Origin of the sequence: Azospirillum sp. Sh1 (genome assembly GCF_008365135.1) — a bacterium.
GTDB classification, from domain to species: domain Bacteria; phylum Pseudomonadota; class Alphaproteobacteria; order Azospirillales; family Azospirillaceae; genus Azospirillum; species Azospirillum oryzae.
Genome location: NZ_VTTK01000034.1, coordinates 1 through 57499, shown reverse-complemented (window position 1 = coordinate 57499; position 57499 = coordinate 1). Strand labels below are relative to the sequence as shown.

Genomic DNA, 57499 nt, shown 5'->3' with positions numbered 1-57499 from the left:
GCGTGATCTCGTCCAGCGCGCCAAACGGCTCGTCCATCAGCAGCAGGTCGGGCTGCAGGGCCAGCGCGCGGGCGATGGACACCCGCTGCTGCATGCCGCCGGACAGCTGCCAGGGGAACTTGCGCTCGAACCCCGACAGACCGACGCGCTCCAACTGTTCGCGGGCGCGCTTCTGACGTTCGGCCTTGGGAAGCCCCATGATCTCCAGCGGCAGCATGACGTTGCGCTCCACCGTCCGCCAGGGGTAGAGCGCGGGAGCCTGGAAGACATAGCCGTAGAGCCGCTTCAGCCGCGCCTGTTCCGGTGTCATGCCTTCGATGGCGACATGACCGGAGGTCGGACGTTCCAGATCGGCGATCACCCGCAACAAGGTGGTCTTGCCGCACCCGCTGGGACCGATCAGAGAAACGAAATCGCCCCGGGCGATGGTCAAATCGACCTCGCTCAGCGCCGTGACCGGCTTGTCCGTGGTGGGATAGACCAGCGAAAGTTTGCGCGCCTCGACAACCACCGACGATGCTGCCGGCGACATGACCGGGTCGGAGCCTTGCCGGGCAGCGGTCGCCTCCCGGACATCGGGCGGATTTGGGAAGGTCACGGGCGGCGGTCCTTCACAACGCGGATTTTGGGGACCGATCCTATCGTATCGGCCGGAAATCATCCTGTCGGCAAGCTATCACCGCCCCGGTTGCGGCACCAGGGTTGCAGAAGTCCAACCGTCCTGGACGGATGCGTCAAGACGCAGCCAAACTGCAAATTTCAAAGGATGTGCAATTGGCATGCGGGCGCATGCTCTGTATTCTCGCGCCGCCGGACACGCGTCATGCGTGAAGGGCAACCGAAAGGAGGTGACGCGAGTGAGAAAATTCCTGAAGTGGCTTGGCCGCTTCTGGTTCAAGTTGAAGTTCGAGTTCGAAGCGGGCTTCAACGCGGACCAGAACAGGTAAGCCAGCAATGGCGGGGCCGGGAAACCGGTCTCGCCATTCAGGAAAGCGCCTCGCGTCACCTCCTGACCCCGGAGATTACCACGCCCCCCGCCATTTTCAAGGCGCGGGCGAAGGCTCCCCCGCCCGACACGCTCCGCGGGTGCGGACAGTGTATCGAAGGGGAATGGGCGAAAGAACTGGACGGACGGCACCATGCCGGAACAGGATCACGCCCCTTCTTCGCAACACCCTCAAGACATGCCCACCGCCAAGCCGCCCCCCAGCCTTGAGATCACGCGCGAGGACGGCGCGGCCGGTGCCGTGTTCGTGGCGACGCCGGTGCTGACTCCGGTGATCCGCACGCGCTATCTGCTGATCGCGGGACTGCTGGCGACCGGCTTCATCGCCGGGGCCGGTCTGGCGCCCGACGAACTGGCCCGCATGCTGCAATGGCTGGCGGTCTTCTGCGCGGTTCCGGTGCTGCTGCTGTGGGTGGTGATGCTGACCGAGACGGTCCGGTGCCGGGCCGTGCGGCTGGGCGTAACGGCACGCGGGCTGACGGTGGACGGTTCACGCATCCATCCGCACGAGACGATACGCGATCTGGCGCTCTACCCGATGGTGGGCGGAAAACCGCTGTTCGTCGCCTGGATCGACCCGGCACACGATTACGGCCACAAGGCGGAGATGACTCTCGTCGCCGGCAACGTCGCGCCCAACGATGCGGTGAAGGCGGAGTTGAAGGCAGCGGGCAGCCGCAACGTGCGGCTGGTCATGCACCGGCGCGCCGGGCGCAAGGCGATCGTGCTGGTGCGCGGCCTGACCCTGTCGGGCGGGCAGACCCTGCTGGCCGCCCTGGCGGCGGAGCTTCGCGCTCACAGCCGCTAGATCGGAGCGCGTAAAATCGGAATCGATTTGGAGCGTGAATCCGATCGCCAACCATAAAGCCACAGCGTCGTGCGTTTCATATCAAACGCACGACGCTGTGGAGCGTCGCAATACAAAAACCGGGGATCAGCGGCGCGGGATGGCCGGCGGCTCCGGCAGGTCCTCCTCCAGGATAACGACGTTCAGGGCGTAGGACACTTCGCCCTCGTCCTCGTCACGGTTCAACGTGCCGAAGAACTCGCCATCCACCGTCACTTCGGCCGACTGGCCGGCCTTGGCCGGCGGCTCGATCACGATCTTCGGATTGCCCAGCGTCTTGCGCAGGTACATCTGCACGCGGGCGATTTCGGTGTCGGACATCCGGACGACGGACGGCTTGGCGGGCGGCATGGCGAACCTCGTTGTCTGCGAAGGAGCGTCATATAGGCGGCTTCGCCGCGAAGGGAAAGCGATACCTCGCCGGATCGGCCCCTTCCCGCCGGAGATGCGGAACCTGCTCCGGCTCCGCCCATCGTCCACGCGGGGTAACGCCGGCACAGGCCGCCGCCCCGAAAGAGCGGGGTCCCCGACTGGTGGAAAAGGCTATGCTCCCGGCGGCGGTACGCAACCCGGCATCGGGCGGCGCATAGGATCATGCCCGTGCCGGAGGCTGCCGCGCAGACGAAGGATGGAACGCCGTGACGATGACCCCGACCGCAAGCCACGCCACCCGCCGCAAGACAGGAGGGTGGAGGCGCCGCCTTGAAGCGACCGTCCTCACGGCGGCGCTGCTGGCCGCCCTGCCCTTCGGCGGCGCGCTGGCGGACACTGGAAAACGCGTGGCGCTGGTCATCGACAATGGCCGCTACACGGCGCTCGACAGCCGGTCGGAACAGGCCGCAGCCAATGCCTCGGCCATGTCGTCGGCCTTGCGCAACGCCGGTTTTTCGGTGACGCGGGCCGACAATGTCGGGCGGATCGCCATGGAATCGGCGCTGGAACGCTTCCGCGAGGCGCTGTCCGGTGCCGACCTCGGCTTCGTCTATTACACCGGCCTTGCCGTCGGGCTGGGGGAGCGGGAATTCCTGCTGCCGGCCGACGCCGCACCAACGGGTGCGGAGGACCTGCCGCGCGCCGCCCTGGACCTCGATACCCTGTTGAGCGACCTGCGGGACAGCGGACGCAAGGCGGTGGTGGTGATCGACCCCGGCATCGCCGAGGCCCTCGCCCAGCGGGTCGGCGGCGGCGCGCTGGGCACGCCGATGGACGCGGACGGCCTGTTCGTCGTCTACGCCCACCGTCCGGGCGTGCCGCCGGTGCCGCCCAAATCGGGCAAGGGTCCCGATCCCTTCACCGCCGCGCTGGCGCGCGAGATGGTCAAGCCCGGCGTCGCCTTCCGCGATTCGCTGGCCGAGGTGGCGCGTGCCGTCGCCGAACGCAGCGACGGCCGGCAACTGCCCTGGCTGCAGGACCGGCTCGGCAGCAATCTGGTGCTGGTGCCGGCCGTGGCATCGGCGCCCGCCAAACCGCCAGCCACCCCGCCAGCCGCGTCCACCACATCTCCGGCAAAGGAGCCGCCGGCGAAGGAACCGCCCGCGGTGACCACCCCCAGCCTTCCGCCCGGTGAGTACGAGATGGCGAAGTCGAGCGTCCTGTTCGACCGGCCGGCCGTCGGTGCGCGCGGCGTCGCACAGCTGTCGGCCGGCAGCATGGTGACGGTGTTGGAGGCTGTACCGGAAGGAAGCTGGCTGCGCGTGCGCGACCCGGCCGGCCGGACCGGCTACCTCACCGCCGGCGTGCTGGCCACCCGCTGGGCCGACCCGTCGCCGCTTGCCGCCCGTGCCCGTGGCCCGGTGGAGTCCGGCCCCTCCTTCGGCGATCCCGGCATGGAGCAAGGGGTGGAGCCGCCGGCCACCGGCAATTCCGATCCGATCCGCACGGAGCAGCCGCGCAGCTTCCCGTCCACGCCGCCCGGCACCGGCTTCACCGTTCCGGACAGCCCGGCGGTCGAGGCGGAACAGCAGGCGATGCGCGTGCTCGGCGACGCCCGCACCGCCGCGGAACGGGCGCGCAGCCGTCCCGACAGCCGATACTGGAGCTACGGCTTCTCCGGCGGCGACCGTTACGAAGGGACCTGGGCGCAGCCGTCCTCCGGTTTGGGGCTCGGCCGGCCGATCCGCCAGGGGGCGGGTGTCTACCACTTCGCCAACGGCCAGACCTATGAAGGGGAATGGTCGGGCGACCTGATGTCAGGCTATGGCGTGATGACCTTCACCGACGGCAGCCGGTTCGCCGGGCGCTTCCGCGACGGCCAGCCGGACGGGCCGGGCGTCTTCCACTACGCCAATGGCGGACAGAGCGCCGGCCTGTGGCGCGGCTCCGTCCGCCTGGACCAGTAAGACCACGGCCGGGTAAGACGGCGGCCGGGCCGGGATCAGCGCGGCTTCAGCGCCTCCACCACCTGCAGATGGCCCTGCAGCGCCCCCAATGTCAGGGCGGAGTTGCCGTTGGCGTCCATCCGGTAAGGGTTGGCGCCGCTGTCGAGCAGCAGCTTGGCCACCGCCTCGTGCCCGTTGTTGGCGGCGTACATCAACGCCGACCAGCCATAGGCGGTGGTGCGGTCGACCATCACCCCGTGCTGGATCAGCGTGCGCGCCACGTCCTGATGGCCGCGGGCGGCGGCGGCCATCAGCGCCGTCTTGCCGTCGCTGTTGGTGGTGTCGAGATCGGCGCCGCCGTCGGCCAGCGCGCGGACCACCGCATCATGTCCGCCCCAGGCGGCGTACATCACCGCCGTGGCACCGTCGGAAGTGCGCAGATCGGTGCGGGCGTGACGGTCCAGCAGCACCCGCACCGCGTCGGCCAGCCCCTGTTCGGCGGAGATCATCAGCAGGGTCTTGCCATTCTCCAGCCGCGTATCCGGACTGGCCCCGGCCTGCAGCGTGCGCGACAGCTCCGCCGGGTTGCGCAGCAGGGCCAGCACCGATTCGCGGTCGCCCAGACCCGGAGTCGCCTTCACCGGCGCCGCCGAACTTCCGCCGCCGGTGCCGGACGCGGTGCCGGTGGACGGACCGCTATAGGCACGCTGCTCGCTCGCCGCGCGGATACGTTCGGCCAGATCGGGGCTGGCGGGCGAGATCATCTGCGCCCGTTCGTAGAAGCGCTTCGTCTCCGACCAGTCGCCGTCGCGCTCCGCCAGCATCGCCCAGCGGCGATAGGTGTCCTCCATGGTGGTCAGCAGTTCCGCCACCTCGGGCGCCGTCGGCGCGATCTGACGGATGCGCTGCACCGTCTCGAAAGCGTTGTCGCCGGGCGGGGTGGTCAGGCGTTTGCCGGCGATCTGGCGGCGCGCCTGATCGACCATGCTGCGCACGCGCTGGGCGGTGTCGGCGTCGGGGACGGCGACCTGGGGCACGGCGGGAACGGCAGGCGTGGCCGATGGGTCCTCCAGCGGCGGCAGCGAGGCCACGCCCGGCGCCGCCTCCGCATTGCCCGGCGACGCGGAGGGCTTGGCGGCGGCTGACGGCTGTGACTGAGGTTGCGACCCGGCCGACGGCAGCGCGGCGGTCTCGACCGGTGCGGCCGCAGGCGGAGTGGCGGTCGAGCCGGGCACCGCCGCCTTCGCCACCGTCTGGGTGCCGCCCGCTGGCGGCTGCGCGTTCTGGGCCGGCGTCTTCTGGGCATCGGCCGTGGCGGCCGGACGCGGGGCGGGTGCCGTCGCGGCGGGCGGCGCCGACGTCGGGGAGGAAGCGGCGGGCGCCACAGGAACGGAGGCTGCCGGAACCGACGGGGCGGCGCCGGGCGTGGCCGTGCCGGTATCGGCGGCAGCCTGCCGGCTGGCGGCCGGAGCCTCGCTGCCGGTCAGCCCCAGCACCGTCCGCTCGACCGCATCGCGCGCGCGGACCCAACCCTCTTCCACCATCGCCAGCGCCCGGTCGGGGAAGGCCCCCGGCATGGCCGTGGCGATGGCGGCACCGGCGGCGCCCAGCAGGACCAGCGTGGTCAGCGCCGCTCCGGCATAGAGCCCGGTCCGGCGCGGCGCCCGCATCGTCTGGCCCGGGCCGACCCCCGGATACCCCCGGCCACGGTAGTCGGTGACCGGCCCCTCCGCACCGGCCATCGGTCCGGGATCGCGGCCGCTCCACGCCTGATCGTCCGACCAGCGGTGATCCTGCGACCGGTCTTCCTGCCGCTCACCCACCGACCAGTCGTTCGCGGGCGGAATTGCCGCCGACTGGGGCGGCGGCGTCAGGACCGGCACCGGACGTGCGGCCGGCGATACGGCGGCATCCTGCGGCTCGTCGAGGGAGCCTCCGGCGGGCGACATCCGGTAGATCACGCCCATGTCGCGCAGCACCTCCGTCAGCCCGGCCCGCGCCAAGGTTCCTTCCAGTTCGGGCGTGCCGCAGAGAAGCACCTGCATGAAGCGGCCCGACGGCGTTTCCGCCCGCGTCAGATCGACCAGATCGGTCAGTACCGGCGGCGCCAGCACGGCGGCGTTCTCCACCGCCAGCAGCCCGGAACCGGCAAGCTCCAGCCTTTCCTCCAGCGCGGCGATCAGGGCGTCGAAATCGACCTCGCCGCCGTCCTCCCCGGCGGCAAGATCGGGCAGCGCACCGGTGCCGGCGGCGGCGACCAGATCCTCCAACTCGGCGCCGAGCGACGCCGCGACCGGCAGCGCCATGGCGCCGTCCGCCTCGACATGCTCGACCAGTTGGCGGAACAGCGCGGGACGGCCCGACCCGGCATCGCCCACCAGCACCAGCAGCCTCTTGCGGGCCAGAAAGGCGAGAACCAGTCCATCACGGATCTCGGCCGCCGTGGCACCGGCGGCTTCGGAAACGGGATCGTGGTGGCCCGGAGCGGCGCGCCGGGCGCGCGAGGTATGTTTCGGGGCAGAACGGTCCATGGACATCTCAAGACGCCGATCAGTGAAGGATGCGCTCATGAGACTCTAGTGATGCCCCCCGCAAGCCCCGACGGGGCAAAGGGCGGTTACCCCCTCTCTTCCGGGGTGGGTGGATTGACCCTTCCGGCACGAAAGCATCCCTGGCCCGCCGATCGGGGGAGCGGTATAGGGTTTCCCCCGAAAATCGGTCATCTTCCACCATCCGGACGGCGGCAGGCATGCGACTCGGAATCGATTTGGGCGGCACCAAGATCGCTGCCGTGGCGCTGGATCGGGACGGGACGGAACTCGCCCGCCACCGCCGCCCCACCCCGCGCGGCTACGACGCCACGCTGGATGCGCTGGCCGAGACGGTGGCCGCCCTCATTCCTGCTGACCATCCCGCTGGCGACACGCGAGGCGTCGGCATCAGCCTTCCCGGCGTGGTCGATGCCGCGGCCGGACGGGTGCGCGCGGTGAACCTGCCCTGGCTGGAGGGCCGTCCTTTCGCCGACGATGCGGCGCGGCGGATCGGCCGGCCGGTGCGGATCGCCAACGACGCCAACTGCTTCACCCTGTCCGAGGCGACGGATGGGGCGGCGGCCGGAGACGCGCCAGTGGTGTTCGGAGTCATCCTGGGCACCGGGGTCGGCGGCGGCATCGTGGTGGATGGCCGCATCCTGCCCGGCGCCAACGGGCTGGCCGGCGAATGGGGCCATGCGCCGCTTCCCTGGCGCGAGGAGGCCGACGGCCCGCCGGTGCCCTGCGGCTGCGGCAAGACCGGTTGCCTTGAGACCGTGCTGTGCGGGGCCGGTCTGACCCGCCTGCACCGTCATCTGACCGGCGAGACACTGGAGCCGCCGGAGATCGCCGCCCGCGCCCTGGCCGGCGATGCCGCCGCGGCCGGCACGCTGGCCCGGCATGCCGATGCGCTGGCCCGGGCGCTGGCCCCGGTGCTGAACCTGCTGGATCCGGACATGGTGGTGGTCGGCGGCGGCCTGTCCGCCCTGCCCGGCCTGTGCGAAGCGGTGACGCGGCGTTGGGGCGCCTGGACACTGGCGGCCGATCCGCGCACCCGGATGGCCGTCGCCCGTCATGGCGCCGAAAGCGGGATGCGCGGCGCCACCCGCCTGTGGCCGGACTGAGCGTCACCACCTTCGCGACGGCAGCCGCAACCAACGGTCACGGAGTGGCACGGGACTTGCGCATTCTTTTGCCGGACCGAACGGGGGTACGCCCATGATGCGGAAAAAAGTGGGGACGCGGGCTGTGGGCAACAGCGTCCATTTGCATTTTGCAAACCGGAACGCGACGCGGGCCGGAAAACCGGCAGCGCGTTTGCATTCTGCAAATGACGCTGGTGCTATTCAGGGCACCGGACGCCATCTGGAGCATGCCTGCGCAAGCCTGCAGAATGCGGCTGTCGAACTGGAAACGGTGCTGGCAAGACTGCCCGGCGACGAGCAGGCCGACCTGCATGAGGCGATCGGGTCGATCATGGAGACGCTGCAGCTGATCGCATCGACCCATGCCCGGCTGGAACCGCCGATCGCTGCCGATTGACCCGACGACAAGCCGGCCGGCGAATTGAAGGACGACATGAAAAAGGGCGGCCACGAGGGCCGCCCTTTTTCATGTCGTCCGACGGCAGTGGCCTGCTCAGTCGGTGATGGTCTGCCAGAAGAAGAAAGCGACGGCGAGGACCATGATGGCGATGTCCATGGGAACGACTCCTGTGGATGACGGCGGATGGGCGTTTCACGTCGATCTATACGACAGTTCGCCGGCCGGTGGCAGTGCTTCCGTTCCCCTGCGGCGGTTTTTCATCCCCTGGGCCGGTCTGACGACCGATCCGCACAAAAAATTCCACTGGACGGACGGTGCCCATGGTCGGGACAACGCCCGAATCCGGAGCGGCTCCACGGTCGCTAAACCCGATGGCCGGCCTCGGACGGCCGTCGCCCGTCAGCGCAACTCTTTGTAAGCAAAAGAGTTTTTTGCTCAGCCGTGCCGCCCGCATCAATGGCCGGCCACGCCCGAGCGGCGGCCCGCCCCCTTTAAACTGCGGATTCCAGACGGAAAAACCGCAGCGCTATGACTTTTTTCAGGGGTTGCCTTCCCAGGGGGCTTTCTGGCAAGAAAAAGGCCGCTGAAGTCAGCGGCCTTGAGTTTAGGGAGGAAACGCCCAAGAAGGGCGAAGCAGCAATCGCTTGCTGCACTGCAACAGTATCAGAACCCGGGGGTCCTGCAACCCCCAAAGCCGGCCCCTGCGTGGGGCCGCAGCTTTTGGCGGGATCTGTTGCTGATCGGCCACATCAAGCCCGCTCCTTTCATCGGGACGCTGGCCGTTTTCCCCTCCCGCCCGTTACTCACCTGCGGCGTGCCGGTTCCGGTCAGCCGCCGCATCCCGACAGGCAGCGGCGCGAGGAGCCAGCATTGACCCTCATCCCACCATCCGCTTTCACGGAATTCGACGCGTTCACCGCGGCACTGGACGGACGCACCCCCGCCCTGTTCCTCGATTATGACGGAACGCTGGCCGCCATCGCACCGCGCCCCGAATTGGCGGTGATGCCGGACGAGGCGCGCGCGGTGGTGCTGCGGCTGTCGGCACTTTGCCCCGTCGCCTTCGTCAGCGGACGCGACCTGGATGACCTGATGTCGATGGTCGCGGTGGACGGGCTGGTCTATGCCGGCAGCCACGGCTTCGACCTGCGCGGGCCGGACCTGCGTCGGCAGGTGGGGGTGGAGTTTGTTCCCGACCTCGACGCGGCCGAACGGCTTCTGCGCGACCGGCTCGGCGGTATCGCCGGCGCTCTGGTGGAGCGCAAGCGCTTCGCCATCGCCATCCACACCCGTCAGGTCGCGCCGCCCGACAAGCCGCAGGTCGGCGAAGCCGTCCGCGCGGTGGCGGCGTCCCAGCCGCGCCTGCGCATGACCGGCGGCAAGGAACTGTTCGAGCTTCGCCCCAACCTGCCCTGGGACAAGGGCCGCGCCGTGGTCACCCTGCTGGAGACGCTGGGGCTGGAGGGAAACGGCACCCTGCCGATCTATCTCGGCGACGACGAGACGGACGAGGACGCCTTCCGGGCGCTGGCCGGCCGGGGAGTCGGCATCCGGGTGATGGAAAGCCCGGAGGAGACCGCTGCGACTTGGAGCCTGCACGATCCGGCGGAGGCCACGGCGTTCCTGGGGCGGCTGGCAGACTGGCTGGCGGAGGCGTGAGGTCGCTTCGGCCGCTGCCCCCTCCCCAACCCTCCCCCTCTTCGAGGGAGAGGGTGCCTTATGCGAAGCGGCGGCAGTCCCCTCTCCCACCGAAGATGGGGGAGGGTTAGGGAGGGGGCATTCGCCAGCCGACGCCTTCCGCATTCACCAAGCCTAAACCGTCAGCCCGCTATCCTGACCGCTCAACCAGCCGGACAGCGCGTCATGGACATCGGATCAGCCATTGGACCGGGCACCACCGCCACGCCCTACCGGCCGCAGGCCAGCGCGCTCGACGGACTGCAGGACGCACAGGCGCGGACCGACGCGGCGTCGGAGCAGATCGCGGCGGGCAACCTGGACCCGGCGGTGGTGCTTGACCTGACCTCCGCCCAGGTGGATTTCGCCGCGAACGCCAAGGTGCTGCAGGCGACGCAGGAAAACAGCCGCCGCCTGCTCGACATGCTGGCCTGAGACCCTGAACCCGGATCAGCGCGGCTTGTTCGGGCCGTAAATCTTGGGTTGGCTGAAGTTCAGGTGGTCGAGAAGCCCCTGGGTGGCGCAGCCGTCGACCGGCAGTTTCGCCGCGCGCTGGTAGGAGCGGATCGCCGTGCGGGTGCGCGAGCCCATCTTGCCGTCGACCGTTCCGGCATTGAAGCCGTGCTCGTTCAACGCCTCCTGCGCGCCGGAGATGAAAGCCCGGCGCATCTCGTCCGGCAGATTGTCGGTCTCGCAGGCCGCGAAGGCCGGGGTCGCCAGCAACATGGCGCCGCAGAGGGCCGGAAGAAGAAGTCGGTTCATGGATCGGTTGCTCCAGATCGTTGGGGCCGCAGCCTGTTGAAACAGCCGAGCCCAGCCTTGCATTCCAGAATGCTGGGAATCAAAAAGGGCGGCCGCAAGCGACCGCCCCTTTTTTTCGTTCCGACCCGTCAGCCGCCGGCGGCGTGCGCGTCGTCGCTCTGCCCCTTGATCCGCGAGGCGAGGGCCGCCTCCAGGAAGGGATCGAGCGCACCGTCCAACACCGCTTGGCTCTGCGAGGTTTCCACCTCCGTCCGCAGATCCTTCACCATCTGGTAGGGGTGCAGGACATAGGATCGGATCTGGTGGCCCCAGCCGATATCGGTCTTGGTGGCTTCCAGCGCGGCGGCGGCATCCTCGCGGATCTTCAGCTCGCGCTCGTACAGGCGGGCACGCAGCATGTCCCACGCCTTGGCGCGGTTCTTGTGCTGCGACCGTTCCTGCTGACAGCTCACCACGATGTTCGTCGGGATGTGCGTGATGCGCACCGCCGAGTCGGTCTTGTTGATGTGCTGGCCGCCGGCGCCCGACGCACGGTAGGTGTCGATGCGGCAGTCCTTCTCGTTGATCTCGATGTCGATCTTGTCGTCGATCACCGGGGATATCGAGACGGCGGCGAAGCTGGTCTGGCGCCGCGCCTGGCTGTCGAACGGGCTGATGCGCACCAGACGGTGCACGCCGGCCTCGGTCTTCAGCCAGCCATAGGCGTTGTGGCCCTTGATCTGAACGGTGGCCGACTTGATGCCGGCCTCTTCACCCGGCGTCTCGTCCAGCCACTCCGTCTTGTAGCCGTGCTGCTCCGCCCAGCGGGTGTACATGCGCATCAGCATCAGCGCCCAGTCCTGGGCCTCCGTGCCGCCGGCGCCGGCATTCACCTCGACGAAGCAGTCGTTGGCATCGGCCTCGCCAGACAGCAGGCTTTCGATCTGCAGCTTGTTGGCGCGGTCGCGCAGGCCGTAGAGCTGGGCCTCGGCATCGGCGACGACGGTGGCGTCCCCTTCCGCCTCGCCCATCTCGATCAGCTCGAGGCTGTCGGACAGGTCGCGCTCCAGCGCCCGATAACCGGCGACGGAGGTATCGAGCTGGGTACGCTCGCGCATGATGGTCTGGGCCCGCGTCGGGTCGTCCCAAAGCTTGGGATCCTCCGCGAGGTTGTTCAGTTCGTCGAGACGCCGCAGTGCATTGTCCCAGTCAAAGATGCCTCCTCAGCAGCGCCAGCGATTCTCTGATCTCGCCGGCGGCCGCTTCGATCTCGGCCCGCATGGCGGTGCCTCCTCGTCAGCCAGAGTTGAAGGGTTTGTCGGCTGCATATGTAGCCGCTCGTTCCCCGCCTTGCACCCCCTTAATGACCGCGGGCAGGCCGACCGGAAGCCCGTAATGGGAAGGCTTGCCACTTTCGTGTATGGCCCAGCCCCTGCTTGGAGGTCCTAACCGTTTGGGATCATCGGCCCGGTTCATTTCAGAGTACGTCCCAAATCCGGCTGCACAACCCTACCGCGGCGGCCGGGAATTCCCGAAATCGAGGTTATGGTCGCCATCGTTCCGCGCCTTTTTTGCGCGTTTCCGCGCGAGCCCTCTCTTGTGCGGATGCATGGACGCGCGACCACCTCTGCCGGGGGCATGATGAGCTTCACCAGCCTGAATTTCCTGCTGTTCATCACCGTATTCAGCGCCGGTTTCATGGCGCTGGCCCGCACCCGCGCCTTCACGCCCTTCCTGCTGGTGGCGAGCTACATCTTCTACGGCTATTGGGACTACCGGTTCTGCGGCCTGCTGGCGCTCAGCACCTTCATCGACTTCTATTGCGGGTTGAAGATCGCCGATTCCACCGACCGGCAGACCAGGAAATTCTATCTGTTCCTCAGCCTGGGCACCAACCTGGGCATGCTGTTCTTCTTCAAATACTACAACTTCTTCGCCGACAGCGCCGAGGTGGCGCTCGCCTCGCTGGGGATCGAGATCGGGCGGCGGACGCTCGACATCCTGCTGCCGGTCGGCATCTCCTTCTACACCTTCCAGAATCTCAGCTACGGCATCGACCTCTACACCGGTGAGTTGAAGCAGCCGGAACGCTCGCTGGTGCGCTATGCCAGCTTCGTCGCCTTCTTCCCGCAGCTGGTGGCCGGCCCCATCGTGCGGGCGCGCGACCTGCTGCCGCAGATCCAGCAGCGCCCGCGCGACATCCCGTTCGAGGAGCGCTTCGCCGGGCTGGAGAAGGTGATCTGGGGCTATTTCCTGAAGATCGGGCTGGCCGACAACGCCGCCGTGGTGGTCGATGCCCGCTTCCACCAGCCGGAGTTCTTCAACGCGCTCCAGCATGTGATCGGGCTGATCTGCTTCTCGCTGCAGATCTACGGCGACTTCGCCGGCTATTCGCTGATCGCCATCGGGCTGGCGCAGATCTTCGGCTACACCATGTGCCCGAACTTCGCCCGGCCCTATTTCGCCACCGGCATGCGCGATTTCTGGCGGCGCTGGCACATCTCGCTGTCCACCTGGTTCCGCGACTATGTCTATGTGCCGATGGGCGGCAGCCGCACCCGCTGGCTGCGCATCCGCAACGTCGTCATCACCATGCTGATCTCCGGCCTGTGGCACGGCGCCAACTGGACCTTCGTCCTGTGGGGCGCGCTGCATGGCGGGCTGATGCTGGTGGAGGACGGCACCCGCCGGCTGGCCGCCCTCAGCCCGGTGCGGCTCAGCGGTCCGGTGCTGGCCGCCGGGCGGCTGGTAATGGTCGGGCTGGTCTTCGCCGTGGTGACGCTGACCTGGCTTCCCTTCCGCGCCGACAGCCTGCACACGGTCTGGACCATCCTGGGCATCATCGCCGACGGCGATTTCGGGCTTCAGCAGGGCAACCAGCAGGCCAGTTCGCTTCTGCGCGTCGCCGTCACCGGGCTGATCGTGCTGATTGTCGACGCGATGATCGAGCGCGGAGCCGGCCGTCGCTACGCCGGGATGAATGTGGTGGCGCGGTCGATGGCCTGCTCCGCCCTGATCCTGGTGATGCTGCTGTTCGGCAGCTTCGCCAACCACGCCTTCATCTACTTCCAGTTCTGACCGGACGGAGCCCCTTCCCATGTATCGCCTTCTGGCTTGCATCGTGCTGATCCTCGCCACCGTCACGGCGATGGACCGGGTCCTGGCATCGGCGCTGGGCGGCCTGCTGCTGCGCTCCAGCGACCGCTTCATGGCGATTTACCGCCCATTCGAACCGGAAGCCGAATTGCCGGGCATCAAGCCGCCCGCCAAGCCGCCCGCCGACGGGGGGCAGCAACCGAGCCCCCTGCTGGTGAAGGCCGCCCTGAAAGCGGAGCCGCGCCCGATCCCCGGTCCCGCCGACGTGCTGGTGCTCGGCAACTCGCGGGCGGACAACCATTTCCCCGTCTCCGCCCTGCAGGACATGACCTGCGGCCGGGCACTGAATTTGGGGATGGGCGGGGCGCCGACCGTGCTGTCGGCCCTGCTGTGGGAGGATTACGTCGAACGCCACGGCGCGCCGCGCCTGCTGGTGCTGGAGCCGACCGGCGTGGTCGACAACCCGCACGATCTCGCCGACCTGCCGCTGCTGGCCTACTACTCGCCGCGCATCGACGCCTTCGTCCGGCAGGAGAACGAAGAGCTGTGGATGGCCAACCACGCCTTCCACCTGATGACCTTCAACAACAACCAGACCATGCGGCTGATCGCCGGCCTGGTGAAGCCCGCCGCCGACCGCACACTGGTGGGCGCCATCCCCGACCCGATGAAGGCGCAGCTCGCCGCCGCGCCGGAAGAGGTGATGACCGCCAGTGACGCCAACTGGCAGGCGCTGGACCACATCATCCGCAGCGCCCAGGCGCACGGCACCCGGGTGGCGGTGGTCATCACCCCCTATTTCCCGACCTATGCCGGCAAGCTGAAAAATTTCGACGCCTTCTTCGCCGAACTGAAGAGCCGCCTGCCAGCCGGCATCACCGTGGTCGACGCCCGCCGCGCGGTGGACAAGGACGAGCTGTTCATGGACGCCCTGCACGTCAACGAGGATGGCGTGCACGCGATGTTCGCCGCACTGGAACCGGCGCTGCGCCCGCTCGGAACCTGCCCGGTGGACGCGCTGGCCTCGCTGTCGGCCGCAGGCACGACGCACTGACCGCGACAACATCGTTCCGTAGCGAATACAAAAAAGGGGCGCCCACAATGGGCGCCCCTCTTCTTTTGGCTCAGTAGAGCCCGCCGGTTCCCAGCGTCGCCGCGGCCGGCGGAGCCGGCACACCCGGCTGTTGCGAGCCGAAGCCGCCTGTGGCGTTCGGATCGCCCAACATGGCGCCGGCACCTTGCGAGGAGCCGTCCAGCACCACCTGCGGCTGATCGGGGTTGGGCTCGGTGCCCGGCAGGAAGGCTTCCCATATGGCGCGGTTGTCGCCCGGCTGTGCGAGTTGGCCGTTGGCCGGATTGACGCGGACGAGGCGCAGGCCGGGCGGCACGCGGAACGGCGTCGCCGGCTTGTCCTTCAGCGCCACCTGCATGACCTCCTTGAACACCGGCACCGCGGCGGAACCACCGGTCTCATGGCCGCCCAGCGAGCGCGGCTGGTCGAAGCCGATGTAGGTGCCGACCACCAGATCGGGCGAGAAGCCCATGAACCAGGCATCGTGGCTGTCGTTGGTGGTGCCGGTCTTGCCGGCCAGCGGCTTGCCCAGCGAGCGCAGCGCGGCGGCCGTTCCGCGCTGGACCACGCCTTCCAGGATCGAGACGATCTGGTAGGTGGTGCGCGGGTCGTTCACCTGCTCGCGGGTGTCGGGCACCGCCGGCACCGCCATCCCGTCCTTCCAGGCGACGTTGTTGCAGCCCTCGCACGCGCGGTTGTCGTGGCGGAAGATGGTCTTGCCGTTGCGGTCCTGCACACGGTCGATGAAGGTCGGCACCACCCGCTTGCCGCCGTTGTCCAGCATGGCGTAGGCGGTGGCGAGCCGCAGCACCGTCGTCTCCCCGGCGCCCAGCGCCATCGGCAGGTAGGGCTGCAGGTTGTCGACGATGCCGAACTTCTCGACCAGCGCCTTGACCTTGTCCATGCCGATCTGCTGGGCAAGGCGGACGGTCATGACATTGCGCGACTTCTCGATGCCGACGCGCAGCGGGGTCGGGCCGTAGAACTCATGGCTGTAGTTCTCCGGCCGCCAGACCGGCTGTCCGCCGCCCGGGTCAAAGGAGAAGGGCGCGTCCATCACCAGCGACGACGGGGTGAAGCCCTGGTTCAGGGCCGTCAGGTAGACGAAGGGCTTGAAGGACGAACCCGGCTGGCGCAGCGCCTGCGTGGCGCGGTTGAAGACGCTCATGGCGGGAGAGAAGCCGCCGACCATCGCCAGCACGCGGCCGGTGTGGGGGTCGAGCGCCACGAGACCGCCCTGCACCTGCGGGATCTGGCGCAGGCCGTAGCTGCCCGGCGGCAGTTCCTTGGCGGCCGACTTGTCGTTCTTCTTCGCCGGCTTCTCGTCCTCGTCCTTGGCGGGCGGGCCGCTCACCGGCTCGACCAGCAGGATGTCGCCCAGCTTGGCGACGTCGGACGGCTTGCGGATCGCCGGACCGGCGACGTCGCCGTCCTTGGAGGCGCGGGCCCAACGCAGTTCGGACAGCGGGATGCGGCCGCGGGTGCCGTCGGCCACTCCGATGTCCAGACCGTCCGCCTGATCGTCCTTCAGCACGACCGCCAGCTTCCAGCCCTCCGACCCGGCGGGCGGCGGCATGGCGGCCAGCTTCTTCGGCCAGTTGTCGAAATTCTCCATCTTGGCGATGGGACCACGCCAGCCATGGCGGCGGTCGTAGGCGATCAGCCCGTCGCGCAGCGCCTTGGTCGCGGTCACCTGCAGCACCGGGTTCATCGAGGCGCGGACCGACAGCCCGCCCTCGTACAACGCCTGATCACCGTAGAGCTTCACCAACTCGCGCCGGACCTCCTCGGAGAAATACTCGGCGGTCACCACCTCCTGCTCGTCGCGCTTGCGGGTGACCAGCGGCCGTCCTTGCGCGGCCTTCGCCTCGTCCGGCGTGATGTAGCCGTCTTCCGCCATGCGGCCGATCACCCAGTTGCGGCGGGCGACGGCGGCGTCGTGCTGACGGTCCGGGTTATAGTTGGAGGGCGCCTTGGGCAAGGCCGCCAGAAAGGCGACCTCCTCGATGCTCAGCTCGTCCAGCGCCTTGTTGAAATAGTTCAGCGCCGCCGCCGCCACGCCGTAGGAACGGTTCCCCAGGAAGATCTCGTTCAGGTACAGCTCCAGGATGCGGTCCTTGGTGAAGGTCCGCTCGATGCGGATCGCCAGGATCGCTTCCTTGATCTTGCGGGCGAAGGAGACCTCGTTGGTCAGCAGCATGTTCTTGGCGACCTGCTGCGTGATCGTGCTGGCGCCGACCGGCCGGCGCTCGCGGCCGAAATTCTCGATGTTGGTCAGGATCGCACGCAGGATGCCGATCGGATCGACGCCCTGGTGGGCGTAGAAATTCTTGTCCTCGGCCGCCATGAAGGCGTTCATGACCTGACGCGGCATGGAGTCGATCGGCACGAAGATGCGCCGTTCCGACGCGAATTCCGCCATCAGGCGTCCGTCGCCGGCATAGATGCGCGTGGTCACCGGCGGCTCGTAATTGGCCAGCTTGGTGTAGTCGGGCAGGTCGTGGTCGTAATGCTCGAACAGGAAGACCAGCCCCCCGGCGCCGGCAAGAGCCAGCATCACGAAGGCCATCAGCAAGGACAAAAGAAGGCGCATGACCGATCCCGCAAGAAACGACGAACGGCGCGCCCGCGGTCCGGTCCCGAAGGATCCGGATCGCAGATGCGCCTGACAGGGCGGCGCATCCTACACCGCCGCGGTGCGAAGTGCCGCCCCCGTTCCCGTCATGTCAGGAAAATGTGACACGCAGAGGGCGCCCGCAAGAAGGCGTCGGCACAAAGGGGGTATTTCGGCGGTCCGGCCCCGTTTCAGCTCCGCTGGGTGCCGTGCAGCCAGCGGAAATAGGCGTCGATGGTGCGGGCCAGCCCTTTGCCCAGACGCTCCCGGTGGCCGGAGGAGGTCAGCAGCTTGATGTCACGCTGGTTCGACAGGTATCCCATCTCGATCAGCGCCGACGGCACGTCGGGCGCGGTCAGCACGGCGAAGCCGGCCTGCCGGTGCGGCCGGTTGGGGATCAGCGGGACTTCGCGTCCGAGATTCTGCAGCGCCAGCGTGGCGAAGCGCTTGGAATGGTTCATGGCATCGCGCTGGGCCAGGTCGATCAGGATGTTGGCGACCAGCTTGTTCTCGCCCGACAGGTCGAGCCCGACCAGGGCGTCGGCCCGGTTCTCCTTGGCGGCCAGCATCTCCGCCTCGCGGTCGGACGCCTTGTCGGACAGGGTATAGATCGACATGCCGCGCACGTCGCCGCTGCTGATGCTGTCGGCATGCAGCGAGATGAACAGGTCGGCGCCGGCCTCCCGCCCGATGGCGACGCGGTCGCGCAGGCGGATGAACACGTCGCTGTCGCGGGTCAGCTTCACCCGGTAGCGGCCGGTCGCCTCCAGCTGGCGCTTCACCTCCTTGGCGGTGGCGAGCGTGATGTCCTTCTCATAGATGCCGCCGACGCCGATGGCGCCGGGGTCCTGGCCGCCATGGCCGGGGTCGAGCACGATCAGCGGCTTTTCCGCCACCGTCGGCGGCTTGTTGTCCGGCAGCGGCGGGGCCACGGGCAGCGCGGCGGGGATCAATTGGGCCGGCGGGATCGGCGGCAGCGGCGCGAAGGGCGGCGGGGCCGAGACGGTGGCATTGGGTTCGGCAGCCGGCGGCGAAGGCTGCGGAGCCGGAACCGGCGCCGGAACCGCCATCGCCGACGAGACGATGGACGACATCGTCAACGGGCTCTTGCCGGTAACCTCTTTGGCGTCCTTCCCGGCCGCGGCGAGCTGCCGGAATTCGGCCGCCGAGATCTTCTCCAGGTCGAGCACCAGGCGGGGCTGGTGGCCGTCGCGCGCCGGAATCATGTAGCCGTCGCGCAGCCGGGCCGGGCCGACCGTCTCGAAGGTCAGGCGCGTGCCGCGCGGGCCGCCCGCCGCATGGTGGTAGCGCGCGACCACTCCCTTGCCCTCCACCGGCAGCGCGCCGCCGGGCCAGATCAGGTCGGGCAGATCGACGATGATGCGGTAGGGATCGGCGGCCATCGACACCGTGAAGGACACCGTGTCGCTCAGCTCCAGCACGAAGCGGGTCTTGTCCGGATGGATGCCCAGCCGGGCATCGACCACCGCCGTGCGCGGCGGCGCCGACGGCAGGGCCGCGGTGGTCTGCGCCCTCGCCGCCCCGGTCGCAGCGAAACCGATCAGCCCCAACACCAGCAGTACCGGCAGAACCAATCCGAGAACGCGCATCGCCAGGCAACGCGCCGAAGCGGTGGCGGACGCGGCGGCTGTGGTCGGGCGGGGCGGCCGTGGCATCGAGACTCCTCGGCGGCTGAAGGGGCGCGAAACAAGGCGGTGGACGCTCAGCTATAGCCTAGCCAATTCAACGCTCTCAACGCGGATCGTCAGATCTCGAGTCAATTCCGGACGGGGGTGCCGTTCCTGCAACAGTGAGCATGAGCGTGGCAGCCGGAAGGTCCGGATGGGCTGCCGCGGTGGAAGCGCGCACCGCCGCTTCCCCGCGACGAACTTGTTCGCCGAATCGGCGCATTTCCGCGTTGTGCAAGAGGGATCGCTTGTCTATGGTATCTTTGCGACAGACCGCAATTCGCCAGACCAGGGTCGGACTCCCAAGGTGAGCGCCGATTCGCTGATGCCGGGACCAACCTCCCAGGATCAGCCGATCGCCGGTCACGGGGCTTACCCAAGGGGCTGCGGCGTCGCCCCCGACACCGCCTGTCCGGCCATCCGCGCCGGAGGGACGTCGCGGGGTGGCGCGTTCGGGTTGGCGGTGAGAGGACGAAACCTCGAAGCTGGCTGTGGCCGCAAGGCGGCAGCCCGGCGCGTGTCGACCGGGCCGTCCTGGCTGCTCTCGTCAGCGCCGTTCGGCGGTTCCGGTCCGTCGTGCCGTATGCTTCGCCCACAACAGACGCTGCGTCCAGGCGGCCCGACCGGTCGCGCGGGTTCCCTGGGTCGCGCCGTTGAGGACCGTATATGGCCAAGCGCATGCTGGTGGACGCCACGCACCCGGAAGAAACCCGGGTCGCCGTGGTCAATGGGAACCGGCTGGAAGAACTCGACTTCGAGATCGCCAGCCGCAAGCAGCTGAAGGGCAACATCTACCTGGCGAAGGTGACGCGGGTCGAGCCTTCGCTTCAGGCGGCCTTCGTGGAATATGGCGGGAACCGCCACGGCTTCCTCGCCTTCTCCGAAATCCATCCCGACTATTACCGCATTCCCATCGCCGACCGCGAGGCGCTGCTGGCCGAGGAACGCCGCCTGGAAGAGCAGGCGGAAGCCCGGGCCGAGGCCGCCGCCGACGGCGCCGTGATGGGCGAGCCGATCCGCCCCGAGCAGGTGGTCGAGGAATGGTCGCCGATGCCCTCCCCCATCGCGCCCGAGGCGTCGGATGAGGAATACGGCGACGACAACGGCGCCGAAGACACCGAGTCCGGTGATGAGCAGGCCGCCCCGTCGGAGGGCGCCGCCCAGGCCGATGCCAAGAATGCCGCCCAGGACGCCGACGCCCCCGACACGCTGGGCGGCGACGAGGACGAGGAGGCGGAGACCCAGCGCCGCCGCTCGCGCCCGCTGCGCTCCTACAAGATCCAGGAAGTGGTGAAGCGCCGGCAGGTCATGCTGGTGCAGGTGACGAAGGAAGAGCGCGGCAACAAGGGTGCGGCGCTGACCACCTACCTGTCGCTGCCGGGCCGCTACTGCGTCCTGATGCCCAACACCGGCCGTGGCGGCGGGATTTCCCGCAAGATCACCAACCCGGCCGACCGCAAGCGCCTGAAGGAAATCCTGTCGGATCTCGACATTCCCGACGGTATGGCGGTCATCCTGCGCACCGCCGGGCTGGAGCGTTCCAAGCCCGAGATCAAGCGCGACCTGGAATATCTCCTGCGCCTGTGGGACGACATTCGCGAACAGACGCTGAAGTCGTCGGCGCCCTGCCTCATCTATGAAGAGGCGAACCTGATCAAGCGGTCGATCCGCGATCTCTATTCCAACGACATCGACGAGATCTGGGTCGAGGGCGAGGCCGGTTTCCGCACGGCGCGCGAGTTCATGGACATGCTGATGCCGGGCCATTCCCAGCGCGTCCAGCTGTACCGCGACAGCCAGATCCCGCTGTTCCACCGCTATCAGGTGGAAACGCAGATCGACGCCATCCATAGCCCGGTGGTGCAGCTGCGCTCCGGCGGCTACATCGTCATCAACCCGACCGAGGCGCTGGTCTCCATCGACGTCAACTCCGGCAAGTCGACCCGCGAGCGCAACATCGAGGAAACCGCCTACAAGACCAACCTGGAGGCCGCCGACGAGGTGGCGCGCCAGCTGCGTCTGCGCGATCTGGCCGGCCTGATCGTCATCGACTTCATCGACATGGAGGAGCCGCGGAACAACGCCGCCGTCGAGCGCCGCATGAAGGAGGCGATGAAGAACGACCGGGCGCGCATCCAGCTCGGCCGCATTTCCGCCTTCGGCCTGCTGGAGCTGTCGCGCCAGCGTCTGCGTCCGTCGCTGCTGGAGACCAACTTCGAACGTTGCCCGCACTGCTCGGGCACCGGCGTCGTCCGTTCGGTCGAATCCGCCTCGCTGCACGTGCTGCGCGCCATCGAGGAAGAGGGCATCCGCAAGCGGTCGGCGGAAATCACCATCTACGTCCCGACCTCGATCGCGCTCTACATTCTCAACCAGAAGCGCGGTGAACTGGCCAAGATCGAAGAGCGTCACGCCTTCAGCGTCATGGTCCAGGCCGACGATACCCTGATCGCCCCGGATCACCGTCTGGAGCGCAACAAGGCCCGCCTGCCCGACGAGGAAGGCCCGCTGGTCAGCGCCGACCGCGTGATGGCCGAGACCGACCGCGCGCTCGCCGCCGAACCGGTCGAGCCGGTGGAGGAGCCGGAAGCCGAGGTCGAAGCCGCCCAGGTCGAGGAGACCGCCGAGCGTGCCGAGACCAACGGCGACGGCAATGGCGAGGACCGCCGCCGCCGCCGCCGCCGCCGCCGCGGCCGTGGCCGTGACCGCGAGGAAGGCCGGGCCGAGGGCGATACCGCCGAGGGCGAGGGCGAAACGGACGAAGCCGGTCAGGAGACCGAGGAGACCGCTCTGCCGGTTGCCGCCGAGGCGATCCCCGGTGCCGCCATCTCCGAACCCGCCACCGACGCCGACTCGGCTGACGCCGAAGGCGAAGGCGACGACGAGGACGAGGACGGTGAGGACGAGACCGGCGCCGACGCCGGCGAGCGCAACGGCGAAGGCCGCAAGAAGCGCCGCCGCGGCAAGCGCGGTGGCCGTCGCCGGTCGCGCCGCGAGGGTGCGGAAGGCCTGGAGGGCGGCGAGGACGCCGGCTCCGAGCAGCCCGCCGCTCCGGTTCAGGCCACTCCGGCTCCGGCAGCTCCGGCCGAGGCGAGCGACCTCGACTGGATCCTGGCCGGCGATACGGCCCCGGCGGCCGACGAAGCTCCGGTTCCCGTGCCCGCCACCAAGCCGCCGGTGACCGCTCCGGCTCCGGCCGAAGCCGCCAAGGCCCCGGCCAAGAAGGCCTCGCGCAAGCGCAAGGCCGCTGCCGAGGCTCCGGCCGAGGCTGCCCCGGTGGCTGCCCCCATGGCCGCTCCGGCAGTTGCGGAAGCCCCGGCCAAGGGCCGCAAGCGCAAGGCCGCCGCTGCGGTCGAAGCGCCGGCGGAAGCCGCTGCCGAAACCGCGCCGGTCAAGAAGGCCTCGCGCAAGCGCAAGGCTGCCGCCGAAGCCCCGGTGGAGGCTGCTCACGTGGCCGCTTCCGCCGCTGCCGAAGCGCCGGCCAAGGGCCGCAAGCGCAAGGCCGCTGCCGCCGCCGAAGCCCCAGCGGAGGTCGCGACCGACAAGGCTCCGGCCAAGAAGGCGTCGCGCAAGCGCAAGGCCGCTGCCGAAGCTCCGGCGGAGGCCGCGCCGGCCGCCGCCGCGCCGGCTCCGGTGACCCAGCCCGCTCCGGCTGCCGAACCCGCCAACGAGCCGGCTCCCGCCGGTGACGAGGACGAGGCGAATGCCAAGCCGCGCCGCGGTTGGTGGAAGCGGTAAGCCCAACGGCCCAACCGGGACCTCTGGAACGGGAAAAGGCGCCGCAAGGCGCCTTTTCCTTTTCCCGGACGTTATCACCCCTGCCACAGGACAGGTCGGACCATGAGCAAAGCCTTCACCCGCGAGAACGACACGCCGGAAGACGACGACCTCGACGAACAGGCACCGCTGCCGCAGGGCTTCAAGAACTACATGACCCCGCCCGGCTTCCAGCGCATGCAGGAGGAACTGCGCCACCTGCTGCGGGTGGAGCGGCCGAAGGTGGTGGAGGTGGTGTCCTGGGCCGCCGGCAACGGCGACCGGTCTGAGAATGGCGACTATCTCTACGGCAAGAAGCGCCTGCGCGAGATCGACCGCCGCATCCGCTTCCTGAACAAGCGGCTGGAATCGGCCGTGGTGGTCAATCCGCAGGACCAGAAGAACCGCGAACAGGTTTTCTTCGGCGCCACCGTCACCTATGCCCGCGAGGATGGGTCCGAGAACACCATCACCATCGTCGGCGCCGACGAGGTCGACCCCGACCGCGGCCATGTCAGCTGGATCTCCCCCATGGCCCGCGCCCTGTTGAAGGCGCGGGAAGGCGATCTGGTGGACGTTCGCACGCCGGCGGGGATCGAACAGGTGGAGGTGCTGGAAATCAGGTACGCGGGGTGAGGAGTGGTTGTGGCGCGGTGCCCCCTCCCCATCCCTCCCCCGCTTCGCGGGAGAGGGGGTAGGACGCTTGTCAACGTGAGCTATTCGCGAAGCGGCGGAGTTCCCTCTCCCGCGAGAGCGGGGGAGGGTTAGGGAGGGGGCATCAGTGCCGAGACTTTACTCCGCCGCCGGCTGGTAGATCTCCCCGCCCGACTCGCGGAACTTCTGCGACATCTCGGCCATGCCGGACTCCGCGGCGTCGCGGATTTCCTGCGTGATCTTCATCGAACAGAATTTCGGCCCGCACATCGAACAGAAATGCGCGGTCTTGGCCCCTTCCGCCGGCAGGGTCTCGTCGTGGTAGGCCATCGCCGTGTCGGGGTCGAGCGACAGGGCGAACTGGTCGCGCCAGCGGAAGGAGAAGCGGGCGCGCGACATGGCGTCGTCGCGCAGCCGCGCCGCCGGGTGGCCCTTGGCAAGGTCGGCGGCATGGGCGGCGATCTTGTAGGCGATGACGCCGGCCTTCACGTCGTCGCGATCCGGCAGCCCAAGATGCTCCTTCGGCGTGACGTAGCAGAGCATCGCCGTGCCGAACCAGCCGATCATCGCCGCGCCGATGGCGCTGGTGATGTGGTCGTACCCCGGCGCGATGTCGGTCACCAACGGCCCCAGCGTGTAGAAGGGCGCTTCGCCGCACAGCGCGATCTGCTTCTCCACATTGTGCTTGATCTTGTGCATCGGCACATGGCCCGGCCCCTCGATCATCACCTGAACGTCGCGCGCCCAGGCGATCTTGGTCAGCTCGCCCAGCGTCTCCAGTTCGGCGAACTGCGCGGCGTCGTTGGCATCGGCCTGGCTGCCCGGCCGCAGGCCGTCGCCCATCGACAGCGCCACGTCATAGGCGCGGCAAATCTCGACGATGTCGGCGAAATGATCGTAGAGGAAATTCTCGCGATGATGGGCCAGGCACCATTTGGCGATGATCGAGCCGCCGCGCGACACGATGCCGGTCACCCGCTTGGCGGTCAGCGGTATGTGGGCCAATCGCAGGCCGGCATGGATGGTGAAATAATCGACGCCCTGCTCCGCCTGTTCGATCAGCGTGTCGCGGAACAGCTCCCAGGTCAGGTCCTCGGCCCTGCCATTCACCTTCTCCAGCGCCTGATAGATCGGCACGGTGCCGATGGGAACCGGGGAATTCCGCAGGATCCACTCGCGGGTCTGGTGGATGTCGGCGCCGGTGGACAGGTCCATCACGGTATCCGCACCCCAGCGGATCGACCAGACCATCTTCTCCACCTCCTCCTCGATCGAGGAGGTCACGGCGGAGTTGCCGATGTTGGCGTTGATCTTGGTCAGGAAGTTGCGGCCGATGATCATCGGCTCCGACTCGGGATGATTGACATTGGACGGGATGATCGCCCGCCCGCGCGCCACCTCGTCACGAACAAATTCCGGGGTGATGAAGTCGGGGATCTCGGCGCCGAAATCCTCGCCGTCGCGCGTTGCCTCCAACGCGGCGGCACGGCCGAGATTCTCGCGGACGGCGATGTATTCCATCTCCGCGGTGACGATGCCGGCACGGGCGTAGGCCATCTGGGTCACCGCGCCGCCGTCCTTGGCGCGCAGCACGCCGCTGTCGGTGGTCTCGACGTCGCCACGGGCCAGGATCCAGTCGCGGCGGTGCTTGGCCAACCCGGCCCGCACGTCGATGGCGACCGACTCGTCGGTGTAGGGACCGGAAGCATCATAGACGGTCAGCGGCGGCTCGCCGCCCGACAGCGCGATCTCGCGCATGGCGACACGCAGATCGGGAAAACGCGTGCCGGGCACATGGATTTTCCGCGACGACGGCAGCGGGCCGGTCGAAATGCGGATGGCGTTTTCGTTGAAGTCCTTAGGCATTGGGTTTCTCCGTCGGAGTTGGGCGGACAAACCCGGGACTGCGGACGGAGGTGCGGTATCTTCGTGCGGGCCATGCGCCCCGGAAATGTGGGGCCGATACGGCCGGACGGGGCGTGGTCGGCCCGTCACGAGGTCCCTCCCTTCGCCGGTATGACCCGGATCAGGTTCGAAGGGTCACCACGCTGCCGGCGACGCTTGGCGCCGTCCGGCCGTTGGTATCTCAGCCCCCTGTCGGGACCCCCCTGGAATGCGCCCATCCTGCCGCCGGCGGACGCACCTGTCAAAAGGAAAGCGCCGCGGACCATCCGCCTGCCATATTGTGGAAACGCGTCACATCCAGCGTTTCGACCGCACATAGACCATCGGCAGCAACGCCGACAGCAGCATCAACCCGAGGGCGCTGGCATAGCCGAAGGGCGAATCGCTGCCGGGCATGTCGGTGAAATTCATGCCGCCGATGCTGGCGACCAGGGTCGGCGGATAGAGCAGAACGGTCAGCACCGACACGATCTTGACGATCTCGTTCTGCTCGACGTTGATCTGTCCCAACGCCGTATCCAGCGCCAAAGCGACCTTGCCGGCCAGGAAACGGGCATATTGGTCGAGCCCGCGCAGGTCCTGCAGCGTGGTCTTGGCCCAGCGCCGCGTCGCCTTGCCCGAATTCCAGCCATCGCCGCGCGCCAGGAAATCGGTCATGCGGGTAAGGCTGGCTAGACTGACCCGCGCCTTGCCGATCAGATGCCCGGCATGGCCGATGCGCTTCAGCGTCTGCGCATCGTCCAGCGTTTCGCCGCGCGAGCGCAGCTTGCGCCCGCGGAAATGGCGGCGGTTCAGCGCATCCAACTCCACCCCCGTCCGCCGCAGCACGACGGAGGTCCGGTCGATCATCCCATCCACCAGCGCCGCCAGAACCAGCTCGCCACGGGCGGCCGAGATCTCGCCATGGGTGGCGCGGCGGCGGAAGGCCAGCAGCGCCTGCGGATCGATGTCGTGGATGGTCACCAGCCGCCGCCCGGCCAGCACGAAGCTGACGGTGGCGATGCGCGGCTCGTCAGTGTCGGCCCAGACCAGCGCGGTGACGGTCATGGTCAAGGCGCCGCCGGCCATGCGCAGACGGCTCGATTCCTCGATCTCCGCCATCTGCTCTCGGGTAGGCAGGCCGGTGCCGATCAGCACCTCCGCACGCGCCAACTCTTCGGACGTCGGATTGATGAGGTCGAGCCACACGGCGGAGTCGGGCAGCGGCGCCGCCTCGTCCGCGGCAGCCTCCCTGGCCCAGCGGAGCAGACCGCCGTCATTGACGAAGACATGCAGCAAGGCGGTGCTCCTTGCGTAAATCGAGACGGCGTTACGTCAACCGACCGCCGCGTCTCGGCTTCGCGGGCGGTTGCGCAGGCGGCGCCTTCTCCCCGTCATCGAGGTCCAGCGCCGCGCCCTCGGCCTTCAGCGCCTGTTCCAGCTTGCGGCGGAAGGCGCCGCCATCCCGCTTGGCGTCAAGGAAATGGCCGACCGCCTCCTTCGCCGCGTCGCTGTCATAGGGGACCTTGCCCAACGCCGCCAGCCTGGCGCGCTCCACCAGCTTCGGGTCCATCTTCTCACGGATGGCCTTCATCTGGCGGAGCAGGTCCTTGCGCAGGTCGCTCATCGGTCCCCCGTTTACGGAGTCAGGCCTTGCCGATCAGGGTGCCGGCACCGCCCTCGGTGAAGATCTCCAGCAGTAGGGCATGCGGCACCCGGCCATCCAGGATAACAGCGGCGTCGACGCCCTGCTCCACCGCGCTGATGCAGGTTTCGATCTTCGGGATCATGCCGCCCGATGCGGTGCCGTCGGCGATGGCCTTGTGGGCATCCGCCAGCGACATCTTCTCGATCAGCTTCTTCTCCTTGTCGAGCACGCCGGCCACGTCGGTCAGCAGGAAGAAGCGCGCCGCCTTCACCGCCGCCGCGACCGCACCGGCCGCCGTGTCGGCGTTGATGTTGTAGGTGTCGCCGTTCACGTCGAAGCCGACCGGCGCGATCACCGGGATGACGTCCGACTTGGCGAGGGCCTGCAGGATCTCCGGGTTCACCTTATAGGGTTCGCCGACGAAGCCCAGGTCCAGCACCCGCTCGATGTTGCTGTCGGGGTCGCGCTGCACGCGCTCCAGCCGGCGGGCGGTGATCAGGTTGCTGTCCTTGCCCGACAGGCCGACGGCCCGGCCGCCGGCGCTGTTGATGGCGGCGACGATCTGCTTGTTGATGGAGCCGGCCAGCACCATCTCGACCACCTCGACCGTCTCCTTGTCGGTGACGCGCAGGCCGTCGATGAAGCTGGACTTGATCTTCAGCCGCTCCAGCATCTGGCCGATCTGCGGCCCGCCGCCATGGACGACCACCGGGTTGATGCCGACCTGCTTCAGCAGGACGATGTCGCGCGCGAACAGCTCCGCCAGGCCGGCGTCGCCCATGGCATGGCCGCCGTACTTGATGACGAAGGTGCTCCCGGCATAACGGCGCATGTAGGGCAGCGCTTCGGACAGGGTACGGGCCTTGGCGAGCCACTCGTCACGGGTGGGAGTCTGCACGGGAGGATGCCCTTTGTCGGGGTGGACGGTTGGGCTTCTTTAACGGAAAGGCCGGCCGGTTGCCTAGGGGGCAATTTAACGGTCACATACCCCCGCGCCGGCCACCCGTGGCCGCGGCCGCCGTGCCGCCGGCCGGACGCCACCATCCGGCCAGCCGGGTCATCGGCTGCGTCAGCGCAGTGACGGCCACCGCCATCAGCACCATCGCCGAAAAACAGGGGCCGGACAGCACGCCCGCCTCAAGCAGGACGGTCAGAACGATAACCTCCATCAGCCCCTTGCAAGGCATGAGCGTGCCGAGCCTCAGCGCGTCCGGCCAAGTCTCTCCGATCAGCCGGGCGGGCAGCGCGGTGCCGGCCATCTTGCCGGCCAGGGTCGCGAGGCTGGCGAGCGCGAAGACCGTCCATTGCGCCGGGTCGTCGAGCGTCAGAGTCACCTTCAGCCCGGTCAGGGTGAAGAAGAATGGCAGCAGGATCAGGGTGGAGAAATGCTCCAGCCGGTCGAGTATCGCCGCGGCGTAGCGGCGCGGCATGGCGCTGCCGGCGATGAAGGCGCCCAGGATATAATGCAGACCGATCAGTTCGGTGACCGCCGCCGACGCCAGCAGCGCGGCACAGGTCACCACCACCGCGGTGTCGCCCATCCGCCCGTCCGGCGCCACCCGTTCCAGCAGGCGGTCGAGCAGCGGGCGCACGACCAGGACCGTAACCCCGACATAGGTGAAGCCGAGCAGCCCGACTTTCGCAACCGCCCAAGCGTCCCCGCCACCGGCCGTCGACCATGCCAGAACCGCGGTGATCAGCAGCCACAGCAGAGCGTCGTTGACCGCGGCATAGCCCAGCGCCAGACGCCCGACCCGGTCGCCCAGCAGATCCATCTCGCGCAGGATGGCGCCCAGCACCGGCAGGGCGGTAACGCCGACACAGATGCCGAAGCCGGCGGCGAACAGGCCGGGGGTGGCGTTCGGCCCGGTCATGGCGGGAAAAGCGCCGGCGAGCCACCAACCCAAGGCTCCGCCCAGCAGGGTCGGCACCAGCATGCTGGACAGTGCGACGGTGGCGAAGGCTCCGCCCCGGCCGCGGAACTCGGCGGGATCGAGATGCAGGCCGGTCAGGAAGGCGAAGAAGACCACGGCCATCAGGGCCAGACCGGACAGCGGCGCCAGTGCCGCCGGCGCGAACAGCACGCCCCACAGCTCCGGCACCAGCCGCCCCAGCAGCGACGGACCCAGCGCCACCCCGAACAGGATCTGGATCACCACCATCGGCGCGACATGGCGCCCGCCGCCAAGCCGCCAAAGCAGAAAGGGCCCGGCGATCAGCAGCAGGGCCTGGATCAGGAACAGCAGCGCGGGAGAGACACCACCCATCGCCATGACCGGTTCAGTCGGCGGCCAGCGCAAGTGCGGCCAGGCTGGCGCGCAGTTCGGCGATGCCGTCGCCCTTCTCCGAACTGGTGACATGGATGTCCGGGAAGGCGGCCGGGTGCTTCTTCAGCCCTGCCTGGGTGTCGCGGCGCACCTTGTCCAGATCCGCGGCCTTCACCTTGTCCGCCTTGGTCAGCACGACGACATAGGGCACCGCCGTGCGGTCCAGCATCTCCATGATCTCATGGTCGTTGGGCTTCAGCCCATGTCGCGAATCGATCAGCACGAGCGCCCGGCGCAAGGTGACGCGGCCGCGCAGGAAGCGGCGGACCATGTCGTTCCACGCCTCCACCTTCTCCTTCGACTCCTTGGCATAGCCATAGCCGGGCATGTCCACCAGCTTCAGCCGGTTGCCGAGGTTGAAGAAGTTGAGCTGCTGCGTGCGGCCCGGCGTGTTGGAGGTGCGGGCCAGCGTCTTGCGCCCGGTCAGCGCGTTGACGAGGCTCGACTTGCCGACATTCGACCGTCCGGCGAAGGCGACCTCCGGCAGGTCGGCTTCCGGCAGCTGGTTCAGCGCATTGGCGCCCCAGACGAAGTCGCACTCCTTGGCGAACAGCAGCCGCCCGGCCTCCAGCGCGGCCTCGTCGAAGCCCGAAACGATGCTGGGGGTGTTGGGGGTCGGCGTGTCGGGAGTGGTCATGACGGGTGCTCTCGTTGGGGTGATCTGAAAAACATACCGCCGGCAAAGGCCCGTCAAGGATCTTTGCCGGCGGCAGGTCTCAGAAACTGGGCAGAGGAGGGATCGGGCCGATCAGACCTTCACGCCCATGCGCTTCATGATGGTCCACTGCTGCAGGACCGACAGGGTGTTGTTCCAGGCCCAGTAGATCACCAGACCGGCCGGGAAGCCGGCGAGCATGAAGGTGAAGACGATGGGCAGGAACTGGAACACCTTCTGCTGGACCGGGTCCGGCGGGGCCGGGTTCATCTTCTGCTGGAACCACATGGTCACGCCCATGATCAGCGGCCACAGGCCAAGATGCAGCAGGTGCGGCGGGTCCCAGGGAATGACACCGAACAGCGTGAACAGGTTGGTCGGATCGGGCGCGGACAGATCGTGGATCCAGCCGAAGAACGGCGCATGCCGCATTTCGATGGTCACGAACAGCACCTTGTAGAGCGAGAAGAAGACAGGGATCTGGATCAGGATCGGCAGGCAGCCCGACACCGGGGAGACCTTCTCGCGCTTGTACAGCGCCATCAGTTCCTGGTTCATGCGAGCCTGATCGTCGCTGAACTTCTCGCGCAGCTCCTGCATCTTCGGCTGCAGCGCCTTCATCTTGCTCATCGCCTGATAGGACTTGTTGGCGAGCGGGAAGAAGACGGCCTTGACGCAGACGGTCAGCACCAGGATGGCGATGCCGAAGTTGCCGATGACGCGGCCCAGGAAATCCAGCGCGTAGAAGAACGGCTTGGTCAGGAAGTAGAACCAGCCGAAGTCGATCGCGAGGTCGAAATTCTTGATGTTCAGCTTTTCGGAGTAGCTGTCGAGCAGCTTCACCTGCTTGGCGCCGGCGAACAGGCGGCCGGTGTTCTCGACCGACGCACCCGGCGCGACGGTGACCGGGGCACCCATCGTGTCGGTCTGGTAGCGGTCGGTGTTGGCGACCTGGTTGTAGAGGAAGCGCGCGGTGACCTTCTCGTTCGGGTCGGGCACCAGCGACACCAGCCAGTACTTGTCGGTGATGCCGACCCAGCCGCCGGTGGTCTCCTTGGCGATCGAACCGGCCTTGCGGACGTCGTCGTACTTTTCTTCGGTCAGCGAGCCGTTGAAGACGCCGAGCGGGCCCTCATGCAGGATGTAGTAGCCCGAGGTCTGCGGCGTGCCGCTGCGCGACACCAGGCTGTAGGGCAGCAGGGTGACGGGGGCGGCGCCGGTGTTGCGCACGGTCTGCGTCACCGTGAACATGAAGTCCGGGTCGACGGCGATCTTGCGCTCGAACACCAAGCCCTGGCCGTTGTCCCAGGTCAGGGTCAGCGGCTTTTCCGGCGTCAGCGCGGTGCCGTCGGCGGTCCAGCGGGTGGTCGCGGTCGGGGTGGCGATGCCGGCGCCCTGCGGCACCCAGCCGAACTCGGCATAATAGGCGGCGGGCGTGCCGGCCGGGGCCAGCAGCACGATCTCCGGGCTCTTGGGGTCCGGGGTCTCGTGGTACTGGGCCAGCGTCAGGTCGTCGATGCGGCCGCCGACGAGGTTGACGGACCCGTGCAGGGCCGGCGTGTCGATCTTCACCCGGGTGCCGGCCGCCATCTGCTCGGCGAGCAGCGCGGGGCGCTCCTTCGCGACCTCTGCCGTGCCAACGGAGGCCGTGCCCGGGGGCTGCTGGGCGGGCACGCCGGGGGCCGGCACCGGCACCGACTGCTCCGTCTGGGCGGCCTGCTGGGCGGCGAGTTGCTTCTGCTGCTCCACCCGCGGCTTCTCGTAGAAATACTGGAAGCCCAGAAGGATGGCGATCGACAGGGCAATCGCGATGATGAGGTTGCGTTGGTCGGTCATGGCGTCCCGGTTGCCGTGGGGCCTTTGGAAGAAGGGCGGCGTGTGCGCGGCCTTGTTACGGGTTTTCGCCGGGCTGGGCAACCGCCGCATGCCCTTTTTCCCGCAGGCCGCAGCGATGGGACGCCTGCGGCGCCCCCTGCGGGACGGGATCGGGCACGGGATCCCAGCCCGACCCGCCCCAGGGATGGCAACGCCCGAGCCGGCGCACCGTCAGCCATCCCCCCCGGATGGCGCCGTGCTTTTCCAGCGATTCGATGGCGTAGCAGGAGCAGGTCGGCTGGAAACGGCAATGCCAGCCCACGAAGGGCGACAAGGTCCAGCGATAGAGATAGACGAGCGCGCGGAGCAGGTGCGCGAGCGGGCTGAGGCCGGCGATGCGAAACATGACGTCGCGGGCCTCCTACCCTTCCGCCTCGCGCCAGAGGCCGAGGCGCTTCAGCCCGGCGGTCAGGTCGCCGAGCAGGTCGGTCCAGGGTCGTTCGGCGGTACCGCCACGCGCGACCAGGACGAAGTCATGGCCTGGAGCGGCGTGGGTGGACAGAAGCTGCCGCGCGGCCTCACGCAAACGGCGGCGGGCGCGATTGCGCACCACCGCGTTGCCGACCTTGCGGCTCGCCGTCAAGCCGAAACGGATCGGCGGACCGCCGTCGGCGGGCCGCTGCTTGTCGTCGTGCCGGCGCACCTGGAGGATCAGGCCGGGAGCCACATGCTTGCGCCGTGTCCCGGCCACGGCCAGAAATTCCGGCCGCCGCATCAGGCGCCCGACCTCGTGGTCCGGCGCCGCCATCGCGGGGATCAGGCGCTCAGAACCTTGCGGCCGCGGGCGCGGCGGCGGGCGATCACCTTGCGGCCGCCAACGGTGGCCATACGGGCGCGGAAGCCATGACGACGCTTACGCACGATTTTGGAGGGCTGGAACGTGCGCTTCATGGCGCCTACTCCTTAAGCTTTGCTGATGGTGACGGGAAGAAGACGCCCAGCCGGAAGGCCGGGCGCCGAACCTATGAACCTGAAACGAACCGAAAGGCGCCTTACTCGGCAGCCCGGCGGCCGTTGACCATGCCGCGGCCGGTGGTGCGCTCGGCGATGCGGGCGGCCTTGCCGCGCAGATCGCGCAGATAGTACAGCTTGGCGCGACGGACGGCGCCCTTGCGGACCAGCTCGATCGAGTCGATGCGCGGGGAGTACAGCGGGAACACGCGCTCCACGCCCTCGCCGTAGCTGATCTTGCGAACGGTGAAGGAGCTGTTCAGGCCGGCGTTCTTGCGGGCGATCACGACGCCCTCATAGGCCTGGACACGCTCGCGCGTGCCTTCGACGACCTTCACGTTCACGCGGACGGTATCGCCCGAGGAGAACTCCGGGATCGTCTTGCCACCGAGGGCCTTCTCGATCTGCTCCTGCTCGAGCTGCTGCAACAGGTTCATAGCACTACCCCTTTTCTATCGGTGCGCCTCGCGGCGGACCGTCACTCCGGTTTCGGGTCGCGCCGGCGAGCCTGCCGCCGACCCTTGTTCGTAACAGTTTCTGCCGGACGCCCCGCCTGGTAGAGCGACCACAGGTCCGGCCGTCGGGCCTCCGTGATCCTCTCCGCCTCGGCCAGCCGCCAGGCCTTGACCTTTCCGTGGTGACCGGAGAGCAGAACCTCCGGCACCGCGCGCTCCACACCCTGCCCGTCGGTCCAGACCGCCGGCCGGGTGTAGTGGGGATATTCGAGCAACCCCCGTTCGAAACTCTCTTCGCCCGCCGTCTCCACGTTGCCCATGACGCCGGGGAGCAAGCGCACCACGGCATCCATCAGGCTGAGCGCGGCGAGTTCCCCGCCGGACAGCACGAAATCCCCGAGGCTGACCTCTTCGAGGCCGTGCGCATCGAGGACCCGCTGGTCCACCCCTTCGTACCGGCCGCAGAGCAGCGTCACCACCGGGGTGGCGGCCAGCTCCTTGACCAGTTCCTGGTTCAGCACCCGTCCGCGAGGCGACAGATAGATCGCCCGGCCGCGTCCCGGTGCCCCCACAGGTCCCGCCGTCGCGGTCAAAGCCGCGTCCAGCACGTCGGGCCGCATGACCATGCCGGCCCCTCCGCCGAAGGGGGTGTCGTCGACGGAGCGGTGTTTATCGCGCGCGAACGAGCGAATGTCCACCGATTCCAGTGCCCAGACTCCATTTTCCAACGCTTTGCCGGCCAGCGAGTGGCCGAGCGGCCCCGGAAACATTTCCGGGAACAGCGTCAGAACCTTGGCCGTCCAGACCCGCGGACCGTCGGCGCCGTGATTCACGGCCCCGTCTCCCCGCTCTGGTCTCCGCCCTCTTCCCCCTCGCCCTCCTCCGCTTCGTCATCGGAACCTTCGCGGGCTTCGATCACGGCCGGAAGATCGACGACGATGCGACCGCCCCGAACATCCACCACCGGCACGCAGGCCTTGGAGAAGGGAAGCATCTCCAGCGGCCCGGCGGCGGTCCTGACCTCCAGCACGTCGCCCGCGCCGAAGTCGTAGATCGCCTTCACCGTGCCGTAGAGGCTTCCGTCGGCGAGTTCCGCACGCAGGCCGATCAGGTCGGCATGGTAGAACTCGTCTTCGTCCTCCGTCGCCGGCAGGGCGCCGCGGTCCACATAGAGCCGCACACCGGCCAGCGCCTGCGCCTGTTCGCGGCTGGTCACCCCGTCGACCTTGGCAAGGAAGTTGTCCTTGACCATGCCCTGGAGCGTCACCGTGAAGCGGCGGGCGCCGTTCTCGTCCGACAGCGGGCCATAGGTCATGATGTCGGCGGGTTCGGCGGTGAAGCTGCGCAGCTTCACCAGCCCCCGCACGCCGTGCGATCCCGCGAACTGGCCGACACAGATTTTGGCGGTCATCGAAGGAGCACCCGGCACGTCGTCACGACCTCAACCCTGAACTCAGCCTTCAGCCGCGGCGGCGGCAGCGGCGGCCTCGGCCTTCAGACGCTCCTGCGCCTTGGCCTTCGGAGCCGACTTCTTCGGGGTCTCGCGGACGGCGGGCTTCTCGACCAGGCCGGCATTGGCCAGGAAGAGGACCACGCGGTCCGTCGGCTGGGCGCCGACCGACAGCCAATGCTTGGCGCGCTCGGCGTTCAGGATGATGCGCTGCTCGTGCTCGCGCGGCAGCATCGGGTTGTAGGTGCCGATCTTCTCGATGAAGCGGCCGTCACGCGGGCTGCGGGCGTCCGCGATGACGATCGAGTAGAACGGACGCTTCTTCGCACCACCGCGAGCCAGACGAATCTTCAGAGCCATTGGTCGAAACTTTCTCTTCTCAAGTCAAACAGGTATCAGGTGATTTCGATTGGCGGTCAGGTCAGCCGAAAGGCCCCTTCCCGCCGAAGCCGCCGAGTCTCTTCGGCAGCAGATTTCCGAGGCCGCCGCGCAGCATCCCCTTCTTCCCAAGCTTCTGCACCTGCTTCATCATTCCGCGCATGGTCTCGAACTGCTTCAGCAGCTTGTTGACCTCCTGCACCGAGGTGCCGGAACCGGCGGCGATGCGCTTGCGGCGCGAAGCCTTGATGATGTCGGGGTTCTTGCGTTCCGCCTTGGTCATCGAGGAGATGATCGCCTCCTGGCGCTTGATCATCCCGTCGTCGACGTTGGCGTCCTTCAGCTGGTCCTTGATCTTGCCGATGCCCGGCAGCATCCCCATCAGGCCGGACATGCCGCCCATCTTGCGGAGCTGCTTCAGCTGCATCGCCATGTCGTCGAGGTCGAAGCCCTGGCCCTTCTCCATCTTGCGGGCGAGCTTTTCGGCCTCGTCCTTGTCGATGGTCTCGACGGCCTTCTCCACCAGCGACACCACGTCGCCCATGCCGAGGATACGGCCGGCGATGCGGTCGGGGTGGAAGGGCTCCAGCGCGTCGATCTTTTCGCCGACGCCCAGCAGCTTGATCGGCTTGCCGGTGATCTGGCGCATCGACAGGGCCGCACCACCGCGCGCGTCGCCGTCGATGCGGGTCAGCACGATGCCGGTGATGCCGACCTTGTCGTTGAAATTGGTGGCGACGGTGACGGCGTCCTGGCCGGTCATCGCGTCGGCGACCAGCAGTGTTTCCACCGGCTTGGTCGCGTCGCGGACCGCCGCGACTTCCGCCATCAGCTCCTCGTCGATGGCGAGGCGGCCGGCGGTGTCGAGCATGACGACGTCGTAGCCTTCGAGACGGCCGGTCTCGATGGCGCGTTTGGCAATGGCGACCGGGTCCTGGCCCGGCACGATCGGCAGCGTGGCGACGCCGGTCTGCTCGCCCAGAACCTTCAGCTGTTCCTGGGCGGCCGGACGGCGGACGTCCAGCGAGGCCATCAGGACCTTCTTGCGCTCCTTCGTCTTCAGACGGAGCGCGATCTTGGCGGTGCTGGTGGTCTTGCCCGAGCCCTGCAGGCCGACCATCAGGATCGGCACAGGGGCGGCGGCGTTCAGGTTGATCTCGGCGCCTTCGCCCAGCATCTCCACGAGGTTGTCGTGGACGATCTTGATGACCTGCTGGCCGGGGGTGACGGACTTCAGCACCTCCTGCCCGACGGCGCGTTCCTTCACCTGGGCGACGAACTGCTTGACGACGGGCAGCGCGACGTCGGCCTCCAGCATCGCCACGCGAACTTCGCGCAGTGCTGCGGAGACGTCCTCCTCGGTCAGCGCGCCACGGCGGCGCAGCTTGTCGAAGATGTCGCCCAGGCGTCCGGTCAGGCCTTCGAACATGCGTTACTCGTTCCCCAGTTCCGGGTCCAGCGTCGGAGCCGCCACCCGCACAAGCACGAAAGCGCCAGTGCGCGAATTTCGCGGACTGGCGGAGATACCCGGCATGGGGCCGGGGTACCCGGTCTATCGACTTGGCGGAAGACAGGTCTGCGGACCATAGAGAAGCGGGCAGGCCGAGTCAACCGTTGCAAGCGACCTTTCGCCTCCCGCCGAAGGTCTCCCTTGCGGGGAGGCGGTTATCGGCCTCAATCTTGTCACAAAGGATCGGACCTTAACCAATTTTTGGCGACTCTTTCGGATTATGGGTTACCAAATACAGAAGGTATGCCGGCGATGTCGTCCGCCCAAGGCTTTGGGTCCAACAGTCCGCGAACCAAGCTGACACAGAGCCAGCTCAACGCGATCCTGTTGCGGCACCAGGCATTCCGTAAAAGCCAGCCCGGCGGCGTGCGCGCCAACCTGAAGATGCGCGACCTGTCGCATCTCGACCTGTCCGGCATCGACCTGTCCGACGCCGACCTGTCGGGCGCCAAGCTGTTCAGCGCGCGGCTGACCGGCGCCAACCTCGCCAACGCCAACCTCTATGCCGCCGACCTGCGGCTCGCCAATCTGGAAAAGGCGGACCTGCGGCGGGCCGACCTGCGTGGCGCCTGCCTGCGCGGCGCGGTGCTGAGCGAGGCGACGCTGGTGGAGGTCGACCTGCGCGACGGCACGCTGCTGCATTACGACGCCAGCGGCGAGATGTACGCGCAAGAGTATGAGGATTCGGTCCTCACGTCGGAACTGACGGCGGCGACCATCCGCGGCGCCGACCTGTCGCGGGCGAAGATCGCCAACGCCTTCGTCATGCAGACCGACCTGACCGATGCCATCCTGCGCGGCACGAAGTTCATGCGGGCCAACCTGACCGGCTCCAACCTGACCGGTTGCGACCTGACCGACGCGGACCTGACGGAGGCCAACCTGTCGGGCGCCCGTTTGTCGGGGGCGGTGATGACCGGCTGCGCCATCAACCGCACCAATTTCAGCGGCGCCACCCTGATCGGCGCGATCCTCGACGCCGCCCAGATGCGCTCGCCTAACCTGCAGGCGGCGGTGCTGGCCAAGACGCTGGAGAACCCGGAAGACGACCTGCGCGAGATGCTGATGGAGCATCTGACCTGGATCGACAGCGGCGGCAAGGCCGGCAAGCGCGCCGACCTGTCGGCGCTGGACCTGTCGGGCCGCAAGCTGGACGGCATCAACCTGTCGGCGGCGATCCTGCAATGCATCGCGCTGCGCGGCGCCAACCTGTCGGGTGCGTCGATGGCGATAGCCGACCTGTCGCTGGCCGACCTGCGCAAGGCCAACCTGTCGAAGGCCGACCTGCGCGGGGTGAATTTCGAACGCGCCACCCTGACCGGCGCCGACCTGACCGGCGCCCAACTCGGCCCGGTCCATATCCAGACGATGAGCGGCCATGTCTGGCGCGCCAACCTGCAACGTGCCCGGCTGGGCATGGCGCTGCTGTGCAAGGCCGATTTGCGCAAGGCCAACCTCGCCGGCGCCAATCTGGCCGGGGCCGACCTGACCGGCGCCAATCTCAGCGAGGCCGACCTGACCGGCGCCGACCTGACTGGGGCCGTGCTGGACGGCGCCACGCTGGATCAGGCGATCGTCGAGGAGGCGATCGGGCTGGCCGGCTGACGCGGTCCGGGCAGGATCAGGGTCAGGTCCGGCTCAGATCGGGGTCCTGCCCCGCTTCGCCAGCCAGTCGCCGGAGCTGTAGACGCTGCGGACATGGTGGACCAGCAGGTTGCGGGCGTCGATCAGCTGGCCCATCCGCTCGCGGCAGGCGACGATGCCGGTGTCGGGGTGATAGACCGGCGCCAGTTCGCGGAAACGCCGCCGCACCTGATCCTCGTCGAAACACCATTCGTTGACGAAACCGAACAGCTGCGCCGCGTCGCGCACTTCGGTGATCTGACCGTCGAGCGGCTGGAAGGACAGGCGCTGCAGCGCATGGGCCAGCGTCTTGTTGCGGTAGCCGAGCGTCTCCACCGCCGCCTCCAGGCGGCGCACGTCTTCGGCCGGCAGGATGCGGGCGCCCGGATCGGCGAGCGCCAGGGCGGCGGCCAGCGCCCTGCGGATCGCCGCGTCGCAGGACTGCACGCCCTCCACCTCCAGCACCGCTTCCCCACCCGAGTCGCGCATTCCGGGATCGGCGGCCCCCTCCGGCGCCAGCAGCAAGGCGGCCGTCACGAGCGCCTGCACCCCGACCCCGCGCAGGGCGGCAAGCTCCAGCACCGCGGCACGAAAATGCGCGCCGCAGGGCACGGATCGGCCGGGGGCTGGCAGGAAACTGGACTCTTCCGGTGCGGTCATCGTCGGCGCCAACACTTGGTGGAAGCGGGCGCGAGTCTACGCAATCTCTTGAATCGCCGCAATCGCGCGGATGGACGCGGCCAAGGGGATTAATGCCGGACGGAGTACGGCACGCCGGCTCAGTGCGTCCTCATCGCCCCCGGCTTGGCCGGCAGCCGGTCGAGCAGTTCGTCGATATAGGCGGTCTCGTCCTTGCCGGACATGGCGGCGAAGCCCTTCAGCATCTGACTGCCGAAGGAGAAGACGCTGGAAAGATCGATGCGCCACGCCCCGCCTTCGCGCACGAAGTCGGCCGGAACCAGTGCCGGCCGGCTGTCGACCATCAGCAGGCCCGATGCCCGGTCGCCCTTGACCCGAACCGGCCCCAGAGAACTGCGGGAGATGACGTTGGGGCCGAGCCAGCCGGCCTTCAGCGCGTGGTTGGCGATGTCGCCGACCGACATGCGGCGCAGTTCGGACGGGCCGAGATAGCGGCGCAGGCCCATGGCGGCGAAGCGCTCCGCCGGCTCCAGCCGCTGCAGCGGCGCGTCGCCGGGCTGGCGGGCGGCGTCGCGCACCGACTCCAGCGCTTTGACCGAGTTGCGGGTGAGCAGCCCGATCACCGCCGACCCCCGCTTTTCGGCCAGCGCATTGCGGGCGGCGTCGAAGGTCGCGGCGACCTCGCGCTCCTCCGGCGTTTCGCGCGGCGGGGCGGCGAAGCTGGCGGATGCTGCGATCAGGACGACGAAGAAGGCGAGGAAAGCGACACGCATGCCAGGGAAAACCCGAAAACGGTTGGAAACGTCACGCCTTCTCCTCGACGCCGAAGAATTCGAGCTGCCAGCGCATCTCTTCATCGGTCATCGGATAGTGCGTACCGTCGCGAGCATTAAGCGCCGTTTTTGGCGGAATCTGGGCAAGCCGCAGCTGAACCTGCCGGGCGAAGCGCATGGTCAGCCCGGAACGCCAAACCAGCGCGGTGACGGCGCGCGGCGCATGGGTGGCGACGATGCGGTCGACCACCGGCAGCGGGATCTGCGACAGCTCCGCCAGCGCCGCCATGACGAAGCCGCGGTCGCCCTCCACCATGGATCCCTCGATCAGCTTCTCGGTCAGCTTGCCTTCCTTGTTCAGGCGCGCCGCCTTGTCGCTGGGACGTTCCACCGGCTTCTCCGGCCCGGCGGCACCGCCGACCGCCTCCTCGCCGAAATCGACCGGGCCAAGCGGCTGACCGGGCGCCATGCCGGCCGCCGCCTGCCCCACCCGCTGGCGCACCGCCTCCACCAGCCCGCGCGCCGCCGCGGGGTCGAGATCGTCGCGGTCCTGCAGAACCTTCAGCAGATTGTCGGCGACGAAACTGGCCAGCCGCGCGACCGCGCGGGCCGGCAGCCGCGGACGGCGGACCAGCGGCGAATGCCAGGGCTCGTGTTGCGGCGCCTGATCGAGGATGCGGTCGAGCGTCTCTTCGCGGATCTGGGCAGACGGATTGCCGAGCAGCGCCGTCACCGCCGCCTCGTCGTCCGAGCGCGCGATGGCGTCGGCGACGGAGGCCGAGACGTTCTGCCGGCTGGCGATGGCGGTCATCGCGCCCCGCACCGGCCCCTTCATGATGATGTCGGTCAGATCCTCTTCGGTGAGGATCGGCGAATGCTGCAGGACCGGCGCGCAGACCGACAGCTCCACGTCGCGGGCCAGCCGGTTGATGACGCCGTGCGGGGCGTTGGGCAGGTCCTTCAGTGCCTCGGCCAGGATGCCGCGCACCTCCGTCGCCTGATCGCGGGCCAGCGTTTCCAGGCATTCCACCGTCAGCCGCTCGATCTGGATCGCCTGATCGGCCGACAGCTCCGGCAGCAGGCGGGCGATCTTCCGCGCCACCGCCTGCCGCACCATGACCTCGCGGTCCTTGGCCAGCAGCAGGTCGGCCTGCCGCGGCGTGCCGGCATTGGTGGCGATGGCGCGCCGCACCTCGGCCGCGGCATCGGCTGCCAGGAAATACAGCAGCTCCGGCCGGGTCTTCGGATGTTCGGCGACCTTCCGGCGGACCGCCGGGTCCTCGCTCTGTACCATCCGCTTGGCGGATTCGTAATCGGCGGGGTCCAGCATCTCGGGTCGCGGGGAGGCAGGCGGGGTCACGGGGCGGGCTCCGCGGCGGAAATGTTGCACGAAGAGGTCTGAAAGACCGGCGCCAGGGCGTAATGACCCTTGCCGCTCTTCTTGGCGTCGTACATGGCGGCATCGGCGCGGTCGGTCAACTCGCGCACCGTCTCGCCGCGGCCGGGGGTATGGACGGCGATGCCGATCGACAGGCCCAGCGGCTTTTCCGGGCTTGCCGACAGGTGGGCAAGGTCACGCATGCCGTTCAGCAACCGATCGGCGACGATCCGCGCCTTCTCCTCGTCGGTGCGGCCCAGCCACAGCACGAACTCGTCGCCGCCCAACCGTCCAGGCAGATCGCCCGGCCGCACCCCGGTGGTCAGCAGCGTGCCGATGGCCTTCAGCACCGTGTCGCCCTGCTGGTGTCCATGCAGGTCGTTGACCGCCTTGAAATTGTCCAGGTCGACATAGAGCAGGGCCGACGGCCCGCTGTCCGGCCGCGAGATCGATTCCTCCAGCCGTTCGAAGAAGGTGCGGCGGTTGAACAGGCCGGTCAGCCCGTCGCGCTCCGACAGGCGTCGCAGCCGCTCCTGATAGGCGAGATGGGCATGCGCGATGCCGATATGGTCGGCCACGCCGGACATCAGCTGGCGGTCGTCGTCGTCCCAGGGCTCCGAATCGCCGGTGCGCCAGACCAGCAGCGCGCCGTTCACCGCCTGCCGGTATTCGGTCCGCTCGCCGATCAGCTGCACGTCGCCCAGCCGGTCGGCCAGCTGCCCTTCGCCATTGGCGATGCGGTCGAGCAGCGCGGTCCCGACCTCCGGCAACTCCGCGCCGAACTCCGCCACCAGCGACAGGGCGACACGACCGCCGCCCGGGGCGCCGGCGCTGCCGCCCCCCTCCTCCGCCCGGTAGATGCGGCAGCCGTCGGCGCTGAGCGCCCGCGCCGTCTCCGTGGCGGCCACCACCAGCGCTTCCGCGGCGTCGAGCCGGTCGCGCAGGGTGTGGACGATGTGACCGAGCAGCCGTTCGCGATAGCGGATGCGCGCCAGTTCGTTGGAGCGCAGCACCTGTTCGGTCACGTCGCGGCAGACGCCGCGGGCGCCGATCCAGTCGCCCTGCGGCCCGAACAGCGGCAGGGCGGAGGCGACGATGCAGGCCGGCGTGCCGTCGGCGCTCTTCAGCCAAAGCTCGGACTGATCGACGGCGCGGCGGCAGTCGAAGGGCATCGGCAGGTCTTCCGCATCCTCCAGCGCCAGGGTCCGCGGGTCGCGGCCGATCAGCGCGTCGGCCGGATAGCCCAGCGCGCCCTTATGGCTGACGAAGACGAAGGTGCCGTCCGGTCCCGTTTCCCAGGCGAAGTCGGAGGAGACCTCCACCAGATCCTTGTAGCGCCGCCGCGATTCGGTCAGCGTGTGGCGCAGCTGCCGTTCCAGCGTGTCGTCGCGGCCCAGCAGCAGGAAACCGCCGTCGGGCAGCGGCACGCCGGCCCATTCGACGATCATGATCCCGCGCAGGGATTCCACCGGCACCGAACGCAGCCCCGGCGCCACGCTGGACCCCGACAGCCAGTTGCGCAGCTCCGGCAGCCAGCGCGGGTCGCTGTCCATCATGTCTTCCGCCTCGGCATTGGCTTCGGCGACGGCGAGGGCCGAATCCAGCCGCAGAGCCGGGCCGGGATACAGCGCGACCAGCGTCACGGGGCCGGTCGAACCGGCGGTCGGGGCGGAAGTACCGGTGGTCAGGAGAAGGTCCACGGCGATCCCAGATGGGCGGGCCACGAGGCGGACGAGCCACGAGGCGGGCGGGGCGAAAAACCTTAGGCTGCAAACCGTTATAAGGTCCGGGCCATGCTACCTCTTTAGGGGTTAATCTTCAATCAACCAACGAAGCGGGGAACTCCTCATGGCGGCGGCTCGACCCAAGGGAACGGCCGGCGCTGCGACCATGTGAAGCGCCTTGCAGCGGCACGCCGACGGCCCCATTCTTGGGGGATGACCGTCCAGACCTCCCCCCAGGACAAGGCCGCCGCACCGGCGCCCGGCTCCGCTTCCGGTTCCGCGACCGATCCACTCGCCGCCCTGCGCGACCGCGCCGTGTGGATCTTCGACCTCGACAACACGCTCTACCCGGCGTCCTGCGACCTGTTCTCCCAGGTCGACCGCCGGATCAACGAGTTCATCGCCACCCATTTCAACATCGGCATGGACGAGGCGCGGGTGCGGCAGAAGCAGTTCTTCCGCGAATACGGCACCACGCTGCGCGGGCTGATGATGGAGCATGACGTCGATCCGGTCGCCTACATGGACTATGTCCACGACATCGACGTGACCGGCGTGCAGCCTTCCGCCCTGCTGGCCGATGCGCTCGGCCGCCTGCCCGGCCGCAAGATCATCTACACCAACGGCTCGGTCCGCCATGCCGAGAATGTCGCCGGCCGGCTCGGCATCCTCGACCGGTTCGAGGCGGTGTTCGACATCGCCGCCGGCGGTTTCGTGCCGAAGCCCGATCCGCGCCCCTACGCCACGCTGGTGGAGCGCCACGGCGTCGACCCGGCCGACGCCTGCATGGTGGAGGACATCGCCCGCAACCTCGCCCCCGCCCACGCGCTGGGCATGACCACCGTCTGGGTCCGCGGCGAGAAGGAATACGAGAAGGCCGGCGTCGGCGCCGGGATCCACATCGACCACACCGTGGACGATCTTCCCTCCTGGCTGGCCGCAGTGGCCGGCCTTTAGAGCTTTGTCGCAAACCGGCCAATCCCGGCCGCGGGTATGGTTGACAGCGGGCGCGATGCGGCTCCATGGTGCCGTCCCTTGGACAATCGACAGCAGAACGACCGCGCCATGAGCCACGCCAGCCTGCAAGCCACCATCGACGACGCCTGGGAAAACCGCGCCGATCTCACCACCGCCACCACCGGCCCCGTCCGCGACGCCGTGAACGCGGCGCTGGATGCGCTCGATGCCGGCGACCTGCGCGTCGCGGAGAAGACCGCCGACGGCTGGAAGGTCAACCAGTGGCTGAAGAAGGCGGTTCTGCTGTCCTTCCGCCTGAACGCCAACGAGATGATCCCCGGCGGCCCCGGCGGCTCGTCCTGGTACGACAAGGTGCCGCCGAAGTTCGAGGGCTGGAGCGAAGGCCAGTTCCAGAACGCCGGTTTCCGCGCCCTGCCCGGCGCCATCGCCCGCAAGTCGTCCTACGTCGCCCCCGGCGTCATCCTGATGCCCAGCTTCGTCAATGTCGGCGCCTATGTCGACAGCGGCACCATGGTCGACACCTGGGTCACCGTCGGCTCCTGCGCCCAGATCGGCAAGAACGTCCATCTGTCGGGCGGCGTCGGCATCGGCGGCGTGCTGGAGCCGCTGCAGGCCGACCCGGTCATCATCGAGGACAACTGCTTCATCGGCGCCCGTTCGGAGATCGTCGAGGGCGTGATCGTCGAGGAAGGCGCCGTCATCTCCATGGGCTGCTACATCGGCGCCTCGACCAAGATCATCGACCGCCATACCGGCGAGGTCTTCATGGGCCGCGTCCCGGCCTATTCGGTCGTCGTCCCCGGCTCGCTGCCCGGCAAGCCGCTGCCCGACGGCACCCCGGGTCCGAGCCTGTACTGCTGCGTCATCATCAAGCGCGTCGACGAGAAGACCCGCTCGAAGACGGCGATCAACGACCTGCTGCGGGATTGATCGGCAAGCCGTTCAACCCGATCCTCCGTCACCCCCGCGAAGGCGGGGGTCCAGGCTTCGCATCGCAGCACCCCGGCCCCTGCACCTGGATCCCCGCCTGCGCGGGGATGACGACCGGCGGAGACCGGGCCGGTTGGAAAAGAGCCGCATGACCCTCGACCCCGTCGCCCTTGCCCAGGACCTGATCCGCTGCCCCAGCGTCACGCCGCGCGATGACGGCGCATTGGGCGTGCTGGAGGCGGCGCTGACGCCGATGGGCTTCACCTGCCACCGCCTGCGCTTCCAGCAGGAGGGGACGGAGCCGGTGGAGAACCTCTATGCCCGGCTCGGCACCGAGGGACCCAACTTCTGCTTCGCCGGCCACACCGACGTGGTGCCGCCGGGCGACAAGGGCTGGACGGTCGACCCCTTCGCCGGCGAGGTGATGGGCGGGCGCCTGTTCGGCCGCGGTGCGGTGGACATGAAGGGCGCCATCGCCGCCTTCGTCGCCGCCGTATCGCGCCGGCTGCAGGACGGGCCGCCCGCCGGCTCGATCAGCCTGCTGATCACCGGCGACGAGGAAGGGGTCGCCATCAACGGCACCCGCAAGGTTCTGGACTGGCTGGCCGAGCGCGGCGAACGCATCGACGCCTGCGTGGTGGGGGAGCCGACCAACCCCAAGGCGCTGGGCGACATGATCAAGATCGGCCGGCGCGGCAGCCTGAGCGGCTTCCTGACCGTGTTCGGCGCGCAGGGCCACGTCGCCTATCCGCATCTGGCCGACAACCCGCTGCCGCGGCTGGTCCGCATGCTGGCCGCCATCACCGAGCATCCGATGGACGAGGGCACGGCGCATTTCCAGCCCTCCACCCTGGCGCTGACCACCATCGACGTCGGCAACAAGGCGACCAACGTCATCCCGGCCCAGGGAAAGGCGACCTTCAACATCCGCTTCAACGACGCCCACACCCCGGCCGGCATCGAGGCCTGGCTGCGCCGCACCTTCGACGCCGTCGGCGGCGCCTATGAGCTTGAGGTCTATTGCTCCGGCGACAGCTTCGTCACCCCGCCCGGCCCGCTGACCGAGCTGGTGGCGGAGGCGGTGGAGGGGGTGACCGGGCGCCGGCCGGAATATTCGACCACCGGCGGCACGTCGGACGCCCGCTTCATCAAGAATGTCTGCCCGGTGGTGGAATTCGGGCTGGTCGGCCAGACCATGCACAAGGTCGACGAATATTGTTCGGTGGAGGATCTGCGCCAGCTGACCGCCATCTACGAGTCCATCCTGAAGGGCGTGTTCACGCGCCTCGCCGGGTGAGGACTCCAACCGGGACGCCACAATGCCGCTGACCACCCCCGCCATCCTGTCCGCCCTGACCGGCGCATGGCGGCTGGCCCGCTTCGACCGGACGGGGATGGAGTTCTTCGACCGCACGCCGGACGGCGCGCTGAACTCCTTCTACGCCGCGCTGGTGGTTCTGCCGGCCTATGCCTTGCTGCTGGCGATCCGGCTGTGGGACCAGCTGGACGGCACGCCGATCCTGCAGCTGGTGACGGTGGAGGGCATCGCCTACGTCGTCAGCTGGACCGCCTTCCCGCTGGCCCTGTTCCGCATCGCCTCGCTGATGGGCAAGGAACAGCTCTATCCCGGCGCGCTGACCGCCTACAACTGGTCGGCGGTTGTGCAGATGGCGATCTACCTGCCGACCATCGTGCTGTCCGCCACCGGCCTGCTGCCCTCGGGAGTGTCCGAAGCGCTGGTCTTCGGCGTGATGATGGCGATGCTGACCTACCAGTGGTTCGTCCTGCGCACCGCCCTGTCGCTGTCTGGGTTGGCCGCCGCGGCGCTGGTGATGCTGGACCTGTTCCTGTCGGCGGCGATCAGCGATCTGGCGGACGGGATGTTGTAAGGTTCTGCCGACTTGCCCCCACCCTAACCCTCCCCCGCTGGGCGGGGGAGGGGACAAGCACTTGTGCGGGAGAGCAGCGGCAGTCCCTCCCCCGCCCAGCTCTCGCACAAAGCTATGCTTTGTGCTGACGCGGCAGGCGGACCATAGGTCCGCCGAGAGCGGGGGAGGTCAGGTGGGGGTTTAACTTCCCACTCATCACCCCTGCGTGCTGACGCCCGCCTCGGCGAAGGTCGCCATGCCGGCGTGGCAGGCGACGGCGGACTTCACGATGTTGATCGCCAGCGCCGCGCCGGAGCCCTCGCCCAGGCGCATGCCGAGATCGAGCAGCGGCTCCTTGCCGATGGCCTGCATCAGGCGGGTGTGCCCCGGCTCGACCGAGCGGTGGGCGACCATGCAGTGGTCGAGCGCGCGGCGGTCGGCCTTGTAGAGCACGGCGGCGGCGGCGGTGCAGGCGAAGCCGTCGAGCAGAACCGGAACGCGGGCGACGCGGGCGGCCAGGATGGCGCCGGCGATGGCGGCGAACTCGTAACCGCCCAGGCAGCGCAGCGCCTCGAACGGGTCGTCCTTGGCCTGCGGGTTGGCGGCGACGCCGGCCTCCACCGCGGCGATCTTGCGGGCGAGGCCCTCGTCGTCGATGCCGGTGCCGCGGCCGGTCCAGTCGGCCGCCTCGCCGCCGAACAGGGCGAGGCAGAGGGCCGCCGCCGAGGTCGAGTTGGCAATGCCCATCTCGCCCAGCGACAGCAGCTGGACGCCCATCTCCACCGCCATCATGCCGTAGGCCATGGTGCGGCAGCATTCCTCCTCACCCATGGCCGGGCCCTGGGTGAAGTCGGCGGTCGGGTTGTCCAGGTCCAGTTCGTAGACGCGGAGGTCGGCGTCGGCCACCTCGCAGAGCTGGTTGACCGCGGCGCCGCCGTTCTGGAAGTTGGCGACCATCTGCACCGTCACCTCGGCCGGATAGGCCGAGACGCCGCGGGCGGCGACGCCGTGGTTGCCGGCGAAGACGGCGACGCGCGGACGGCGGGCCTCGGCCGGGTGCTGGCCCTGCCAGGTCGCCATCCACTGCGCGATCTCCTCCAGCCGGCCGAGCGAGCCTGCCGGCTTGGTCAGCTGCCGTTCGCGCTGGAGGGCCGCGGTGCCGGCCTCCAGGTCGGGGCCGGGCAGGTTGCGCACGAGCGCGCGGATTTCCTCGAAGGTGACGGCGGGCTGCTGGTTGCTCATGATCGGTCCTGAGGGGTGAGCGCCAAAAAACGGCGCGACCTTGCACCCATCCGGCCGTCAAGTCAAAGCGCCAGCGTAGGGCATTTTGACCCCACCCCGCCCGGCCCGCGGACTGGCCGCCCCGGTCACGCCGCCTTGGCGACCCCGTCGGTCCCGGCGGCGCCCGCGGTGGCGGAGGCGACCGGCGTCGCCGATTCGGACCCGACGATCCGGCCAAGCCCCAGCCCGAAGCCCACGGCGACGCCGTTGCCGGCGGTCTGGTCGGTCCGCACCGGCTCGTCACGCATGCGGCGATGCTCCTTGTCGCGCAGGCGGGCCGGACGGCCGCTGACGCTGTCGACCTCGTCCGGGGTCTCCAGCGCGTTCAGCGCCAGCACCTGATAGATCGACAGCGGCGTGCCGTTCAGCGACTTGGCCGGCGCCATCGGCACCTGGGTGGTGAAGCCGTCCGGCATGTCCTGCTTGCGCACCGCGTCGTTCGCCACCTGGGCCGGAGCGAAGTTGGCCAGCGGGTTCTCCGAGAACTTCGAGGCGAAGCGGTCGTAGATCTCCTTCAGCGACTTCGCCTTGCCGGTGGCCTTGTCGTAGAAGACGTTCTTGTTGGCCGCCGCCGCGTCGGGGAAGACGTCGCGGGCGGCGCGGCCGGGGTTCTCCTGCATCGCGTTCAGGAACTTCGACGCGCCGCCGGCCCCCAGGAAATGCGCCATGTACAGCTCGGTCGAGCCGATCTTGCCGTCCACCGTCTCCTCCAGATACTCCTTGTTGTCGCGGGTGTATTCCGCGGCCATCAGGGCCGACGCGGTCGGGTCCTTGCGCAGTTCCAGGATCTCCTTCTTCATCTCCGGATCGGCGACATAGGGCCGGCCGTCGCCGCGGGTCTGGATGGCGCTGGCGTATTTGCCATAGCCATGGTCGGCGCCATGCTCCTTCATCGTCTGCAGCCAGGTGCTGTCGATGAACTGGTAGAGCCCGGTCGCCGAGGAGGAGGAGGACTTTATGTCCGTGCGGTACCCGCTCTCCACGGCAGCTTTTTCCATGAGGTAGGAAAAATCGACCCCCGTCTTCGCGCTGGCATTGCGCACGGCGGCCTCCACATTGGCCGGGCCACGGGTGGCGCTGGCGGCCTGGGTGGCTGCGTTGCTGAGGTTGCCGAGGGCGGAAGCGTAGGTCATGGGTCGATCCCCGTATGATGGCCCCGATGGGAGGCAGCCCTACCTATGCAGACGCCGTGCCAGTCGGGTGGAGCCTTGATGCGATTGCTTCCGGAGCCTAGCCTCGAGATCCCCTCTCCCCCGGGGAGAGGGAGATATTCGACGAGGCATCCCGCCCTCTCGCCAAGCGCCATCCGATGCTGTATGTTGACCTATAGGTAAACCAAACAATCTTTCCCTGGGAGACTCGCCCCGCCATGACCTACACCGCTCCGGTCGACGATCTGCGCTTCGTCCTGAACGAGGTGGTGGGCCTCGACGCCATCGCCGCCCTGCCCCATTGCGACAGCGCCGCCCCCGATCTGGTCGACGCCATCCTGGAGGAGGCCGGCAAATTCGCCTCCGGCGTGCTCGCCCCGCTGAACCGGGTGGGCGACAAGGAAGGGGCGAAGCTGGAGAACGGCGTCGTCCGCACCGCCACCGGCTGGAAGGAGGCCTATGGCCAGTTCACCGAAGCCGGCTGGAACAGCCTGCCCTTCGAGCCGGAGTATGGCGGGCAGGGCCTGCCCTGGACCGTCGCCTTCGCGGTGAACGAGATGTGGCAGGCCGCCAACCTGTCCTTCGGCCTGTGCCCGCTGCTGACCCAGGGCGCGGTGGACCTGCTGACCGAGCATGCGAGCGCCGAGCAGAAGGCCGTCTATCTGTCGAAGATGATCTCCGGCGAATGGACCGGGACGATGAACCTGACCGAACCGCAGGCGGGCAGCGACCTCGCCGCGGTGCGGACCAGGGCGGTGCGGGCCGACGACGGCAGCTATCGCATCACCGGCCAGAAGATCTTCATCACCTATGGCGAGCATGACCTGACGGAGAACATCGTCCATCTGGTCCTGGCCCGCCTGCCCGACGCCCCGGCCGGCATCAAGGGCATCAGCCTGTTCATCGTGCCGAAGTTCCTGCCCAAGCCCGACGGAACGCCGGGCGAGCGCAACGACCTGCGCTGCGCCAGCCTGGAGCACAAGCTGGGCATCATGGCCAGCCCGACCGCAGTGATGGCCTATGGCGACGACGAGGGCGCCATCGGCTACCTCGTCGGCGAGGAGAACCGCGGCATCGAATATATGTTCACGATGATGAACAACGCCCGTCTCGGCGTCGGCATCCAGGGCGTGGCGATTGCCGAGCGCGCCTATCAGCAGGCCCGCGACTACGCCAAGACCCGCGTGCAGAGCAAGGATCTGGCCGATCCCAAGGGGGCCGGCGTCGCCATCATCAAGCATCCGGACGTGCGCCGCATGCTGCTGGACATGCGCGCCAAGACCGAGGCCGCGCGAGCGCTGGCGCTCTATGCCGGCACGCAGTTGGACATCTCCCGCCACCACGAGGACCCGGCGGTGCGCGCAGCCGCCACCGCGCGGGTCGACGTGCTGACCCCGATCGTCAAGGCGTGGTCGACCGACATCGGCTGCGAGGTGGCCTCCACCGGCGTGCAGATCCATGGCGGCATGGGCTTCATCGAGGAGACCGGCGCCGCCCAGCATTACCGCGACGCCCGCATCACCCCGATCTATGAGGGCACCAACGGCATCCACGGCAACGACCTGACCTTCCGCAAGACCGGCCGCGACAAGGGCGCGGCGGCGAGAGCCTTCGTCGCCGACATGCGGGCGACGGTGGAGGAGCTGGGGTCCGCCCCCGGCGACGACCTCGCGGTGATCCGCACCGAACTGTCGGCCGGGCTGGACGCGCTGGACAAGGCCATCGACTGGATGGTCGCGACCCAGGCGGAGGGCGACCTGCAAGGGGCCGCCGCCGGTGCGGTGGCGTACCTGAAGCTGTGGGGCATTGTGGCCGGCGGCTGGATGCTCGCCCGGTCGGCGATGAAGGCGATGGAGGGCATGCGCCAGCCCGGCGCCAACGCCTCCTTCCTGGAAACCAAGCTGATCGTCGCGCGCTTCTACGCCGAGCAGGTGCTGGCGACCGCGCCCGCCCTGCTGCCGACCATCGCCAGCGCCCGCAACACGGTGATGGCGCTGAGCGAGGAGCAGTTCTGACGTTTGCAGCCCTGTTTCGCGGGGGTGGATGGAACGTTTGAAACACCGTGAAACGGTTTTCCGGGGGCCGTTCAACTGTTCAACGCCGCTCGTGCTGTGGCAGAGGGAGATATTGACGGGGCGGGAAACCGGTTGACGGGGGGCATGGGGACTCCGCGCGGGTGTAGGTTGTTAATCCTATAACTGAGGGTTGGTCCGGGCAATGCTTCGCGGCAAATCCGGCTCTGACGCCTCCTTCAAGCCTTCCCATTAGCCAATCACGCGCTCTGCTCCCTCTCCCGCCCCAGGAGAGGGCTTGTGCAGGCGCGCCCGTCCGTACACAACGCGTCCAGCTTGTTGTTTCATTCAATCACATGGCACGATGCGCGCAATTCTAATCAAGATCGCGCGTTCTCATGATCGATACCCTCTCCACATCCGTCGAAACGATCTGGGCATGGCTCAATGCCGGGCAGAATGCGGGAGCGGTGTCCGCGCTGCTGGCTGTAATGGCGCTCGCGGGCAGCGCGGGTGGCTGGCTTTGGCAGCGCAAATCCAAGGCGCCCACACCGGACCAGACCGGCGGCACCTATGTCAGCGCCAGCACCGGCGGCGTCGGTACGGGCGGTCCGATGACCGGCAATACCATCACGACGAACCATGGCCTGACACCTGAACACATCACAGCCTTGTTCGCGGGCGTGCGCGACCTGTCTCCTGCCACCGAAGAGAAGGCCGCCACCGAACTCTACGGCTGCTTCAGCCGGGCGGCACTATCATCGTTTTTCACCATCTTACGCGAACAGGAGGTTCCCGCCGAACAGCTTCCGGCCAAGCTGACCGAGATCGCTCTACGTCACCGCGAAGCACTGGACCGCCTAGCCGCCCTGCAACGCGAGTCGCCTGACGACCCGCAACGCCTAGCCAATGCCCGCGTAGCCATCGAGAAAGGTCAGTATGAACACGCAGACAGCCTCCTCGCTGCTATTGAAGAGGAGCAAGCCGCCGCGCGCACCAAAGCGCAGGCCAACGCCGATGACCTTGCCCGCCGCCAATCTGCTACTCGCGCCGAACGTGCGCGCTTGAGCGAGTTGCGCTTCGATCATCGCGGTGCCGCTGACCATTTCCTCGCCGCCGCTAATCTTCTGCCTCCTGGGGACATGGAAGACCGCGGCCACTATCTCGCCTCCTCCGCCGATGCCTTTCGGCAATACGGCGTAGAACGAGGGGATAACAACGTCTTACGCGCTTCCATCACCCGGTACCATGAGGCTCTGCTACCGCGTGATGGCTACCCTACTCTGTGGGCACGCGTTCAGAATAATCTTGGAACCGCTCTTCAAACGCTCGGAGAGCGTGAGGGCGACATCGCACTACACCTAGAAGCTGTCAATTCCTTCAACAACGCGTTACTTGAATATACCCGCGACCGCAGGCCCCTCGATTGGGCAATGACACAGAACAATCTTGGAAATGCCTTGCGAACGCTCGGGGAGCGCGAGAGAGGTAGTACTCGGTTGCTGCAAGCCGTGGACGCATTCAACAATGCTTTGCTCGAATACACCCGTAGCCGTGCGCCCCTCGACTGGGCGATGACACAGAACAATCTTGGAGGTGCACTCCAAGCACTAGGGGACCGTTATCGTGACAGTGCACGGCTGCTGGAAGCTGTAGAAGCCTATAATAACGCATTGCTAGAATGGACGCGCGACCGAGCACCCCTCGATTGGGCAATGACACAGAACAATCTTGGAGCCGCCCTCTCAATACTTGGGAAAATCGAAAAAAATAATATACGACTGCAGCAGGCTGTAGACGCCTACAACAACGCATTACTCGAATGGACGCGCGACCGCGCTCCGTTCAATTGGGCGGGCACACAGACGAATATGGGGAACACTTTGAGTATGCTGGCAAAACTGACTTGCAATACCGACAGCGCTAAACAAGCCGTTGCCGCCCAGGAAGCGGCGCTGGCGATGTTCACCCACCTAAACACCCCCTATTACATCACCGTTGCAACCGACAACCTCGCCGCCGCCCGCGCCACCCTCGCAAAGCTCGAAAGCAGCGCGGCCCCCGCCCCTCACCAGTAACGCATCGCATCCGCGTACAGCCCGCGCAGGTCGTCTTCCGACACCGGGCGCGGGGCGATGGTCAGCAGGCGTTGCTGGGCCGCCGCTCCCTTGACCAAGCCCGGAATGTCGGCCTCGCCATAGCCGAGCGCCGACAATCCGTTCGGCAGGCCGGTCGCCCGCATCATCGAGATCAGCCGCGTCGCCAGCAGTTCGCCGCCATCCTCCGGCGAGGCGCCGCGCGTGTCGGCCCCCAGCGCCTCGGCGGCGCGCAGATGGGCCTCCGGGGCGGCGGGGCCGGTGAAGCGGAAGGCGGCGGGGGCGTTCAGCACCACCGAGATGCCGTGCGGCACCATCGGGTCCACCGTCTCGTAGCCCGTCGCGGTGAAGCTGTGGTTCATCCCGGCCACCGAATAGGACATGGCGTGCGGGATGTGGACGCCGGCATTGCCGAAGGCCAGACCGGCCAGGGTCGCCGCGAACATCAGGGCGTCGCGCGCTTCCGCACAGTCGGGATCGTTGACCGCACGTTCCAGCCATTGCCCGCCCAGCCGGATCGCCTGCAGGCTGCCGATGTCGGACCACGGGTTGGCGCCCTGGTAGGGCGGACGGGCGGTCGGCGACTCCGGTTTCGGGCGGGAGCGGAAGGGGCGCGCGGTGTGGCTCTCGATGGCGTGGGTCAGCACGTCGAAGCCGGTCGCGGCGATGGCGCCGGGCGGCAGGCTGTCGATGGTGCGCGGATCGACGACAGCGAGGCTCGGCCGCAAAAAGCGCGAGGAGATGCCGGTCTTCACCTGCTTTTCCACATGGTCGAAGATGGAGACGCCGGTGGTCTCGCTGCCGGTGCCGCAGGTGGTCGGACAGGCGATGTGCGGCTTGACCGGGCCGGGGACCGGGATGCCCTCCCCCAGCGGCTTGTTGACGTAGGCGAGGAAGTCGGCCGGATATGTGGCGTAGAGGTTCGCCGCCTTGGCGGTGTCGATCACCGATCCGCCGCCGATCGAGACATAGCCGTCGAACCCGCCCTCCCTTGCGAAATCGGCGGCGTCGAGGAAGGACGCGCTGGTCGGCTCCACCCGGCAGCGGTCGAAGACCACCGGATCGACGCCGGCCCGCTTCAGCGACTCCAGCGCCATGGCGAAGGGCGCGGTTCCGGCAACCCGCGGGTCGGTGAACAGCGCCACCCGCGTCATGCCCAGCGACAGCGCGTCGCCACCCAATTCGGCCAGCATGCCGGGGCCGAACTTCATCCGCGCCGCCTCGACGGTGAAGCCCTCCTCGCCGTCGGGCAGGATGGGATAGGCGTTGCCGTGCGTGTCGCTTGCCATGAGCGCTGCTCCTCCGGTTGCACGGGCCGGGTTTGCCCCGGCCCATCCTTGCCCGTATGGGAGCGTCCCGCGCCCGGCCTGTCAATGAGTCCGTTGGTCCAACAGATCGTCTGTGGGTGGAAGCGGCGGCTCCGACGGCGCACCATCGGGAGGTGGACGCAGCAGCCGCTGATAGAGCCAGCCGGTGCCGACCAGACTGAGTCCGAGGCCGAGGAAGGAGGCGACGCGGTACATGCCCTCCAGGTCCGACATATCGCTGAGGAACACCTTGGCGACCACCGCCAGCACGAGAATAAGCCCGGCATGGCGCATCCAGCCCCAACCGAAGCGGATGCCCACCACCAGCATCGCCACCGCGAACAGCAGGAAGCCGGCGGAATAGCTGTACCATTCGGCGTCCGACATCTCGTAGCCGGACAGGATCGGCCCCTGGAAGGCGCGGCGGATCTCCAGCGCCAGATTGGTGGCGATCAGCAGCAGCGGCAGAACCGGCGCCGCGCTGCGCAAGGACCGCGACGGCGGCGGGTCGTACCAGAGATAGACCAGCCCCAGCACGGCCGGCGCGCCATAGGCCAGCAGCAGCCGGTTCACCACCGGCCAGGTACCGACCCATTCGTCGTTCCACAGCGGGTTCAGCGCCATCAGATGCAGGAAGACCGCGCTCAGGGCGGCCAGCAGCACCAGCAGGCGCCGGCCCCACACCGCGACGGGCCGCGCGCTCCACCGCCGGTCGGCCGCCAGCAGCAGGGCGAGGCCGAGCCAGGACAGCGTGTGCAGCGCCACCTCCGCCAGGGTTGACGGTGCGTCCTCCAGGCTGCCGGACATCCAGCGGTGGATGCCCAGCGACAGCATCAGGGTGGTGAAGATCAGGGCGCCGGCCTCCAGCACCATCACCACCAGATCGTCGCCCTTCCCATCCGGCGCCGACCGCATCCAGCGCGCCGCCGCCAGGAAGCCCAGCGCCGGCAGGCCATAACCGTAGGCGATCCAGCCATAGCCTTCATAATCCAGCACATACGGATTGACCGCCAGCCGCACCAGCACCGCGACCGCAACCAGCAGGGTGACGCCGCGCAGCTCGCGCAGGTTCAGCTGCCGCTCCAGCCATGCCAGCACCGGCACCTGCATCGCCAGCGCCACGGTCAGCCACGCCTCCTGCAAGACCATGGTGGCGCCCAGCGCGATGGCGCCGGTGGCTCCGGCGGCGAAGGCGGCCAGCCCCAGCGAGGCGCCCGGCCGGTGGCGGTGGCGGGCCAGCGGCGTGGTGGCGCCGACCAGCAGGGCGGCAAGCCCCAGCGCCGCGGCCGGCCAGCCGATGGCGGTCTCCGGCGGCGCCACCACGGCATAGGCCAGCGTCAGCAGGGCCAGCGGCACCAACGCCGACAGCGACGCCCACAGGGCCGCCCGCCGCGCGTCCCACAGGGCAATGAAGCCGCCGATGCCGAACAGGCCGGCGAATCCGGCCGCCACCCACAGGAAATGTGCGACCGCCGCCGGGTAGCCGGCCGGATCGATGACGATCAGCGGCTGGCCCTCCGCGTTCAGCGGCGGCGGGCCGGCGGGGACATAGGGCAGGCTCCAGGGCGCCAGGGACAGCAGCACGCTCAGCGCGGCGATCCAGGCGACGCCGGCGATCCGCTCCGTCCGCCGGCCGGCGACCATCGCCAGCAGGGCGAACAGGCCGAGCGCAATCAGCGACACCGTGCCGTGGTCGTCGATCCAGGTGACGGCGGCGACCAGCAGGCCGAACACCCGCATCGCCATCATCGCCAGCCGGTCGGCGGGATGGCGCTGCTTGCGCCGGATCCAGTCGGGCAGCGCGCGGCGCCAGCCGGTGGCGGGTGCGGGCTCGGGCGGCGTCTGGTCCAGCACGCCCAGCACCGCCGGCACCAGGAACAGCGCCGAGGTCAGCAGCAGATAGAGACCGGTCGGCAGCGCGTCGCCGCTGCGCCAGGGGTCGATCAGCCAGAGCAGCGGCCATAGCGCGGCACCGGACAGCGCCCCCCAGCCGAGCCAGCGCCAGCCGCGATACAGCACCACCGCCATCCCGGCCCCGTTCAGCGCCAGCAGATAGGCGAACAGGCCCCAGGCGTCGGGATTGTCCGTCGACACCAGCAGGGGCGAGACATAACCGGCCAGCAGCCCCAGCGCCGCGATGAGCGGCCCCTGCAGCAGCGACAGCCCGATGCCGATCAGCGACAGGGCGGCCAGCAGCGCGAAGGCGACCAGCGGCGCGAACAGGCCGAACAGGGCGAAGCCGCCATAGACGCTGATGAAGGCGGTGAACAGGCCGGCGGCGGTCAGGGCCGGCGGCACGTAATCCGGCTGCAGGGCGGCGACGGCGCGCTGCATCGGCCGGCGGCGCAGCCACTCGCCCCCCACCATCAGCCCGAAGCCGGCAAGCAGCCCGAGCGCGACGCGGACGCTCGGCCCGAGCCAGCCATGGTCGACCGATAGTTTGATGAAGAAGGCCGCCGCCAGTGCCATGGTGCCGCCGCCGAGCCAGATCAGCCAGCGCGAGGCAAGCGATTCCTCCAACTCTCGCCAGCCCGTTCGCGCCCGGGCCGGTGCGGCGGGTGCCGGTGGCGGAGGGGCCGCCGGTTCTTCCGCTTCGGACGCGAAGACCGGCTCGCCGATTTCCTCTTCGGGAAGCGCTTCGACCTCCGGGACCGGCGCCTCGGCGGCTGCGGCCTCGGTGGCGGCGATCGGCAGGGCGCCTGCCAGCGCCTTGTCCAGCCTGCCGCGCAGCAACGCGATTTCAGCCGCCTGGACCTTCAACCGCCGGTCCAGCCGGTGGGTGATGAAGCCGAAGATCAGCAGTAGAACGACGAACTCCATGACCGCACCGCCTGCGCGACGTTGCCCCTCTATCGGGGGCGTTTTGCCGCAGCATAGCCTTGCAACAATGCACTGTCTCGGTCGTGCTGGAGGCTCATCCATTTGTGGATCAGGAGGAATTTTGAACCACTTCGCATCGGATCTCAATCATGGGCCTTCCTCGGCCGTCATTCCCGCGAAGGCGCACTGCTGTCCGGGATTTTCAGGGCTCGGCCAGTTTGAGGCTGAGTTGGCGGTCTGG

General features: G+C 68.4%; 47 protein-coding genes and 1 riboswitch (1 of these 48 cut by a window edge). Of the genes, 17 read left to right on the top strand and 30 right to left on the bottom strand.

Annotated elements, in window-relative coordinates; genetic code table 11:
• Positions 1–532: the 5' portion of an ABC transporter ATP-binding protein gene (locus FZ029_RS25870; RefSeq protein WP_149272567.1), read on the bottom strand. The gene continues 266 nt to the left of window position 1, outside the view; 532 of the gene's 798 nt are visible here — the first part of the coding sequence; the start codon lies at positions 530–532; its stop codon lies beyond the left edge, outside the window.
• A gap of 652 nt (positions 533–1184) precedes the next feature.
• On the opposite strand from FZ029_RS25870, the gene FZ029_RS25865 reads away from it, so the two are divergent.
• Positions 1185–1814: a hypothetical protein gene (locus FZ029_RS25865; RefSeq protein WP_149272551.1), complete on the top strand. Its 630-nt coding sequence runs from the start codon at positions 1185–1187 to the stop codon at positions 1812–1814.
• Between the two features lie 126 nt (positions 1815–1940).
• Here the strand turns inward: FZ029_RS25865 and FZ029_RS25860 are convergent, their stop codons facing one another.
• Entirely contained in the window at positions 1941–2204 is a 264-nt protein-coding gene (locus FZ029_RS25860) for a DUF3126 family protein (protein WP_085088058.1), read from the bottom strand.
• Between the two features lie 293 nt (positions 2205–2497).
• On the opposite strand from FZ029_RS25860, the gene FZ029_RS25855 reads away from it, so the two are divergent.
• Positions 2498–4192 carry a caspase family protein gene (locus tag FZ029_RS25855; protein ID WP_149272550.1) on the top strand — a complete coding sequence of 565 codons (1695 nt, stop codon included), beginning with the start codon at positions 2498–2500 and terminating at the stop codon, positions 4190–4192.
• Positions 4193–4227: 35 nt separating this feature from the next.
• Here FZ029_RS25855 and FZ029_RS25850 read toward each other — a convergent pair whose 3' ends face one another.
• Entirely contained in the window at positions 4228–6702 is a 2475-nt protein-coding gene (locus tag FZ029_RS25850) for an ankyrin repeat domain-containing protein (RefSeq protein WP_247892504.1), read from the bottom strand.
• A 218-nt stretch (positions 6703–6920) separates the two neighbouring features.
• Between FZ029_RS25850 and FZ029_RS25845 the strand changes: the two genes are divergently transcribed.
• From FZ029_RS25845 to FZ029_RS25830, 4 genes are all read left to right on the top strand, one after another.
• Complete coding sequence (locus FZ029_RS25845; RefSeq protein WP_149272548.1) at positions 6921–7826, top strand: ROK family protein; 906 nt, start codon at positions 6921–6923, stop codon at positions 7824–7826.
• A 124-nt stretch (positions 7827–7950) separates the two neighbouring features.
• Entirely contained in the window at positions 7951–8244 is a 294-nt protein-coding gene (locus tag FZ029_RS25840; protein ID WP_246457537.1) for a hypothetical protein, read from the top strand.
• Positions 8245–9117: 873 nt separating this feature from the next.
• The gene (otsB, locus tag FZ029_RS25835; protein ID WP_149272547.1) at positions 9118–9906 is read left to right on the top strand and encodes a trehalose-phosphatase; all 789 of its coding nucleotides are present in this window, start codon (positions 9118–9120) and stop codon (positions 9904–9906) included.
• A gap of 204 nt (positions 9907–10110) precedes the next feature.
• The gene (locus FZ029_RS25830) at positions 10111–10359 is read left to right on the top strand and encodes a hypothetical protein (protein WP_109075311.1); all 249 of its coding nucleotides are present in this window, start codon (positions 10111–10113) and stop codon (positions 10357–10359) included.
• Positions 10360–10374: 15 nt separating this feature from the next.
• Here FZ029_RS25830 and FZ029_RS25825 read toward each other — a convergent pair whose 3' ends face one another.
• Both FZ029_RS25825 and prfB read right to left on the bottom strand, forming a co-directional pair.
• Positions 10375–10686 carry a peptidoglycan-binding domain-containing protein gene (locus FZ029_RS25825; RefSeq protein ID WP_149197582.1) on the bottom strand — a complete coding sequence of 104 codons (312 nt, stop codon included), beginning with the start codon at positions 10684–10686 and terminating at the stop codon, positions 10375–10377.
• A 128-nt stretch (positions 10687–10814) separates the two neighbouring features.
• Positions 10815–11946 (bottom strand): peptide chain release factor 2 gene (gene prfB / locus FZ029_RS25820; RefSeq protein ID WP_108546617.1). Its coding sequence is split into 2 segments (ribosomal slippage): positions 10815–11876 and positions 11878–11946, totalling 1131 coding nucleotides; the frame shifts between segments, so codons are not numbered across the junction.
• A gap of 357 nt (positions 11947–12303) precedes the next feature.
• On the opposite strand from prfB, the gene FZ029_RS25815 reads away from it, so the two are divergent.
• Both FZ029_RS25815 and FZ029_RS25810 read left to right on the top strand, forming a co-directional pair.
• Positions 12304–13743, top strand: a complete 1440-nt coding sequence (locus FZ029_RS25815) for an MBOAT family O-acyltransferase (RefSeq protein ID WP_247892503.1) — start codon at positions 12304–12306, stop codon at positions 13741–13743.
• A gap of 19 nt (positions 13744–13762) precedes the next feature.
• Positions 13763–14815 (top strand): hypothetical protein, encoded by a 1053-nt coding sequence (locus FZ029_RS25810; RefSeq protein ID WP_149272546.1) that lies wholly within the window; start codon positions 13763–13765, stop codon positions 14813–14815.
• Between the two features lie 70 nt (positions 14816–14885).
• Here the strand turns inward: FZ029_RS25810 and FZ029_RS25805 are convergent, their stop codons facing one another.
• The gene (locus FZ029_RS25805; protein ID WP_149272545.1) at positions 14886–17426 is read right to left on the bottom strand and encodes a penicillin-binding protein 1A; all 2541 of its coding nucleotides are present in this window, start codon (positions 17424–17426) and stop codon (positions 14886–14888) included.
• 212 nt (positions 17427–17638) lie between these two features.
• Positions 17639–19123 (bottom strand): N-acetylmuramoyl-L-alanine amidase, encoded by a 1485-nt coding sequence (locus FZ029_RS25800; protein WP_149272544.1) that lies wholly within the window; start codon positions 19121–19123, stop codon positions 17639–17641.
• 678 nt (positions 19124–19801) lie between these two features.
• On the opposite strand from FZ029_RS25800, the gene FZ029_RS25795 reads away from it, so the two are divergent.
• Together FZ029_RS25795 and greB are read left to right on the top strand one after the other, a co-directional pair.
• Positions 19802–22873, top strand: a complete 3072-nt coding sequence (locus tag FZ029_RS25795) for a ribonuclease E/G (RefSeq protein WP_149272543.1) — start codon at positions 19802–19804, stop codon at positions 22871–22873.
• Between the two features lie 102 nt (positions 22874–22975).
• Entirely contained in the window at positions 22976–23527 is a 552-nt protein-coding gene (greB, locus tag FZ029_RS25790) for a transcription elongation factor GreB (RefSeq protein ID WP_149272542.1), read from the top strand.
• Between the two features lie 156 nt (positions 23528–23683).
• Here the strand turns inward: greB and thiC are convergent, their stop codons facing one another.
• From thiC to ffh, 15 genes are all read right to left on the bottom strand, one after another.
• On the bottom strand, positions 23684–25411 hold the full coding sequence (thiC, locus tag FZ029_RS25785; protein WP_149272541.1) for a phosphomethylpyrimidine synthase ThiC: 1728 nt from the start codon (positions 25409–25411) through the stop codon (positions 23684–23686).
• A 120-nt stretch (positions 25412–25531) separates the two neighbouring features.
• Positions 25532–25665, bottom strand: a riboswitch (TPP riboswitch).
• Positions 25666–25741: 76 nt separating this feature from the next.
• Entirely contained in the window at positions 25742–26728 is a 987-nt protein-coding gene (locus FZ029_RS25780; RefSeq protein ID WP_149272540.1) for a CorA family divalent cation transporter, read from the bottom strand.
• A gap of 31 nt (positions 26729–26759) precedes the next feature.
• Complete coding sequence (locus FZ029_RS25775) at positions 26760–27056, bottom strand: hypothetical protein (protein WP_149272539.1); 297 nt, start codon at positions 27054–27056, stop codon at positions 26760–26762.
• Between the two features lie 19 nt (positions 27057–27075).
• Positions 27076–27975: an acetylglutamate kinase gene (gene argB / locus FZ029_RS25770; protein ID WP_149272538.1), complete on the bottom strand. Its 900-nt coding sequence runs from the start codon at positions 27973–27975 to the stop codon at positions 27076–27078.
• 82 nt (positions 27976–28057) lie between these two features.
• Complete coding sequence (locus tag FZ029_RS25765) at positions 28058–29350, bottom strand: cation:proton antiporter (protein ID WP_247892502.1); 1293 nt, start codon at positions 29348–29350, stop codon at positions 28058–28060.
• 7 nt (positions 29351–29357) lie between these two features.
• A complete protein-coding gene (gene yihA, locus FZ029_RS25760) occupies positions 29358–30041 on the bottom strand; it encodes a ribosome biogenesis GTP-binding protein YihA/YsxC (protein WP_149197593.1) in 684 nt (227 codons plus the stop codon).
• Positions 30042–30152: 111 nt separating this feature from the next.
• Positions 30153–31895: a membrane protein insertase YidC gene (yidC, locus tag FZ029_RS25755; RefSeq protein ID WP_149272537.1), complete on the bottom strand. Its 1743-nt coding sequence runs from the start codon at positions 31893–31895 to the stop codon at positions 30153–30155.
• Positions 31896–31950: 55 nt separating this feature from the next.
• The gene (gene yidD / locus FZ029_RS25750) at positions 31951–32280 is read right to left on the bottom strand and encodes a membrane protein insertion efficiency factor YidD (protein WP_149197595.1); all 330 of its coding nucleotides are present in this window, start codon (positions 32278–32280) and stop codon (positions 31951–31953) included.
• Between the two features lie 15 nt (positions 32281–32295).
• Entirely contained in the window at positions 32296–32682 is a 387-nt protein-coding gene (gene rnpA, locus FZ029_RS25745; protein ID WP_149272536.1) for a ribonuclease P protein component, read from the bottom strand.
• Positions 32683–32690: 8 nt separating this feature from the next.
• Positions 32691–32825 carry a 50S ribosomal protein L34 gene (gene rpmH / locus FZ029_RS25740; RefSeq protein WP_012973146.1) on the bottom strand — a complete coding sequence of 45 codons (135 nt, stop codon included), beginning with the start codon at positions 32823–32825 and terminating at the stop codon, positions 32691–32693.
• Positions 32826–32926: 101 nt separating this feature from the next.
• Complete coding sequence (rplS, locus tag FZ029_RS25735; protein WP_012973145.1) at positions 32927–33322, bottom strand: 50S ribosomal protein L19; 396 nt, start codon at positions 33320–33322, stop codon at positions 32927–32929.
• Between the two features lie 41 nt (positions 33323–33363).
• Positions 33364–34173 carry a tRNA (guanosine(37)-N1)-methyltransferase TrmD gene (trmD, locus tag FZ029_RS25730; protein WP_149272535.1) on the bottom strand — a complete coding sequence of 270 codons (810 nt, stop codon included), beginning with the start codon at positions 34171–34173 and terminating at the stop codon, positions 33364–33366.
• Positions 34170–34751, bottom strand: coding sequence for a ribosome maturation factor RimM (rimM, locus tag FZ029_RS25725; protein ID WP_149272534.1), 582 nt, complete (start codon positions 34749–34751; stop codon positions 34170–34172). The genes trmD and rimM overlap by 4 nt, the downstream gene beginning before the upstream one ends.
• A gap of 42 nt (positions 34752–34793) precedes the next feature.
• Complete coding sequence (gene rpsP, locus FZ029_RS25720) at positions 34794–35150, bottom strand: 30S ribosomal protein S16 (RefSeq protein WP_149197599.1); 357 nt, start codon at positions 35148–35150, stop codon at positions 34794–34796.
• Between the two features lie 61 nt (positions 35151–35211).
• Positions 35212–36597 (bottom strand): signal recognition particle protein, encoded by a 1386-nt coding sequence (gene ffh, locus FZ029_RS25715; RefSeq protein ID WP_149272533.1) that lies wholly within the window; start codon positions 36595–36597, stop codon positions 35212–35214.
• A 333-nt stretch (positions 36598–36930) separates the two neighbouring features.
• Here ffh and FZ029_RS25710 point away from each other — a divergent pair, with 333 nt between their 5' ends.
• The gene (locus FZ029_RS25710; protein WP_149197601.1) at positions 36931–38283 is read left to right on the top strand and encodes a pentapeptide repeat-containing protein; all 1353 of its coding nucleotides are present in this window, start codon (positions 36931–36933) and stop codon (positions 38281–38283) included.
• Positions 38284–38316: 33 nt separating this feature from the next.
• On the opposite strand, the gene FZ029_RS25705 is transcribed toward FZ029_RS25710, so the two are convergent.
• From FZ029_RS25705 to FZ029_RS25690, 4 genes are all read right to left on the bottom strand, one after another.
• Positions 38317–38961 carry a hypothetical protein gene (locus FZ029_RS25705; RefSeq protein WP_149272532.1) on the bottom strand — a complete coding sequence of 215 codons (645 nt, stop codon included), beginning with the start codon at positions 38959–38961 and terminating at the stop codon, positions 38317–38319.
• 119 nt (positions 38962–39080) lie between these two features.
• Positions 39081–39713 carry a hypothetical protein gene (locus FZ029_RS25700; protein ID WP_149197602.1) on the bottom strand — a complete coding sequence of 211 codons (633 nt, stop codon included), beginning with the start codon at positions 39711–39713 and terminating at the stop codon, positions 39081–39083.
• A 31-nt stretch (positions 39714–39744) separates the two neighbouring features.
• Positions 39745–41073, bottom strand: coding sequence for a DUF2336 domain-containing protein (locus FZ029_RS25695; protein ID WP_149272531.1), 1329 nt, complete (start codon positions 41071–41073; stop codon positions 39745–39747).
• Complete coding sequence (locus FZ029_RS25690) at positions 41070–42791, bottom strand: diguanylate cyclase (protein ID WP_149272530.1); 1722 nt, start codon at positions 42789–42791, stop codon at positions 41070–41072. The genes FZ029_RS25695 and FZ029_RS25690 overlap by 4 nt, the downstream gene beginning before the upstream one ends.
• Before the next feature lie 237 nt (positions 42792–43028).
• On the opposite strand from FZ029_RS25690, the gene FZ029_RS25685 reads away from it, so the two are divergent.
• The 4 genes from FZ029_RS25685 (at position 43029) to FZ029_RS25670 (ending at position 46612) form a co-directional block, all read left to right on the top strand.
• Positions 43029–43772 (top strand): pyrimidine 5'-nucleotidase, encoded by a 744-nt coding sequence (locus FZ029_RS25685; RefSeq protein ID WP_149272529.1) that lies wholly within the window; start codon positions 43029–43031, stop codon positions 43770–43772.
• 108 nt (positions 43773–43880) lie between these two features.
• A complete protein-coding gene (dapD, locus tag FZ029_RS25680; protein WP_149272564.1) occupies positions 43881–44723 on the top strand; it encodes a 2,3,4,5-tetrahydropyridine-2,6-dicarboxylate N-succinyltransferase in 843 nt (280 codons plus the stop codon).
• Positions 44724–44871: 148 nt separating this feature from the next.
• Complete coding sequence (dapE, locus tag FZ029_RS25675) at positions 44872–46020, top strand: succinyl-diaminopimelate desuccinylase (RefSeq protein ID WP_149197606.1); 1149 nt, start codon at positions 44872–44874, stop codon at positions 46018–46020.
• 22 nt (positions 46021–46042) lie between these two features.
• Complete coding sequence (locus FZ029_RS25670) at positions 46043–46612, top strand: hypothetical protein (RefSeq protein ID WP_149272528.1); 570 nt, start codon at positions 46043–46045, stop codon at positions 46610–46612.
• 195 nt (positions 46613–46807) lie between these two features.
• Here FZ029_RS25670 and cobT read toward each other — a convergent pair whose 3' ends face one another.
• The gene (cobT, locus tag FZ029_RS25665; RefSeq protein ID WP_149197608.1) at positions 46808–47833 is read right to left on the bottom strand and encodes a nicotinate-nucleotide--dimethylbenzimidazole phosphoribosyltransferase; all 1026 of its coding nucleotides are present in this window, start codon (positions 47831–47833) and stop codon (positions 46808–46810) included.
• A 125-nt stretch (positions 47834–47958) separates the two neighbouring features.
• On the bottom strand, positions 47959–49005 hold the full coding sequence (locus FZ029_RS25660) for a lytic transglycosylase domain-containing protein (RefSeq protein WP_149272527.1): 1047 nt from the start codon (positions 49003–49005) through the stop codon (positions 47959–47961).
• Between the two features lie 236 nt (positions 49006–49241).
• On the opposite strand from FZ029_RS25660, the gene FZ029_RS25655 reads away from it, so the two are divergent.
• Together FZ029_RS25655 and FZ029_RS25650 are read left to right on the top strand one after the other, a co-directional pair.
• The gene (locus tag FZ029_RS25655) at positions 49242–51038 is read left to right on the top strand and encodes an acyl-CoA dehydrogenase (protein WP_149272526.1); all 1797 of its coding nucleotides are present in this window, start codon (positions 49242–49244) and stop codon (positions 51036–51038) included.
• 395 nt (positions 51039–51433) lie between these two features.
• Positions 51434–53113 carry a tetratricopeptide repeat protein gene (locus FZ029_RS25650; RefSeq protein WP_149272525.1) on the top strand — a complete coding sequence of 560 codons (1680 nt, stop codon included), beginning with the start codon at positions 51434–51436 and terminating at the stop codon, positions 53111–53113.
• Here the strand turns inward: FZ029_RS25650 and FZ029_RS25645 are convergent.
• Complete coding sequence (locus FZ029_RS25645) at positions 53104–54420, bottom strand: hydroxyacid-oxoacid transhydrogenase (protein ID WP_149272524.1); 1317 nt, start codon at positions 54418–54420, stop codon at positions 53104–53106. The genes FZ029_RS25650 and FZ029_RS25645 overlap by 10 nt on opposite strands.
• Positions 54421–54501: 81 nt before the next feature.
• Positions 54502–57258, bottom strand: a complete 2757-nt coding sequence (locus FZ029_RS25640; protein ID WP_149272523.1) for a DUF2339 domain-containing protein — start codon at positions 57256–57258, stop codon at positions 54502–54504.
• Positions 57259–57499: the final 241 nt, after the last annotated feature.

Bases quoted from the DNA above. Each gene is read 5' to 3' on its own strand.
- yihA (WP_149197593.1), bottom strand. From the start codon at position 30,041: ATGACCACTCCCGACACGCCGACCCCCAACACCCCCAGCATCGTTTCG.
- FZ029_RS25765 (WP_247892502.1), bottom strand. From the start codon at position 29,350: ATGGCGATGGGTGGTGTCTCTCCCGCGCTGCTGTTCCTGATCCAGGCC.
- cobT (WP_149197608.1), bottom strand. From the start codon at position 47,833: ATGAGCAACCAGCAGCCCGCCGTCACCTTCGAGGAAATCCGCGCGCTC.
- rpsP (WP_149197599.1), bottom strand. From the start codon at position 35,150: ATGGCTCTGAAGATTCGTCTGGCTCGCGGTGGTGCGAAGAAGCGTCCG.
- FZ029_RS25815 (WP_247892503.1), top strand. From the start codon at position 12,304: ATGATGAGCTTCACCAGCCTGAATTTCCTGCTGTTCATCACCGTATTC.
- FZ029_RS25685 (WP_149272529.1), top strand. From the start codon at position 43,029: ATGACCGTCCAGACCTCCCCCCAGGACAAGGCCGCCGCACCGGCGCCC.
- FZ029_RS25775 (WP_149272539.1), bottom strand. From the start codon at position 27,056: ATGAGCGACCTGCGCAAGGACCTGCTCCGCCAGATGAAGGCCATCCGT.
- ffh (WP_149272533.1), bottom strand. From the start codon at position 36,597: ATGTTCGAAGGCCTGACCGGACGCCTGGGCGACATCTTCGACAAGCTG.
- FZ029_RS25850 (WP_247892504.1), bottom strand. From the start codon at position 6,702: ATGGACCGTTCTGCCCCGAAACATACCTCGCGCGCCCGGCGCGCCGCT.
- FZ029_RS25650 (WP_149272525.1), top strand. From the start codon at position 51,434: ATGATCGATACCCTCTCCACATCCGTCGAAACGATCTGGGCATGGCTC.
- FZ029_RS25825 (WP_149197582.1), bottom strand. From the start codon at position 10,686: ATGAACCGACTTCTTCTTCCGGCCCTCTGCGGCGCCATGTTGCTGGCG.
- dapD (WP_149272564.1), top strand. From the start codon at position 43,881: ATGAGCCACGCCAGCCTGCAAGCCACCATCGACGACGCCTGGGAAAAC.
- FZ029_RS25700 (WP_149197602.1), bottom strand. From the start codon at position 39,713: ATGCGTGTCGCTTTCCTCGCCTTCTTCGTCGTCCTGATCGCAGCATCC.
- rnpA (WP_149272536.1), bottom strand. From the start codon at position 32,682: ATGGCGGCGCCGGACCACGAGGTCGGGCGCCTGATGCGGCGGCCGGAA.
- FZ029_RS25845 (WP_149272548.1), top strand. From the start codon at position 6,921: ATGCGACTCGGAATCGATTTGGGCGGCACCAAGATCGCTGCCGTGGCG.
- FZ029_RS25830 (WP_109075311.1), top strand. From the start codon at position 10,111: ATGGACATCGGATCAGCCATTGGACCGGGCACCACCGCCACGCCCTAC.
- FZ029_RS25805 (WP_149272545.1), bottom strand. From the start codon at position 17,426: ATGCGCCTTCTTTTGTCCTTGCTGATGGCCTTCGTGATGCTGGCTCTT.
- thiC (WP_149272541.1), bottom strand. From the start codon at position 25,411: ATGCCTAAGGACTTCAACGAAAACGCCATCCGCATTTCGACCGGCCCG.
- FZ029_RS25660 (WP_149272527.1), bottom strand. From the start codon at position 49,005: ATGACCTACGCTTCCGCCCTCGGCAACCTCAGCAACGCAGCCACCCAG.
- rplS (WP_012973145.1), bottom strand. From the start codon at position 33,322: ATGAACCTGTTGCAGCAGCTCGAGCAGGAGCAGATCGAGAAGGCCCTC.
- FZ029_RS25710 (WP_149197601.1), top strand. From the start codon at position 36,931: ATGTCGTCCGCCCAAGGCTTTGGGTCCAACAGTCCGCGAACCAAGCTG.
- FZ029_RS25810 (WP_149272546.1), top strand. From the start codon at position 13,763: ATGTATCGCCTTCTGGCTTGCATCGTGCTGATCCTCGCCACCGTCACG.
- FZ029_RS25855 (WP_149272550.1), top strand. From the start codon at position 2,498: ATGACCCCGACCGCAAGCCACGCCACCCGCCGCAAGACAGGAGGGTGG.
- FZ029_RS25640 (WP_149272523.1), bottom strand. From the start codon at position 57,258: ATGGAGTTCGTCGTTCTACTGCTGATCTTCGGCTTCATCACCCACCGG.
- dapE (WP_149197606.1), top strand. From the start codon at position 44,872: ATGACCCTCGACCCCGTCGCCCTTGCCCAGGACCTGATCCGCTGCCCC.
- rpmH (WP_012973146.1), bottom strand. From the start codon at position 32,825: ATGAAGCGCACGTTCCAGCCCTCCAAAATCGTGCGTAAGCGTCGTCAT.
- yidC (WP_149272537.1), bottom strand. From the start codon at position 31,895: ATGACCGACCAACGCAACCTCATCATCGCGATTGCCCTGTCGATCGCC.
- FZ029_RS25860 (WP_085088058.1), bottom strand. From the start codon at position 2,204: ATGCCGCCCGCCAAGCCGTCCGTCGTCCGGATGTCCGACACCGAAATC.
- FZ029_RS25705 (WP_149272532.1), bottom strand. From the start codon at position 38,961: ATGACCGCACCGGAAGAGTCCAGTTTCCTGCCAGCCCCCGGCCGATCC.
- rimM (WP_149272534.1), bottom strand. From the start codon at position 34,751: ATGACCGCCAAAATCTGTGTCGGCCAGTTCGCGGGATCGCACGGCGTG.
- FZ029_RS25795 (WP_149272543.1), top strand. From the start codon at position 19,802: ATGGCCAAGCGCATGCTGGTGGACGCCACGCACCCGGAAGAAACCCGG.
- yidD (WP_149197595.1), bottom strand. From the start codon at position 32,280: ATGTTTCGCATCGCCGGCCTCAGCCCGCTCGCGCACCTGCTCCGCGCG.
- FZ029_RS25800 (WP_149272544.1), bottom strand. From the start codon at position 19,123: ATGCCACGGCCGCCCCGCCCGACCACAGCCGCCGCGTCCGCCACCGCT.
- FZ029_RS25645 (WP_149272524.1), bottom strand. From the start codon at position 54,420: ATGGCAAGCGACACGCACGGCAACGCCTATCCCATCCTGCCCGACGGC.
- FZ029_RS25670 (WP_149272528.1), top strand. From the start codon at position 46,043: ATGCCGCTGACCACCCCCGCCATCCTGTCCGCCCTGACCGGCGCATGG.
- greB (WP_149272542.1), top strand. From the start codon at position 22,976: ATGAGCAAAGCCTTCACCCGCGAGAACGACACGCCGGAAGACGACGAC.
- FZ029_RS25865 (WP_149272551.1), top strand. From the start codon at position 1,185: ATGCCCACCGCCAAGCCGCCCCCCAGCCTTGAGATCACGCGCGAGGAC.
- FZ029_RS25655 (WP_149272526.1), top strand. From the start codon at position 49,242: ATGACCTACACCGCTCCGGTCGACGATCTGCGCTTCGTCCTGAACGAG.